The organism is Winogradskyella sp. PE311, assembly GCF_046545555.1.
GTDB lineage: Bacteria > Bacteroidota > Bacteroidia > Flavobacteriales > Flavobacteriaceae > Winogradskyella.
Window position 1 is genome coordinate 230,686 of record NZ_JBHZTH010000002.1, and the last position, 57,671, is coordinate 288,356.

Here is a 57,671-nt window from a genome sequence, read left to right on the forward strand (position 1 = left end):
ATGTCTCTACTACACAGATTTACACTAAAGTTATGGACAAAAATAAAATAAAAGCTGCTAACAGAATAAATTTGAATTTAAATGGATTGTCTTAATATTTACGAACACTTTTACAAAAAAGCACAAGACGTATCAAAGCGCATGATAATCGCTGAAATGCAAAAAGCTAAATTTAAAAATCGACCTTTTTTAACTTTGCACAATAAAATCATTAAGAATTTACATAATTATATTAAGACCAATTTCACTAATAATCTTGAACTAAATTTTAAGGAGTCATATTCTATATTTCAAAAGAAATACACCTATTATGAAGGCACTGAAAGTGAAAAAGTAAAATGGATTTTAGAGGATGAAATTATCAAAGCATTTAAAAAAAATCAAACTAGTTCTTATAGTTCATTTATAGCAGATTTGGCTGTAGAAACTTCACTTAGAGTTGCTTTAAATCATTATAATAATTATAGAAATTATTACCAATTAATCTATCATTTAAATAAATATGAATATTTCGTTTTCCATGATTTTAAAGGTATTGCATTTGAAAGTTCTGAGTACTTCAAAATTATGATGGATGAGAAATATCCACATAAAGTAAAAGAACGAGAGCAAAAATTGAAAATGCTAGCTTTACAAAGTACAACTAAAAAAGAAACTAAAAATATTACCACTAAAAGTAAATCTGATAAAGAACAAGACATCATGGAATTACTTGATAGTTTTACTGACGAAGAGAAGTTCTTAATTATTCATGTAATTAATAATCTTATATCTAAATCCTTGTCAATACCAGTGACAGATTTAATGAAGCTCGCGAGGATAGCGGGAACTTATGAAGATTTATCTATTTTTTATATGAGTCCTAGAGAAGTAACTCCATATTCAAAAGTTTCTAAAGGGATAGATTATTACAAAGGAGATAAGCAACGAAAAATAATTGATAGTACTATCCTAAAACTATCAACTTTTAAGATTGATGTTGTAAACAATTATTTAGTTGGTATGAAGACAAAATATCTTCAAAACAAAGTAAATATTAGAAAAGCCTAAATAATTAAATCAAATATTAGTTGCTTTTTTGATATGTTTAGTCATGTTTGTAGATATTAAACTGCTGAAAATAAACACTTTAAAAATTCCGAACACTTTCTAACAGTATTCCGAAGCATCATTATTTTATTTCTTCGTGGTTATATCATTGTGTTAAATTTAAAACACATAGCCATGAATACACCATTTTTTATGTTTAGTGAGGATCAGATTCAAGACTTTGCTAACAAAATGTATGAGAGAGCAAAAGCATCTTTCGAATCTCAAGAAGGTGCGCAACAAGAAGTGCCAATTCTTATTGATGATGCAGCAAAAATCATCAACTTAACTAAACCTACAATTTACGGACTTGTCCATAAAAACAAAATACCTTATCGCAAGAAGGGTAAGAGGTTATACTTTCTAAAATCAGAGTTAATAGCTTGGATAAATTCAGGTAAGAGAACTAGTAAGGCAACTTTAAATGAAAAAGTAGACGATTTCTTATTTAAAAAAAGATTTCAATAATAATTCCAGGCAACAATCTTTATGAATAAATCAGGATTTATAATGCTTAATCGCAATATAGTTGATTGGGAGTGGTACACAGACGTCAATGCAAATGCAGTTTTTATTCACTGCTTACTAAAAGTAAACTATAGTTCGAAACGGTGGCAAGGTATACTCATTAAAAAGGGAGAATTTATAACGTCCTATGAGAAACTTGCCATTGAGACAGGACTAACAATTAGCAAAGTAAGAACGGCTTTATCTAAACTGCAATTGAGTAATGATATTCATGTTGAAACTACGTCCTCCTTCACCAAAATTAGCATTATTAATTTAAAAGAATACGTAGCCAAATCTAACCGTGAGCAAACTGACCCACTAAATGACACACCATTTAGCAAACACAGTGGCAAAACTTTAGCAAACGCTTCACAATCAAATGACAATCATTTAGCAACAACTAAGAGTAATAATATAATAAATAGAAAAAAAATATTTAGAGAAAAGGTTTTTGCACACACACAGTTTAGTAAAGAACTATTAAATGATTTTTTTAATTATTGGAGCGAGACAGATAGAGATAAAAAGTTGATGAAACATGAAAACCAAGACTTTTTTGAAATAGACAAGCGTTTGGTAAAATGGAAAAAGAATGAAAAACCGAAATTTGGTAAAACTATAACTTCAGGAACAGCTTCAAATAGATAATATGAGATTAATAAATACAGAAAATAATGACTGCGATGTAATTTGCAGAAAAATAATAGAAAATGTAAGGTCGCAAGAATTTTATAATAAAATTAGTCATCCTTTTGATAAAGAATGGTTATGGAAAGAATTTAAAATGGCGTTCAAATATGTAACAGGATTTCCATTCGAATACACTGAGAATTATATCAAAGAAAATCTTTCTGCGGTGTTTTTATACTTCATGAATGATATGTCTTTTCTCAGTTGTGAAAATTTATATAAGGAGGATGTTGCTCCCTCTTTTGATAAGGGACTGCTATTAGTAGGCAAAGTAGGATTCGGAAAAACTAAAATCATGACAAGCTTTGAATCTGTCTTTAAAGGATATAAGCCACATAATTTTAAGATAGTTTCCGTGGACGATGTTGTAGATGATTATGAGGCTACAAAATCTCCACAAGAAAAAATAGATTTCTATAATAACTATACACGTGGTACTCTGCTGTTCGATGATTTATATTCTGAAAAACTTGCCAATAATTACGGACAAACCAATACCATGAAAGAAATAATCATGCGACGTTCTAGAAAAAATCTAAAAACACATTTCACGATGAATCCTGTTGAAGGTTATGAAGATAACCCAAAAGGTAATCTTCTTGCTTTGGAAACCTTCTATGGCTCCAGAGTGGTCGACAGGTTATTCAATATGTGTAATTACATAAATTTAAACGGTAAGAGTAAACGAGTGTAAAAGGTTAAATAAAACGTTATTTAACGTATTAAGTATTAAAAACGCCCAAGAAACTATGAAAACGACTAAAAATTGCAAACATTGTTATCAATTGTTTGAACCAAGAAGAAGCAATCATGTGTATTGCACGAACAGTTGTAAAACAAAAGCTAGTTATGAGCGAAACAATTATCGATATATTTCTGGTCACTATGAAAAATCAGAATTAGAAGCCACGGACAAGTTGGCTTTACCTGCAAACCAAGACGTCCTATTAGCAGTACAAGCATTGGAAGATAAAATAGAGCGGTTTAGCCAAGATAAAAGCATTAGCACTAACTCTATTAAAGAAGCTGCACTAGGCAGCATGGCTGCCGATGCAGGTGCATATGCTGCCAAACGAATTTTTGCACCAAAAATGCTGCCAGCTACTAAAGGTGATATTGAGAGTTTGAGAGAAGAGTTGCAGCAATTAAAAAAAGCACTCAACATTTACAAGGTCAATAAATTTCCAAATAATTTTTAGAATAGGTTTGAAAGGCGAAATTCCTTTTTATTGCTATTTTTAGAAATTAATTGACTATTAATTTTTTTAATGGCATTATTTCAGAACTCAGTATTTAAAACTTACCTCGCACAGCAAGACAATATAATAGTAGAAAGTACTTATAAAAAAATCACAAAGTATTTTCGAAATGTTACTACAAGAAAAAATGATTATAACCTTAAATGTTTATACTTTTAAAAGAAATAGTGTTTTATGAAACAAGTCTTAATTATAGGTAATGGCTTTGACATTGCTCATGGTCTTCCAACTAGCTTTAAAGACTTTTCTAAATATCTTTTAGAAAATATTCTCATTCCTGATTTAAGACAATTTGTGTTAGAAACAGGGAAAAGCGAATATTATACTGACGGTATTAGAGATATACATAATCAGCATTTATTTCCTGTTGGTTACAATACTAATTATTCATTAGACGGCATACTTCTTAACTTGTCAAAAGAAGGCTTTATTGAATCTTTGTTAGATAATAAAATGATTTTTTTGGAGTATCTTAAAAATAACTTTTTATCTAAATTATATAGAGAGGAAGATGAGTTTTGGTTTGATGTGGAGTCAACATACTTTGATTTGTTAAAAATTATTCCGAATACATACGATAGGAGTTCTCATAAAATGCAAATTCTAAGACTTAATGAAGAATTGAAACAGATAAAAACCTTATTGCAAGAATATTTGGTAACATTGAATGTTAATTATCAAAGTCCAGTTTCAAATTTTATTGAAGAGTTATTTCAGAATTTTAAGAATGAAGAAAAAGTAAACGATATAGTGGTCATTGATTTTAATTATACGAAGACAATTAGAAGTTTTAATATCACGGGATATGAGCATTATCCTATACATGGTACGTTAGAATCTGATATTATTTTTGGTTGGGGTAATGATAAAGATGAGGATTACATTGAAATTAAAGATTTAAAGAATGACAATTTTCTAACAAACTTCAAGACACACCATTATTTAAAAAATAATTATTATCAATTAATACACCATAGTTTAATTAGAATTAAGGAAAAATTCAATATTCATATTTTGGGACATTCATTAGGACTAACTGACAAGTCATTATTAAAAGAAATATTTGAATCAGATAATTGTGAAAGAATTTATTTATATCTAAGATCAGATCAATATAATTCAGAACCGTTAGTTAGTAAACAAATTGGTGTTGAAAACGAGTATACAAAATTAACTATGGCAATTTCAAGAATTATCGATGACCAGATGGCCCGTATAAAGGTTGTAAATATGCAATACTCTAATTATTTTCCTAAGAATCCCAATTAGAATTACTTTAAAAAATTATTTGCCAATAAGTTGTAAAGTACCTATACGGAAACTGACATAATAGTAAATATTCGCTTATTGAATAGGAGGAGATTGCTATAGTAGAAAGCATATATTTTCAAATTTGACAGGTGGTAAGGCAAGCTACTTACTTTTGTACAACCATTGCATTATTAAAGTTTTAAGGCTTATTAATTGCGCAGGTTTTAATGCCAAATGGCGCATATAAAGGGCAAAAACTTATAAGGCTTGTCAATACAAATATTCCTGCGAGTACTAATAATATAATCCCTAATGTTCCGGTAATTATCCCTTTAAAATAAAGTACACCAACTATTGCAGCGATTACTATCCTAATAACTCTATCTGCAGTTCCCATATTTTTTTTCATCTTTTAATATTTATGATTAATAATACAAAGTTCACAAAAGTTAATGAGCTGTGCAGTGACCTTAGTCACAACTATCCAATAATTTTTATTTCACCAGATTGTTGTATTATTTTACCTTCATTCTCAAGTTTTTTTAGCACTCTTGTTATTACTTCGCGTGCCGTGCCTAGGTCATTTGCGATTTGGTTATGACTCATTCTTATTGAAGCCGTTTTTATTATTTCCGATTTGTTTTTTAAATGCTCATAGAGTCTTTTATCCATGCGGTCTATTAATAAATGACCAATGGTCTCTAGTAATTCTGAATATCGCAAACTAAATTGGTCGTAAAACAGCTGATTAAAGTCTGGGAAATCTTTTAACCATTTAGGAAGTAGTGCAACTGGAATTAATAAAATTTTTGAATCCTCTTCAACTGAGGCATAAACTTTACTCGGTGTATTTTTTAAAGATGCATAAAATGTCATTATACAGCTTTGAGATGGCTGAATGTAATAAAGCAAAAGTTCTTTATCATTAAACCTAGAATAAACTTTCACAAGTCCTTCAAGAACAATAGGCAAAACTTTAACATATTGCTCTTCTCTTAAAATCTCTGTTCCCTTAGGAAATTCTTTTATCGAAGATTCTTCTATGAGTTTCTCAAATAGTGCAGGTTTTAAAAAAGATATTACGCTTCTATCAAAATTCATTTTATTAAGTAATAAATAATATCTAAAGTACTAACTTTAGGCATAAGTAAGAAACTAAAGAAGTAATGTGTTACAATAAATTGTCTAAAAATATAGCCTAATAACAGCATTAGTAGTCAAACCTAATGAAAACCTAGAAAACCTATTTACTACATCATTTTCATTGATTCTATAATAGTCGTTGATAGCATTTTGCCTGTTCGAAATGTTCCACACAGACGCACCAATTTCTGACCTAAAGGTGTTGCTAATTTTGATCTTATAAATAGCAGAAGCATCAACTCTCAAATAATCCATTAACCTTTGACCATTACCTTCATCAAAATTAATATTATCATCAAATATCTCATTGCCATCTAACGGTATAGTTGTTGGGTTTCCTGTTCTGTAATTTAATCCTGCCGAAACATTCCAAGATTTATTACTAAAAGTTGTTCCAAGAGTAACTGAATGTGTAATATCAAAATTACTCGGAAACTCAATATCTTCGAGGGCTTCAAAGTTGTAAGTGTTGTTTATGTATGAATAGCTTAACCAACTATTGAAATTGCCATTTTTTTTTCTGCATAAAAACTCAAAGCCATAAGCGTTATAACGTCCTTTCTCTTTAGCAAATTCGTATTTGGTTGTAAAGCTTTGACTTTGGGTTGTTATACCCTCAACAGTTTTGTAATAACCTTTAGCATCCAACAACCATCCATTATTTTTATAGGTTACACCAAGTGAAGCTTGTTTGCTTTGTATAATTGGAATACTATCATTATCCGTTAACTGCCAACGTCTTTTTTCAATACCTAAAAAGTCATTTTGGAAATTAACAATTTGTGATGTGCTTTGGTGTTTAAATTCGCCTTGTGCCTCTATTTCAATATGCTCACCAATAGATTTTCTAATACTTAATCTTGGTTCGATAATTAATTTTTTAAAACGGGTTAAATAATTTGCTCTTATTCCACCTCTTATGGAAAAATCATTGCTAGGATTCTTAAACCAAGCTTGCCCAAAAGCATCATGTTCTCTTAATATTTCCTCATCACGTCTCACAAATCGAGGTAAATCAATATCGTTTAAGTTGATAACTTCAGTTTCTGTAAATTGATACCCAAGATTAAAGCGCCATAGCTTTTGTTCATATAAATTATTCAGTTGAACGCTTGTTTCCGAAACAATATTCTCTTGTAGTTGCAACTGATTACTCAATACATCTGCATTAAGAGCTTCAAGTTTATATTCATTGTCGTAAACATTGATAGTTGTGGATAGTTTTTGGTTCCATTGTCTTTTATAATTAAGTCCAACAGCAAGAGTATTTTGAGATATGTTGCTACGTCTGGTTCTTAACTCATCATTAATATCAGCAGTTTCATTAAATCCTAAATCGTTATTAATTAGAATAAAATTTAATCGGATAAAGTCTTTATCAGTAGGTTGATATAACCATCGCAAAGAAGCATCATAAAAATCAAATTCTTGATTAGAATTAGTAACATTAGAAGCATTAGTTTCAGCTTCTGTGTCTTGAGTTACCCTATCGAAATACACATCATAAGTTGGTGTTCTTAAAAAATCGTCTAAAGACTTTCTTGATGCAATTTGAAGTGATGAGTTATTACCGATAGGGATATTAGAAAACAATTCAGCATTTAAAAAATTAAGTCCAAAAACCCCATTGAATTTTGAATCGATTTGTTTCTCAGTCTGCATGTGGATTGTGCCAGAAATACCATCTGTTAATGATACATCTGAACCATTATTAATAACACTTGCAGTTTGTGTCATAAGTGGATTAAAGCTAGATATAAGACCAAAGAAGTGTCCAGTCTGATACATTTTTATATCATCCCAAAGCATTAAATTCTGGTCGTGAGAACCACCTCTTATGTTAATATTTGAAACCGTTTCATCAACACTTAAAATACTTGGTAAAGCTTGAACGGTTTGCAATACATCAGATTCAATAAGACCAGGTAAAAGACTAAATCGCTTATAGTCGATTGAGGTTGACCAATCCTGTCTTTTATCTATACCTCTAACAAGATAAGTTTCAATAAGTATTGGTGATATAACCTCTTGATGAACAAGCATTGTTATCGTTCCGCAATCTTCTAAAGTGAAATATTTTACTTGACGTTCAATCGTCTTAAACCCAATATGTCTTATGGTCAATAGTTCGTTTAAAGATTTCAGTTCAATTTCAAAATAACCACTTTCATTAGTTACTGCATAAGCAAATTTACTTGTGATAGTAGCACCTATGAGAGGTTCTGGTAACTCTGAACTATTAATATAGCCACACAACTTAATAGTTTTGGAAATAGTGTAAACTAAATCGCTAACTTTTTCAAAAACTAGGTTGGTTTGCCTTTCAAGATTATTGATTTTTGCTGACAAGCTTAAATCTTGCGATATAGGAATTACGGTAATATCTTTTAAAAGGCTACTCTCATAGTTGAAAGTAATAGAGTGTACTTTTGTGATATCTTCCAGTACTTCAGAGATTGGAACTTTCTGTTCTGAACTTTGTCCCATCAATTTGAATGTTAGAGAGAAACACAGGAATAGAAGTATATAAAGTTTAGTTCTGCCCATTCTTAATAATGACCTCGTTAGTGTTCTGGATTGTATAGGTCAAATTAAAGGGTTTTGAGATAGATTTCAGGGCATTCTCAAGATTATTATGTTCAAATGCACCAGTGAATTTTATATTCAAATCAGATGGATATTGAACTTTTACTTTATATCGTTTTTCTAGTTCTTCAACAACCGCTTTAAAAGAAGCATCTTCAAATACACTCATGTTTTTAAGCCAATATGGTTCAGTAATTTCAATATTTGACTTTAAGGCTTTTTCTGAAGATAAAATGAACTCCGTTCCAGCGGGTAGTTTAACTTTATCATTATTATATGTTACTTGCACCAAACCTTCGTAACAGGATACTTTAAAAATACTGTCTCTGGTTAGCACATTAAATTCTGTTCCTAGAACACTTACTTTGCCAAACTCTGTATTAACATCGAAACGTTTTCCTTTTTCTACATCAAAAAATGCTTCTCCATTTAGGTTTAACGACCTGTTGTCATCCCAATTAGAACTATCGTATTCTAGCTGTGATAACTCATTTAGGTTAACTATTGAGTTATCTGGTAGTGTGATAATTTCATTTTGAGCTAAATCAGTCTTAAACGAGCTTATGTGGTCTTTATTAATTACCTTAAATAATGCAAACCCAACAACAAGAATAGCTGCTAAACTTGAAATAACCTTCATCCAATTTACTGATGTGCTTTTCTTGGAAACTAATTTCTCATCTAATATATTAAAGGATTCAATTTTTGAGTTTGTAATACCATTGAACCTTTGAGCTTCCTCAATAATTTCTATATATAAGTCAGCATCTTCCAACGCATTGAAAGCCTTTGACTCTATTTCAGACAGGTCATTCCTTAACCACTTTTTTACTAATTGCTCTTTGTCCATAACTTGCTGTTATATATTTAAAACAACTTAAATTATAATTGTCCCAGAATTATTTTCGATTTAGTTCTTCAAGTTCATTTTTAAGTTTATTCAATGCACCATAAATTCTATGTTCAGCGACCTTTTTTGTAATACCTAAAATTTCTGCAACCTCTTTATGAGTTTTACCATCTACTTTATTTAGTAGGAATGCAACACGTTCCTCTTCTTTTAATTGAGATAGAACTCGTTCAAACCGTTTTAGAAACTCTTTCTTTCGTAAAATAAATTCAGGGGACTCATTGGTATATTCCTTTGGCTTCACCTGTTGATATTTTAAAACCACTTTTTGATGTTTTACCTCATTAAGCATCATATTATTTGCTGTGGTGTACAAATACGATTTTGCAGTTTCTGGTTTTATTTTAGCACAGTTTTCCCAAAGTTTAATAAAAGCTTCTTGAACCTTATCAGAGGGATTTAAAAGCTCACCATATTTGTAGAACAAAATATTGCTCAATGATTGTGCATACTTCTCATAAATCTTTGAGAAGCGAATTTTATCACATATATCTTGGTGCAATGATTTTGGCAAGGATTGAGTTTTTTGATTTCAGAAAAGAAAGATAAATAAAAAAAAATCTATTTTTTCTTGGGACAATTATTTAATGAGTTGTTTTAAGAATAAAGAGGCTATTTAGAAGCCAACAAACAAACTTAAATATTAAAATAAAATCCATGCCATTATGAAAACATTGAAACCAATTTTTCTACTAGTTCTAGGTGTTGTATTCACTATGACATCTTGTAGAACCGAAGACGATTTAGTAATCGACCCACCAGTTGAAGAAACCATAGAAGCTAATTCAACAGTAGCAAATTTAATGAGTAGAACTGCATCTAATGATGGTTCTAGCGACAACATCATAGATAATGCTAGTTGTTTAAGTGTTCAACTTCCAGTTACAGTTACAGTAAATGGTATTGAAATAACGATTAATGATGAAGATGGTTATGAGGACATTGAAGACATTATCGATTTGTTTGATGACGATGTCGATTCAGTTGTTATTTCATATCCAATAACTGTAATTCTTGTAGATTTTTCAACTGTTGTAGTTAATTCTGATTCAGAATTAGCAGCACTTACAGCGAATTGTGTAGGCGAAAACGAAGATGATGATGATATTGAATGTATTGATTTTCAATATCCAATTACTGCATCTGTTTTTGATGAAAACAATGATTTAATCAATTCAATCACTATCAATAATGATAATGATATGTATGATTTTATTGATGATTTAGATGAATTTGCAGCAGTAACGATTAACTTTCCAATTACTGTAATATTTGCAGATGGTACAACACAAACTATAAATTCTATTCAGGAGCTAGAAAACGCTATTGAAATAGCAGACGATAGTTGTGATGAAGATGATGATAATGATTTTGATGATGATGATTGCGATAACTGTTCAACTAACGACCTTGAAACCATTTTTGCAGATTGTTCGGAGTGGACAGTTGATAAACTAGAGCGAAACGACAATGATTTAGAAGACAATTATGTAGGTTACGTATTTGAGTTCAATAGTGATGGAACAATTTTAGTAACCCAAGGTTCAAACACTTTTAATGGTACATGGGAAGCATCTGGAACAGGCAATAATATATCAGTAATTATAAATGTAACAGGATTAACAGATTTCAATGATACATGGAATTTACATGAAATAGAACAAGAACCTGGAGAAGTAAAAGTTGATTTAAGGTTAGGAGATGATAGATTACGTTTTGAAAGTGATTGTCAATCTAATGGTAATATTGATGACACAGCTTTAGTAAATGCGCTTACTAATGGTGATTGGTATGTGACTTACTTCTTTGATGATACAGATGAAACCGCAGATTTCGCAGACTACACTTTCAATTTTGCATCGGACAATACAGCTACTGCTATGGATATGAGTGGTACTACTAATGGCTCATGGTCAACAACATCTGGAGATGATACCGAACTTGGTCTTAACCTAAACTTTGGGACAGGTATTCCATTAGATGAATTAGCTGATGACTGGGATGTTCTTGAAGTAACCAATGACATTATCAGACTAAAAGATGTTAGTGGTGGTGATGGTTCAGAAGATTTCTTAACTTTTGAAAGAAACCCATTTGATGGAGGAAATGGGAACGATGATTTAGAAACTATATTAACAGATGGTTTATGGATAGTAGCTTCTTATACAGAAGATGCAGATGACCAAACCTCTGACTATGCAGGTTATGAACTAGACTTTAACATGGATGGTTCAGTATCAGCTTCAAACGGTTCTAATACCAATAATGGTACTTGGTCAGTTTTTAGTAGTGGCAATCAAATGGCTATAGATTTTGGTACAGATATGCCTTTTGAAGAATTTAATGATGATGATTGGGATGTAATTTCTGTTTCAGCTACAGAAGTGGTTATACAAGATGTAAGCGGAGGCGGAGGTGGAACAGATACTTTGACACTTCAAAAAATATAATCTTAAACATATTTAAAACTAAAAATCATGAAAAAAGTATTTAATCTTGGATTGTTATTAATGTTAAGTTTTTCCCTAATGTCATCAATGTGCTCTAGTGATGATGACGATGGAAGTCCAAACAACAACAGCCAACAAATAGCTGAAATAGAAAATACAGTAGAGTCTGGAACATGGAGAATCACAAACTTTAATGATTCAGGACAAAATGAAACTTCAGATTTTAATGGTTATGACTTTAGCTTCAACTCTGATGGGTCACTTGTGGCAACAAATGGTTCTAACACTATGACAGGTACTTGGTCTGTTACAGATGATAGTAATAGTAGTGATGATAGCAGTAGTGATGATGATATTGATTTCAATATTTTCTTTCCAGTACCAGACAGCAATGATTTTGAAGACCTCAATGATGATTGGGATGTGGTAATGACATCATCTACCAGAATTGAATTAATTGATATTAGTGGAGGAAATGGAGGTACAGACATGCTGACTTTTGAAAAGAATTAGTGAAAAAGAAAAATTAATTTCCCACTTCATTTGCCCTAAATTGATTAATAGCACCCAATCGTTATAATTTAACGATTGGGTTTTTGTTTTAATATTATTTACAAATTTATTTGCATGGGAATAGCATTATTAGCAATATTGAATGCAGTTCGCTTACAGAAAATGAGTTGGGATTAAGCAGATTAGTCAATTAAACTTCTGTTAAACAAAATTAACATATATTAAATTTTTATACCTTTGCAAATAGATATGAAGCAATTTTTCCATAAAATAATGTCTTTAGTAATGGCTTTTGTAGTGTTATTCTCTACAATGTCATTTACTGTGAATATGCATTATTGCGGAGATACTTTAGTAGAAACTGCTATTTTTCATAAGGCCAAAGGGTGCGGAATGGAAATGGAAAAGCCTTCAACCGAAGGATGTTCTATTACCAAGAAAAATTGTTGTGATGATGAACAATTAGCAATTGAAGGTCAAGACGAATTGCAATTGCAAGTTGACAAAATCACGTTTGAGCAACACCTATTTATAGCTTCATTTGTTTACACTTATATTAACCTTTTTGAAGGTTTAGAAAATAACGTTTCTACTTACGAAGAATATAAACCGCCACTCGTCATAAGGCAACTCTACAAGATTGACGAAACATACTTAATTTGATTTTTAAACAATAGACTTTTTTATCCTATGACTGCAATGTCGTAAGGATAATTCGCTGTATTCGGTGTTTTCCTTACGCCAATGTCTAACTGTTTAATAATCAAAGCCAATGCTGAACAAAAGCATCAAATTTTTAATAGAAAACAAACTCGTAGCAGTTCTGCTACTCGTCCTTTTTGTAGGATGGGGAACGGTTAATGCACCTTTCAATTGGGATACTGGTTTCTTACCAAGTAATCCAGTTGCTGTAGATGCCATACCTGATATAGGTGAAAACCAACAAATAGTATTTACTAAATGGGATGGTCGCTCACCACAAGATATAGAAGACCAAATCACCTATCCACTCACAACATCTTTACTCGGTATTCCAGGTGTAAAAACCATTCGTAGTTCCTCTATGTTCGGTTTTTCAAGTATCTATATCATTTTTGAAGAAGACATAGAATTTTACTGGAGTAGAAGTCGTATTCTCGAAAAACTTAATTCCTTACCAAGTGGTTTATTGCCCGAAGGTGTTAATCCTGCTTTGGGTCCCGATGCCACAGGATTAGGACAAATATTTTGGTACACTTTAGAAGGTCGTGACGAAAACGGAAATGTAACTGGTGGTTGGGATTTGCAAGAGTTACGTAGTATTCAGGATTACTATGTAAAGTATGCGTTGTCCTCTGCAAGTGGTGTTTCCGAGGTTGCTTCTATTGGTGGCTATGTTCAGGAGTATCAAGTAGACATAAATCCAGAACTAATGCGTCAGTATAATATTGGATTGCATCACGTTGTAAAAGCGGTTAAGGAAAGTAATAAGGATATTGGTGCACAGACTTTGGAAATTAACCAAGCCGAATATTTAGTTCGTGGTTTGGGTTATGTGAAATCCATTTCAGACATCGAAAATGCAGTAGTCACTTCAGAAGATTATACTTCAATTAGGATAAAGGATATTGGTAAAGTTTCATTAGGTCCTGCAACAAGACGTGGATTATTAGATAAAGAAGGCGCAGAGGTTGTTGGTGCTGTTGTGGTAGCTCGTTATGGCGCAAATCCAATGGAAGTCATTAATAACGTAAAGGAAAAAATTAATGAATTAAGTGCAGGATTACCTTCGAAAGTATTAGCGGATGGTAGAACCTCACAAGTAACCATAGTGCCTTTTTACGATAGGACAGAATTGATACAAGAAACATTAGGCACACTTAACGAAGCCTTAACTCTTGAAATATTGATTACCATTTTAGTAATAATTATTATGGTGTTTAATCTTCGAGCTTCTGTCTTGATTTCAGGATTATTACCAGTTGCAGTCTTAATGGTATTTATTGCGATGAAACTCTTTGGCGTCGATGCTAATATTGTCGCATTATCTGGTATTGCAATTGCTATCGGAACAATGGTCGATGTTGGTGTTATACTATCAGAAAACATCATTCGGCATTTAGATGAAGATGATGGAACTCAATCCATTAATACGGTAGTTTATAAAGCAACAGCTGAAGTGTCTGGCGCAATCGTAACCGCAGTTATGACAACTATTATCAGTTTCATTCCTGTATTTACAATGATTGGAGCGGAAGGAAAACTATTCAGACCATTAGCCTTCACAAAAACTTTTGCACTAACAGCTTCTATAATCGTAGCGTTGTTTTTAATTCCACCGTTTGCTGCATTTTTATTCAGAAAGAAAAACATCAAAAACACTTTTAAATATGTTTTAAATGGTGTTTTAATAGCATTGGGAATCGTAGCCATAGTCTATGGATATTGGTTAGGATTAATTTTGATAGCGTTTGGGATTACAGCATTTCTCAATCTTCAAAGTAAGATAACAGACAAGCAAGCTAATATTATCAATATCATTATTTCGGTATCAGCTATTGTATTCTTGTTAGCCGAATATTGGAGACCATTAGGCGTTGATAAAAGCATTTTTTGGAATCTCATTTTTGTGAGTGTTATTTGCTTTGGTTTATTAGGTGTTTTCTCATCATTTATAAAATACTACACACGTATTTTAAGGTGGTGTTTAGATAATAAGTTATTGTTTTTATCTGTACCAACGGCTATTGTAATTGCAGGTTTTTTCATTATGAAAAATACAGGCAAAGAGTTTATGCCATCTTTAAATGAAGGCTCATTTCTACTAATGCCAACCTCGATGCCTCATTCTGGCGTAGAAGAAAACAAACGTGTTTTACAGCAATTAGATATGGCAGTAGCCAGTATTCCAGAGATTGAAACCGTAGTTGGTAAGGCAGGAAGAACAGAATCAGCTTTAGACCCAGCACCACTTTCAATGTATGAAAATATCATTCAGTACAAACCAGAATATATGCTGAATGAAAACGGACAACGCCAACGCTATAAAGTGAATGATGATGGCTTTTTTGAATTGAAGGATGGTCGTTTCATTGCAAATCCTAATAATTCCGAAAACGTCATTTTTAGCACTATAAAAAGGTCTCAATTAATTGAAGATGATGATGGCGAGTACTATCGTAATTGGCGACCAGAAATACAGTCACCAGACGATATTTGGAATGAAATCGTAAGAGTTACAAAGTTACCAGGTGTTACATCTGCACCAAAACTACAACCTATTGAAACCCGATTAGTAATGCTTCAAACAGGAATGCGAGCACCTATGGGAATTAAAGTAAAAGGTCAAGACTTAAAGCAGATTGAAGCGTTTGGTGTGCAATTAGAAAACATCATCAAGGAAGCTGAAGGTGTTAAAAAAGAAGCTGTTTTTGCAGACCGTATTGTTGGTAAACCCTATTTGTTAATTGATATTAATAGAGAGAAAATTGCACGTTATGGCATTTCTATACAAGATGTTCAAGATGTATTAAAAGTAGCAGTTGGTGGTATGGTATTAACTCAAACGGTTGAGGGTCGAGAGCGATATGGTGTTCGAGTGCGATACCCAAGAGAATTACGAGCAAACCCAACCGACTTAAAACAGATTTATGTGCCAGTAGAAAAAGGAAGTCCTGTGCCATTAAGCGAATTGGCAACTATAAGATACGAACAAGGTCCACAAGTCATTAAAAGTGAAGATACTTTTTTAGTAGGCTATGTCTTGTTTGATAAAATGGATGGTTTTGCAGAAGTCAATGTCGTAGAAAATGCACAAGCACTAATCCAAGAAAAGATTGATTCTGGTGAATTGATAGTTCCAAAAGGAATCAACTATGCATTTACAGGAACGTATGAAAATCAGTTACGAGCAGAAAAAACCTTGTCGGTTGTTGTACCGTTAGCATTGGCAATCATTTTCTTAATTCTGTATTTCCAGTTCCGTTCGGTTGGTACGTCCTTAATGGTATTCACAGGTATCGCAGTAGCGTTTGCAGGTGGTTTTATAATGATTTGGCTCTATGGCCAAGATTGGTTTTTAAACTTCAATTTCTTTGGCGAAAATATGCGAGACTTATTCCAGATGCACCCAATCAATTTAAGTGTAGCAGTTTGGGTTGGATTTATTGCACTCTTCGGTATAGCAACAGATGATGGTGTAGTAATGGCAACTTATTTAACCCAAACATTCGATAGAAACACACCAGATAATAAAAAGGAAATTAGAGCATCAGTTGTTGAAGCAGGTGAAAAACGAATCAGACCTTGTTTAATGACTACAGCTACAACCATTTTAGCATTATTACCAGTATTAACCTCTACAGGACGAGGAAGTGATATAATGATACCTATGGCAATACCAAGTTTTGGTGGAATGCTTATAGCCTTAATAACCTTATTTGTTGTTCCAGTATTATATAGCTGGAAAGCCGAATTTCAACTTAAAAGAACTGTAAAATGAAACAGATAAAATCACACATAAAATCAGTCTTTATTCTTTGTTCGTTATTCTTTGTTCTCATTGGAAATGCACAACAATTAGAAACACTTATAGATGAAGCCTTAACAAACAATCCAGAAATTCAAAAGTTTGAGTTACAATACAAAAGAGCTTCTGAAAAAGTAAACGAAGTCAATACTATTCCTAATACCGAATTTGGTGTCGGTTATTTTGTAAGTGAACCGGAAACCAGAACAGGTGCACAACGCTTTAAAGTATCTGTTAAACAAATGTTACCGTGGTTCGGAACCATTACATCGAGAGAAAACTATGTGAGTTCATTGGCAGATGCTAAATACGAGGACATTGTTATCGCAAAGCGAAAACTAATGGCTTCGGTATCACAATCCTATTATAATCTATACGCCAACAAAGCAAAGCAAGAGGTTTTAACTGAAAACATCAAACTATTAGAAACTTATGAGACGTTGGCATTAACTTCTGTTGAGGTTGGTAAAGCATCCGCAGTAGATGTGTTGCGATTGCAAATGCGTCAAAACGAAATGCAACAATTAAAAGATGTATTGCAAAAACAATTTTTAGCAGAACAAACTAACTTCAATAATCTATTGAATAGAGATAATGATGTTACCGTGAATGTGGTAGATAGTTTAATGATACCTTCAGAAGACTTTGATATTACTTCTGAAAATTTAGCATTACATCCTGAATTACTAAAATATGATAAACTCTATCAATCCATAGAGCAATCAGAATTATTAAATCAAAAAGAAAGCAGTCCAATGATTGGTTTTGGATTAGATTATATCAATGTTGCTGAAAGACCAAATATGGATTTCAGCGATAACGGAAAGGATATTATAATGCCAATGGTTTCGGTATCTATCCCAATTTTCAATAAAAAATATAAATCGCAAACCAAACAAAATGATTTGCAACAGCAGGAAATTACTGCTCAAAAACAGGAACGTTTAAATTCATTGGAAACGCTTTTAGACAAAGCGAATAACGAACGCATTTCTGCAAGAATAAGTTATGCTACCCAAACAAAAAACCTACAGCAAGCCAAAGATGCAGAAGACATTTTAATCAAAAGCTATGAAACAGGAACGATTGATTTTAATGATGTTTTGGATATTCAAGAGTTGCAGCTAAAGTTTCAAATGAACCAAATAGAATCAATTAGAACTTATTATGTTCAATCAACGATTATTAATTATTTAACACAGTAATAATGAAACATACATATAAAATATCAGGAATGACCTGTAACAACTGTAAGGCTTCCGTCGAGAAATACTTAAGTGAAATAGACCACGTATCAGAGGTGTCTGTTAATATTGAAAAAGGTGAGGCAGAAGTGAAAATGAATAAACATATTTCAACTGATATACTACAAAAAGCATTACCAGAAAAGTATACTTTATCTGAAAAGAATGAGAAGAATGTGTTTGCATCTTCAAGTATGTCGGCAATGCCAATGGAAGAAGAAAAAAGCAAGTTACAACAATTAAAACCACTCTTGCTTATCATCTTTTATATCGCAACAGCAAGTATATTATTACATTATAAAGATTGGAGATGGAACGCGTTTATGCTTGACTTTATGGGGTTGTTTTACATCGTATTTAGCTTCTTTAAAATGTTAGACCTAAAAGGATTTCCAGACTCATTCAGGATGTACGACCCGTTAGCAAAAAGAGTTCCTGCTTATGGTTGGGTTTATCCATTTATTGAAACAGGTTTAGGTTTAATGTTCTTAATGCGATTTGAAGTTGAGATTTCTTTAATAATAACACTTGTTGTTTTGGGGATTACAACTATTGGAGTAACAAAAACACTCTTGGATAAAAAGTCAATACGATGCGCCTGTTTGGGAACTGCTCTAAAGTTGCCTATGACAGAAGCTACTTTTATCGAGAATGCCATAATGATAGTTATGGCAAGTTTAATGTTAATTTTTTAAAATCAATTAATTATGAAAAATCCAAAAGAACACTCAAACAAAGGAAATTACAAAACCTTCTTTATAATGTTGGCTTGCTCATTTGTAGCAATGTACATAACGATGTATTTAAACACCTATTCCATAGACCACGTATGGTTTAGTTTAACACGATTCTATATGACGTGTTTAGGAATTTCAACAATGGCAGTAATAATGTGGTTTTTTATGCGAAAAATGTATAATGATAAAAAGAAGAATATCGCAATACTTGCAGGTAGTTTTATACTGTTTGTAGGTGCATTAGGGTTGGTAAGAACACAAGCACCAATTATTGGTGATGTCCTTTGGATGAAAGCAATGATACCACATCATTCTATCGCTATTTTAACAAGTGAAAGAGCAGATATTCAAGACCCAGAAGTTAAGAAATTAGCAGAAGACATTATAAAAGCACAACGTAAAGAAATAGAAGAAATGAAAGCAATGATAAAACGATTAGAGAATGAAAAATAATAAAATAGTCATATATATTGGCATACTCGTAGTAGGTGTGTTATTGGGTTGGTTGCTTTTTGGTGGTTCATCAAAAAAAGATACAGAACATAATCACGATGCGGTTGCAGAAACTAATCAACTATGGACGTGTTCTATGCATCCACAAATTATGCAACCAGAATCAGGCGATTGTCCTATTTGTGGTATGGATTTAATTCCTGCTGATGGTGGAAGTGATGGTTTATTAGCAGACCAATTCAAATTGACTGAAAACGCAATGGCTTTAGCTAATATTCAAACATCTATTGTTGGTAAAGGCAATGTTGAAGGCAATACTATCAAATTATCTGGTAAAATTGCTGAAAACGAAGAAGCAAATGCAGTACAGGTAAGTTATTTCGCTGGAAGAATTGAACGTTTGAATGTGAGTTTTACAGGCGAAGAAGTTCGTAAAGGTCAGTTATTGGCAACCATTTATTCACCAGAACTCTATGCAGCACAACAAGAATTAATTACAGCAGCATCTTTAAAAGAATCACAACCTGCTTTATACAAAGCAGTCCGTAATAAACTGAAATTATGGAAGCTCTCTGAAAATCAAATCAATCAGATTGAAGAAACAGGAAAAGTGAAAGAAAATTTTCCTGTTTATGCAACCTTTTCGGGTACTGTTACAGAAAAATTGGTAGAGCAAGGCGATTACATTAAACAAGGACAACCCTTACTTAAAATTGCTAATCTAAACACGGTTTGGTGTAACTTTGATGTGTATGAAAATCAGATTGACCGCTTTAAAAAAGGACAGGAAGTGATGATAACAACCAATGCTTATCCTAATAAAGAGTTTAAAGGTAAAGTAGATTTCATTGACCCAGTTTTAAACACGAAAACAAGAACTGTAACCTTACGTGTTGTTTTAAGCAATAAGGACGATGTATTTAAACCAGGAATGTTTGTAACCGCAAATATTGAAGGCAGTACAGCTAATAATGATGACCTATTAACAATTCCTTCATCTTCTGTGTTATGGACAGGTGAACGTTCTGTGGTGTACCTTAAAACAAATCCAGACCAACCTATTTTTGAAATGCGTGAAATTAAATTAGGCAATCAAATTGGTAATGAATATGAAGTTGTAGAAGGATTATTTGTTGGAAATGAAATAGTGACTAACGGTACATTTACGGTTGATGCAGCTGCACAATTACAAGGCAAAAAGTCGATGATGAATAAAGATGGTGGTAAAGTAATGACTGGACACGAAGGTCATTTAGGTATGGATAACAATGCATCTAACAAAGAAAGTGACCACACTAATATGAATGAGCGTTTGGAAGTATCAGCGAAATTTCAAGAGCAGTTAAAAGCTGTTTTCAATGCGTATATCAATTTAAAAGATGCTTTAGTAAAAGAAGATTCAAAAAGTACTTCAACAAGCACAAAAACTTTGTTAAATAAATTGAACAAAGTAGATATGAAATTGTTGTCAGATAATAAGGCGCATAACCATTGGATGTCATTAGAAAAGGAAATAAAATCTTCTGCAACTTCAATTTCTGAAACATCCGATATAGAATCACAAAGAGACCATTTTAAACATTTATCATCACATCTAATCAATGCTGTACAACTATTTGGTGTCAATGAAAAAATCTATGTGGAATTTTGTCCAATGGCAGATAACAACAATGGTGCATATTGGTTGAGTAAAGAAGAACAAGTAATCAATCCATACTTTGGCGAAGCAATGCTAACCTGTGGTGAAGTAAAACAAGTAATAGAATAATAAATCAAGTAATAACAATTAAATTTTAAACAATGAATTTTTCAAAGAAAAATCACGAACACAAAAACAAAAATGTAATCGACGTGAGTAAAAAAGTAATTTTAAGTGTAGCTGTAATAGCAGCATTAGGTTTGACAAGTTGTAAAAACGAAACCAAAAAAGAAACAGAAACCACAACTACTGAAATGTCAAAAGATATGGCAATGACAGACCTGTCTTTTGGTGTAAGAGGAAATTGCGGAATGTGTAAAAGCACTATCGAAAAAGCAGCTAACGGTGTTGAAGGTGTAGCAAGTGCTAATTGGGATGTCGATAAAAAGAAGATTGATGTGTCTTTTGATGATACAAAAACCGAAGCAATGGCAATCCATAAAGCAATCGCAGCTTCAGGTTATGATACCGAAAAAGTTGCTGGTGATGAAGAAGCATATAATGGTTTACCAGATTGTTGTAAATACGACCACGAAATGATGATGAACCAATCAGGTGAAATGAAAAGTGATGACCATTCAAATCACGACCATTAAGCAATTAACTAAAGAGTCTTTTTCGGAAGGCTCTTTTTTATTTATTTAGAAATGCATAAATTATTTGCACTACCATTGCATTTGATAATTTGTATATTTGTCTAAATTATATGAAAATACTCGTTTCCATATCAATGTCTATTTTATTCTTTTTTCAAGGGATAAGCATAGATTTGGACTTTTGTGGTCCAATTAAAGAAATTTCAAACATTATTACCCATTATCAAGACCATAAAGTTTATGGAGACTCTTTCCTTGATTATGTAGTTGAAGATTATATTGGCAGCGATGCTAAAAATGAAGAGCATCATCATAACCCAGATAAGGAGAATACACCAGTCCATTCTCATAATCAGTGTTGTCACCCTTTGGTATTAATTATTGCGAACAATAATCTGGCATTAACCAATCAACTAAAATTTGAAGAGAAAAAACAGTATAATTTACATAAAGTAAACTTCACTTCCAGATATTTGGAATCACTTTTCCAACCACCTAAAGTATAATTCAGTTTTTAATGGATAGCTATATCCAATTTTGAGCCTAAAGGGTTCTTTTCATTTCGTGTAATTCTATTTCTTATATCAGAATTGTATCGAATAATTTAACTGAATTAATACATTTTCTATGATTAATAAAATCATTGATTTTTCAATCAATAACAAATTCATTATTGGTTTGCTTACGCTTACCATAATTGGTGCAGGTATTTGGAGTATGACAAAAGTACCAATCGATGCTGTTCCAGACATTACTAACAACCAAGTACAAGTCATTACGCAAGCACCCAATTTAGGTACAGAAGATATTGAACAAATTGTTACCTATCCTATTGAGGTGGCAATGAGCAACCTTCCTGATGTACAGGAAATTAGGTCAATCTCTCGTTTTGGTTTATCGGTGGTTACCATTGTATTCGATGATGATATGGGAACCTATCTGCCTCGACAATTAGTAGCTGAAAAACTAAACGAAGTCAAAGAGCAAATTCCTGCTGGTTTTGGCGAACCTACTATGGGACCAATTTCAACAGGATTGGGAGAGATTTACCAATACACTTTAAAAGTAGCACCAGAGTACAAAGACAAATATACCGTCACAGATTTACGCTCAATGCAAGATTGGATTGTACAGCGTCAAATGGCTATGGTTGAAGGTGTAGTTGAAGTAAACGCCATAGGTGGTAAGATTAAACAATACGAAGTAGCGGTTGCCCCAAACGATTTAAACGCTATTGGTTTAACCATTACAGATGTATTTAATGCGCTTGAAGCCAATAATCAAAACACAGGTGGTGCGTATATCGAAAAAAACCATCAGGCTAATTTTATTCGCGGTGAAGGCTTGGTGCGAAGTTTTGAGGACATTAAAAAAATCACAGTCAAGAATATTAATAATATTCCCGTAACTATAGGAGATATTGCTACAGTACAATTTGGTTCTGCAATACGTTATGGTGCATTAACTCAAGATGGCGAAGGAGAAGTTGTTGGTGGTTTGGTAATGATGTTAAAAGGTGCTAATTCTAATGATGTTATCGCCAATGTAAAAGAGCGAATGGCTCAAATAGAAAAGTCATTACCAGAAGGTGTCATTATAGAATCCTTGTTAGACAGAAGTAAATTAATTGGAGAAACAACTTCTACAGTTACCACCAATCTTATTGAAGGTGCATTGATAGTTATTTTTGTCCTTATCTTCTTATTAGGAAATTGGCGAGGTGGTTTAATCGTAGCTTCAACCATACCATTATCCTTATTATTCGCCTTTATTTTAATGAACGTGTTCGATGTTTGGGTAAACTTAATGAGTTTGGGAGCAATAGATTTCGGAATTATAGTTGATGGAGCGGTAATAATAGTTGAAAGTACAGTATTTCTAATTGCATCACAAGTCCTGAAAAAGAAACAGCTTACATCCAAAGAACGAGATAAAGTGGCATCAAATGCTTCAAAAAAGATGATGAATGCTGCGTTCTTCGGTCAGTTGATTATCCTTATTGTTTTTCTACCCATTTTAGCTTTACAAGGTATAGAAGGAAAGATGTTTAAGCCAATGGCGTTGACATTTATTTTTGCTATGATTGGTGCAATGGTACTTTGTTTAACGTATGTACCAATGATGTCTGCTTTGGTGTTAAGAGCACCAAAAACCGATAAAAAATCCTATGGAGATAGATTTGTGCATTGGGTTGAAGATAAATACCAACCTTTATTGGTTAGAGCATTGCGAAAAGGTAAATGGGTAATCGGGATTGCAGTTGTCTTGTTCGGGATAACCGTTTTTATGTTTTCAAGAATGGGTGGCGAGTTTATCCCGCAACTCGATGAAGGTGATATTGCATTTCACGCTATTTTAAAACCAGGTAGTTCACTTACCGAAACTATTGAAACTACTACCAAAATAGAACAAATAGTAAAATCCAAATTTCCAGAAGTCGAAAAAATTGTTAGTCGTATTGGTGTTGCCGAAATACCAACCGACCCAATGCCAATGGATTTAGCTGATGTTTTTGTTATTCTGAAACCTAAAAGCGAATGGACAACAGCAGAGACAAAAGATGAATTGATTGAGAAAATGAAAGAAGCGGTTGAAATCGTTCCTGGTGTTAATTATGAATTTACCCAACCCATCGAAATGCGTTTTAATGAGTTGCTTGAAGGTGTGCGTGAAGATATTGCCATAAAACTCTATGGTGAAGACATTGACATACTATCCCAAAAAGCTGAAGAAATATCTAAAATTATTGCAGGTACTGAAGGTATTGGAGATATGAAAGCCGAAGCCACAACAGGTTTGCCACAAATGACCATTAATTACAACAGAAACAAATTAGCACAATACGGACTTCAAATAAATACCCTAAATCAAACCGTACAATCTGCATTTGCAGGTGGTACAGCAGGTGTGATTTTTGAAGGTGAAAAACGCTTCGATTTAGTGGTACGTTTAAGTTCTCAAAACCGAAAGGATATTACAGATGTTCAAAATCTATATATCAATTTACCTTCGGGTGCTCAAATTCCTTTGCGTGAAATTGCAGATGTAAGTTACAAAGCAGGACCAATGCAAATCAGTAGAGACAATACCAATAGAAGAACATATGTAGGTATCAATGTAAGAGGTCGTGATGTCAAATCTTTGGTAACTGAAATAAAATCAAAATTAGATGCAAAATTGGAATTACCATCAGGTTATTTTATTCGCTATGGTGGTGCATTTGAAAATCTGGAACGTGCCAGCAACCGATTACAAACCGTTGTTCCTATTGCATTGTTGCTCATATTTATATTGATATACTTTGCATTAAAATCTTTACCACAAACCTTAATGATTTACATAGCCATTCCAATGGCAACCATTGGTGGCATTGTAGCCTTATGGTTGCGTGATATGCCATTTAGTATTTCAGCAGGTGTTGGTTTCATTGTATTGTTTGGCGTTGCGGTTTTAAATGGATTGGTAATGATAAGTGGACTTAACGAATTAAAAGACGAAGGAGTAACCAACCTAAAGGATAGAATAGTTGAAGGCACTAAACGAAGAATCAGACCTATTATGTTAACTGCTTTTACAGATGTGTTAGGCTTTCTGCCAATGGCGATTTCGTCATCAGCAGGTGCAGAAGTACAACGTCCATTGGCTACTGTGGTAATTGGTGGTTTGTTAACTTCTACTTTGCTAACGCTATTCGTATTGCCCATTTTATACCATTGGGTAGAAAACAAATCATTTACGTTTAAACCGAATAAAAAGTTGGTTACAGCAACAGCAGTATTTCTTTTACTGTTTGGTTTTTCAGCACAAAGTAATGCACAAGAGAAAAACGATACAATTCCCGAAATTTCATTACAGGAAGCGATAAAACTTTCCAAAAGTAATTATCCATTATTAAAACAAAAGCAGTTGGAAATTACAAAGCAAGAGCAATTAAAAGCGACTGCTTATGATTTTGGAACAACACAAATTTTTACAGGAGGAGAAGAAATTAATAGCGGTAATGGCATTTATACAACCATTGGCATTGGTCAATCTAATATTGATGTATTTGGTATAGCTTCTAAAAAGAAGTTACAAGAACAACGCATTCAATTGGCACAAAAAGCCTTTCAACTTTCCGAATTGGAATTAGAATTGGAAGTCAAAAAAGCGTGGTCAAAATGTTATCAAATGAAACGAAACTATGATTTGTATAAAGAACTGGATTCCATTTATTCAAAATTTGAACAAGCAGTAGCTTTAAATTATGAAGTAGAAGCTATTTCTAAATTAGAATATTCAGCAGCAAAAAATCAAGCGTTTCAAATTCAGAATAAAAAAGCGCAAGCCTATAGTGATTATCTTATTGCTTTACAGCAATTCAATTTGTGGTTGGTTTCAGAAGAAATTTTTACGGTTTCAGATGAATTTGATGTAGCTATGGATAATGATATGGAAATGTCCAATATTGAAAGCCATCCATTGTACAGTATTTCGCAGAACATTGTAGATGAAGCAGAAGCCAAATATAAAGCTGCAAAGGCGGATAATTTACCGAAGTTCAATCTACAAGGTGGTTTACAAAAAGTAAATGGCAATTCAGGGTTTTACACCTATCAAGCAGGTATTTCCATTCCGTTTTTATCAGGTTCTAACAAAGCACAAGTTAGAAGTGCCAGAATTGATAAAGACATAGCGGAAACTAATGTAGCGTTCAAAAAACAGGAAGTACAATCAAGGTTTGTTCAGGCTAAAGAAAATTATATGAAATGGAAAACATCTTGGGAGTTTTACAAAGACCAAGTTTTACCATTAACAAAAGAGCAAAAAACAGGTGCATTACTGGCATACAGAGAAGGCGAAATAGATTATACTGCATTTACGCAGTTGATAAAAGAGGCCATTCAATCGGAACTTGAAGCACAGACTGCATTAGTAAACTATTTAGAAAGCACATTTCAATTACAATATTTTAATCAATAAGACAATGAAAAATAAAATATATAAAATCCTTACCGTAATGGTGTTAACCATTTTTGTTTCAGCTTGCGGAAATAAAGAAAATGATTATCATTCTCAAAGTGAAGAACAAAAAACAGAAGTTAACAAAGAAAATAATGAAAGCGAAGAAGTAATGCTTTCACAACAGCAATTCGATGCTTTAAAAATGAAAATAGATACGTTGGCATTACGTAATATGAGCGGTTATGTAGAAGCTAACGGAACGTTAGAAGTGCCACCACAAAATGAAGCAGCTATTACCACAGTTATCGGTGCAAATGTTGTTTCAATTGAAGTGATTGAAGGTGACAAGGTTAATAAAGGTCAAGTTGTGGCTTATCTCTCGCATCCCAATATTATACAAGCTCAAACTGATTACTTAAACGCATATAGCAATAGTAATTTTCTGAAAAAGAATTTCGAACGTCAACAAAAATTATATGAAGCAGGTGTTGGCTCTGGTGCTAATTTTCAAAAGGCAGAAGCAGAATATGATGCATCAAAAGCAATGGTAAATGGTATGCAAGCCCAATTAAAAATATTAAATGTCAATACCTCTTCTGTTCGTAATGGCACAATTTCGCAACGCATTGCTTTAAGAAGTCCAATAGAGGGTTTTGTACAAAAAGTTGAAGTAAAAACAGGTCAATATGTAGAACCACAAACCGAATTATTTGAAATTGTAAATACGCATCACGTTCACGCAGATTTAATGGTCTTTGAAAAAGATGTTTATAAGGTACAGAAAGGTCAAAAAGTAAACTTTACAGTACAATCCATTCCAGATACAGAACTTACCGCAGAAATCTATTCAGTAAGTAAAACATTTGAGGACAATCCAAAAGCAGTTCACGTTCACGCAGAAATAGAAAACAAAAAAGGCAACTTAATTCCTGGTATGTATATTCAAGGGAAAATACAAGTAGATAATACCCAAACAAAAGCCTTACCAGAAAGTGCAGTTATAAAAGAAGGCGATAGATATTATGTGTTTTCAGTTGAAAAAGAAAATAATGATTGGAGTTTTAAACCTATAGAAGTTGTGTTAGGTAATAAAGATGGTGATTGGGTGTCAATTCAATTTATTCAGGACATAGAAAGTAACACGCAATTCGCATACAATAATGCTTACTACCTTAACGCAGAAATGAAAAAAGGGGAAGCAGAACACGCACATTAATTATGGAAACAATAGAACAAGTATTAGAGTCAAGAAATATTCGGGTTACGGCAATGCGTCTATTAATTTATAAGTTTCTTGCTGAAAAAGAGGTCGCTGTTACTTTAAGTGACATAGAAAATGCGTTTGCAAAAGCAGACAGAACTACTTTATACAGAACAGTAAAAACTTTTGAAGATAAAGAAATAGTTCATCAAATAGACGATGGTACGGGAATTACAAAATATGCGCTCTGTGAAAAAGGATGTAATTGTGAAATTGAAACCGATTTACACCTGCATTTCCATTGTAATAATTGCAATGAAACTGTTTGTTTAACAGAGCATAAAATACCTCAAATAAAAGTGCCAGATGGTTTTGTGTCTGAAAACGTCAACTTGGTGGTTAAAGGTATATGCGATAAATGTAGTACCTAAAAATGCACTTCCATTGCACTTAATTTATCAGTATTTTAGATTCAATAATTTAAACTACATAAACAATGATACAATTAATCAATACAGAAAAAAACAATTTAATATCGGCAACAATTAGCGGTAAAATATCAAAAAGTGATGTAGAAAAGATTCATCCACTTATACATAATATTATTGAAAAAGGTAAAAAGGTTGATTTTTATTTTGAAATGGAAGATTTTACAGGTTATACCTTAAAAGGTTTTTGGGAGGATATAAAGGTAGATAGCGCACACACTTCCGATTATGGGAAGATGGCTTTTGTAGGTGAAAAAAAATGGCAGAAATTTGCAACCAAAGTTACTGACTTTTTTACAAGTTCAGAGGTAAAGTATTTTGATTTAAAAGATAAAGAACAGGCTAAAAACTGGATTATGTCTTAATGTCAAGTCTTAATATTTGCATTCAATAAGCAAATGAAATTCAACACAGTAATACCAAAATACTTAAAGCCATTCTATAATAAAGAGTTGCTGTGCTATAAAAAAGCATTAAAAGGACAAGATTTTAGTACAGCTTGGTATCATTTAGAGCGTAGTCATATCATTGGTCAATCCTATCCGATTGAGCATACCTATTCGCATTGGTTAATGTTACAGTTCGGATTAATGCAAAAAAACAATAAAGAAGTATTTGGACAATTAATGCGATTAGCTGTTGGTGGATGGAAATCATTTATAAATCACGTTCCTGTTGGTAATACTGGAGGAGCAAATGTACCACCTTTAAAACGTATGGCTATTCCAAATGACATTAAAGAAATATTTAAAGTAAATGACATTAAAGAAATATTTAAAGTAAATGAAAAAAAAGAAAATTAATTTAAGAGATTTAAAACCAGGTTCAGAGACCCAACATAGTCACGATGATGGTCACGACCATGGAGATGGTAGTGCATTCAAAACATACATTCCTGCAATCATAAGTTTTACAATGCTTATTATGGGTATAGCGGTAGACTATTTTGATGCGATACCTCAATTTGAAGGATGGGTTCGAGTAGTTTGGTACACTTTAGCATATATTCCAGTTGGATTTCCAGTAATTAAAGAAGGATGGAAAAGTCTTATAAAAGGCGATGTTTTTACCGAGTTCTTTTTAATGTCTATTGCTACAATTGGTGCATTTATAATTGGTGAATATCCAGAAGGTGTTGCAGTAATGCTATTTTATGCAGTAGGTGAATTATTTCAAAACGCAGCAGTAAATAGAGCAAAAGGAAATATTAAAGCATTATTGGATGTTAGGCCAAAAGAAGCCAATGTATTTCGTGATGGTGATTATGTTAGTGTGTCGCCAGAAGCTGTAAATATTGGAGAGAAAATTCAAATTCGTGTAGGCGAAAAAATTCCATTGGATGGTATTTTATTATCCGAAAAAGCATCTTTAAATACAGCAGCTTTGACAGGCGAGAGCAAACCAGATTCCATTCAGAAGGAAGCCAAGGTTTATGCAGGTAGTATTAATTTAGAAAGCGTTATTGAAGTTGAGGTAACCAATAAGTTTGAAGACAGTTCTATTGCAAGAATATTAGACTTGGTTCAAAATGCTACAGCTCGTAAATCGAAGACAGAATTATTTATCAGGCAGTTTGCTCGTATCTACACACCAATTGTAGTGTTTTTAGCTATTGGTGTTACTTTTATACCTTACTTTTTTGTAGATGATTATGTGTTTAGAGATTGGTTATACAGAGCATTAATTTTCTTGGTAATATCTTGTCCTTGTGCGTTAGTGATTTCAATTCCATTAGGATATTTCGGTGGATTGGGAGCAGCTTCAAAAAATGGAATCTTATTTAAAGGTGCTTCATTTTTAGATGCAATGACCAAGATAAATACTTTGGTAATGGACAAAACAGGAACCGTTACCAAAGGTGTTTTTAAAATCAAAGAAGTAAAAGCAATTGGTTGGAATGAAACCGAATTTATGCAATACCTAATGGCGATGGAAGAGCAATCCACGCATCCAATTGCTAAAGCCATTTTAGAGTACAAAGCTGAAGGAGAAGATTTTGAAGCACAAGACGTTTCTGAAATTGCTGGTAAAGGTTTAAAAGGTATTGTAAATGGTAAAACTATTTTAGTAGGTAACAAAGCTCTAATGATTGCCAATAGTATTGATGTTCCAACTGAAACGGAATCTATTGTAGAATCTATCGTTTTAGTAGCAATCGATAATCAATTTGCAGGTTATGTAGTAATAGCAGACGAATTAAAGGAAGATGCAAAAGAAACTATTTCAGCATTACACAAAGTAGGAATCAAAAATATTATGATGCTTTCCGGTGACAAAGATTCCATTACGCAACAAGTCGCAAAAGAATTGAATATTAAAAATGCTAAAGGTGGATTATTACCAGAAGATAAATTAAACGAAGTTGAAATTTTAAAGAAAAATCCTGAAAACAAAGTGGCTTTTATTGGTGATGGCATTAATGACGCACCTGTTTTAGCAGCAAGTAACGTTGGTATTGCAATGGGTGGTTTAGGGAGTGATGTCGCAATAGAAACAGCAGATGTCATTATTCAAACAGACCAACCTTCAAAAGTGGTAAAAGCCATTAAAATTAGTCGTTCAACCCGAAAGATTGTGTGGCAAAATATCATACTCGCATTCGGTGTTAAAGTGATTGTTCTAATTTTAGGCGCAGGTGGTTTAGCAACAATGTGGGAAGCAGTTTTTGCAGATGTTGGAGTTGCACTTTTAGCAATATTGAATGCTGTAAGATTACAAAGAATGAGTTGGAAATAGCCAACCTATTAACGAATATTAATTCTAGTTTTAGTTAAATTATAAATATTTGATCTCAAATTGCAAATTTCCTCGGAACTTCTTACACTTTTTGTACCTCAAATTGTTTAAAGTACTATAAATAATCGAAAACTTAATTCTGCATCGGAAAGTAAGCAAACTCTAGAATTATAGATTAAGCACTTTAATTAAATAGACTTATTTTCTAATTTTAAAAGTAGGTACAGCTAAGCCTATATTTTTACATTTCATAGAATAAAAATCAGTACATCTTATTTTTTTAATAGACTTGTAACAAATTACCTGATTTTTATAGAAGTGATTGATTTATATTAAGTTATACTTCATTTAAAAGGGTCTTCTTAATTTTCAAAAGACTAAACATTAGTTACTAATTAGATTGATAATAGCCTATAAATGTTTAATAAAAAATAATTAGAAGTATTAAAATTAAAGTTATGGGAGAATTTATTAAAAAATACGAGATTTGGGTTTATTTAGTCCTTGCACCGTTAACTAGTGTTCTTTTTGTAAGAGCTAGAACAAATGGATTAATTTCTAGTTCTATTTATAACAATGGTCGTTTTGTAATGCTATTGTTTCTTTTAATCTGCATATTAAAATACACGAGAGGTAATAAGGGCATTTTAAATTTATTTAAGCCAATGCTTAATTGGAAGGTTCATCCTAAATGGTTTCTTTTAAGTCTAATATTCCCATCTACAATAGCCATTATCGCACTACTAATTAAATCTTTTTATCATGAAGTTGGCTATGATACATTTTTAAGTTTTCAGCCCGATTCTTTTAAATCATATTTACGGCTGTTAGTATGGGCTTTTCTTGGTGAGGTTGTCTGGGTAAGTTATAGCATTAATGAATTATCAAAAAAAACAAATCCCTTTTATGCTGGTCAAATTGTAGCTGTGTTTTGGGGTTTATGGTTTGTTCCTGTAATTCTTCTAGGAGAAGGTATATTTCCTAAAATCCCGTTAATCCCAGCTTTTATATTTAGATTTGGATCTGCAGGTATGTGTGCATATATTTACAGTAATACTAAAAGTGGTATATGTGTATTATTATTGCAATTTGCAGTGAATTTCACTTTAGTTTCGTTTGCTGTAACACCAACCAATGGCGGTCCAAGAACGTACACACTTTTTGGTATTATTTACTTCTTAACAATGTTGACAGTTTGGGGAGTAGATTATCTTATAAAAAATAGGAAAAACAAGGAGTCTTTGCGGAGTAGTATTAGTTCTTAGAATTAAATAAACCATATTAAGAATATCTACTACAATTAAGGTTTGTATGAGTATTTCTCTAACTTACAAGTTCAATTTTAATTGTAAACACTTATAATTAAGTCAATATTATGATGAGAAAAGTTAAGAATAACATAATAGCTATAACGAAAGATGTTTTAGGTAATATCCTTGTCACTTTACGCCCTCAGAAAGTAAAGGAATTATCAAAGAAAGGTTTAACGTTAGAGCTTGGTGATAATTTAAGCTTATCAGAAAGGCTAATGAGAAGGGCATTTCTTAAAAAAGTAGGTAAGGCAGAAGACTACGATAAGCTCTCTCAATTACATAAAACATACTGGACAAAGCAAGGAGATGATTTTGTTAATCACACGCAAAATAAATTAGCTAATACTAATTTACCAGCATATAAAAGTATACTTGAGGTTCTTAATAAACAAGTGACTGATGGATCAATTAAATTTAATAAGTTAGTCGAAATAGGAACAGGTAACGGAAGTGTTTTAAACTATTTATCTTCAGAATTTTTAAGTATTGATCACTTCGTCGGAATAGATTTAAGTTCAGAACAAACTATTATAAATAAAGAAACTTACAATAACAATTCTAAGTTGGATTTTGTTGCTGGAGATGTCTTAGAATGGATAGAACATCAGGAAAAAGGTGATATGGTATTTTTAACATTCAGAGGAGTTTTAGAATATTTTACACAGCGACAATTGGCTGATTTCTTTAAAAAATTAAATGATTTAGGTAATATTATATTTTTTGCCATTGAGCCCACAGATTCCAATCATAACTACGAGGAACATCCAGGTTCTAAGGTATATGGGTTTGAGGCATCATTCTCTCATAATCATAAAAAGCTTTTTGAAGAAGCAGGTTTTAATATTTGGCATACAGGGCAAAAAGAAGAGCCTTGGCATCCTCATATAATGAGGATTATAGGTGCTAAAAACTTCTAGTTTTTTTAAATTAAAACTCACATAACAGTTAACTCTATTATCGTTGTAATTGCCTTTAAATCAATCATATGTTTTACTTTTTTAAAGACCTTAAATAATTTATCTTATTTATATAATAATTTCATTAAACAATATTTTTTGTAATACTTTAATTATCAATACATTTATCTCATTTATTGTCAAAATTCACATAATCAACAGACCTTTTTTAGGACGGATTGTTTTTTTTGTTCTTAAACCGAAAAAAGGGTTATATAACTAAAATGTTTTATCAATATCAAAATTAATAATAGCTTTAATTTCCCTTAAGAATGTCCCCTTATTTAAATATGAATTTATAATTAAGAAGTAGTTTAATTACTATCTTTTCTATAGGTCAAAATATTAATTTATGAATTTAACCGAACAAGAAATACTCGAGTCAATTAGGGAATTTAATGCGACTGATTTTGAGTTTCCAAGAGATCTAACGATTATAGATGTTTTTGCCCTTCAAGTTAAAAGCACACCAGATCTTACAGCTGTTGCCTGTAATGGAACTAAACTCACATTCAAAGAATTAGATATTATTTCTAATCAATTTGCAAATTACTTAGTCACCAATCATACTATTAACAGAGCAGATCTTGTAGGTTTAATGATAGATCGAAGCGAATGGGTTGTAATTAGTATTATAAGTATACTCAAAGCTAGTGCAACATATGTGCCTATCGATATAGAAGCACCTCAAGCACGTATAGACTATGTTAAAAATGATAGTAATTGCAAGTTTATTTTAGATAACACAACAGTAAAGAATTTCAAAGCTTCAATAGAGTCATATAATAAAAATCTTGATTTTAGTATAAATTCTGAACCTGAAGATTTAGCCTATATCATTTATACCTCAGGTACTACGGGTAACCCAAAGGGTGTAATGATAGAGAATAAAGGTGTTGTAAATTTAATAACATGGTTAAAATCATATTATAATATAAAAGCGGGTGAGCGTATATCCCAAATTGCTAATTATTATTTCGATGCCTCTGTAGAACAAATGTTTTTGGGACTTTTAAGTGGTGCTGCCCTAGTTATGATTGATAGTGAAGTGCTCAAAAATCATAAGCTAACGGAGTTTGTAATTGAAGAAAAAATTACACATTTACATGCAACGGCGAGTTATTTAGAAACCATTACCGATTTATCTAAGGCTACGTCCATTAATCGTATAGTTTCAGCAGCAGAGGTTTGTACTACAAAACTGGCTGAAAAATTATCTGTTTTTGGAGATTTTTATAATAAGTATGGACCTACAGAGACAACAGTTGCTTCATCTATTTATAGATATTCGCCAGAGGATGCTAATGAAAATTCATTATCGATTGGTAAACCTTTAGGAAACACTAAAATCTATATACTTTCTGACGATTTAGAACTATGTCCAATTGGCGAGACAGGTGAATTATGTATATCTGGTGTAGGATTGGCAAAAGGCTATCTAAACTTAGAGAAACTAACTTCAGAACGATTTATCGATAATCCGTTTGAAGAAGGACAAAAGTTATATAGAACAGGAGATTTTGCAAAATGGCTACCTTCTGGTAATTTGGAAGTTATAGGCCGTAAAGACGATCAAGTAAAGATTAGAGGCTATCGCATTGAGTTAGGTGATGTTGAAAATGTTATTAATTCGATCCCAAATATTAAAAGAGCTGTTGTTATAGTAAATGATGCTATTGCTGGTGAAAAACGATTAGTGGCCTACATGCAATCCGAAGATGGATCTAAGGATACATCAACTTTGCAAAAACAACTTAAAGAAAACCTTCCATCTTACATGATGCCATCTTTATTAATTTGGATGGACGATTTTCCAAGTACGGCAAACGGTAAGATTGATAAAAGAAGTTTACCAGACCCAAGAAATGTAAGACCAGAATCTGCACCAATACTAAAAAAACCGAGAAATAAATTAGAAAAAGATATTGCTAAAATATGGAGTGATCTTTTATGCATTTCAGAAGTTGGTGTGGATGATAACTTTTTTGAAATGGGAGGTACATCGCTTTTAACGCAAAAGGTAGTGGTGTTAATTGCTGAAAAGCTAAAAATAAAAGTACCAATAACAAAACTATACCAGCATCCAACAATTGCTCAATTGGTTAAATTTTTAGAACCTTCCAAGAATAAGAAAGCAATATCTCAGCAAAAAAGAAAAACTAAAAGAGAGGCTAATAGTGATATCGCCATTATTGCTATGGCAGGACGTTTTCCTGGTGCTAATTCTATACAAGAATTATGGGAGGTATTAAAAGAGGGTAGAGAAACCATTTCGTTTTTTACACCAGAAGAATTAGATAAAAGTATACCAGATGAGCTTCGTAACGATCCCTTATACGTTGCTGCACGAGGTATTGTTCCCTCAGCTAAAACATTCGATGCTAAATTTTTTGGACTTAATCCAAAACTTGCATCTGCAATGGATCCCCAACAGCGCTTGTTTTTAGAGGTAAGTTGGGAAGCTTTAGAACAATCAGGCTATTTGCCAAATCTTTATGATGGTACAATAGGTGTTTATGCAGGCGTTAAATCAAACACATATTTTCTAAATAATGTATTTCCCAATAAAAAGCTGATGAGTCAAATTGGGAGTATGCAAGCAATGACTATTAACGATATTGGTTATGTGGCAACACGAGCAGCCTATCATTTAAACTTAAAAGGTCCTGCGGTAAGTGTGCACTCAGCGTGTTCTACATCATCGTTAGCTATAGCACAGGCTGTAGAAGCCATACGTAACGGACAGTGCGATGTGGCATTAGCAGGTGGCTCTAGTGTTACTTCGCCTATGCATAGTGGTCATTTGTATGAGGAAGGTTCAATGAAAAGTGCCGACGGAAGATGCCGACCTTTTGACGCCAATGGCTCAGGTACAATGTTTTCTGATGGTGCAGGTGTTGTACTTTTAAAAAGTTTAGAAGAAGCAAAGCGAGATGGTGATATTATCCATGGTGTTATAAAAGGAGTCGGTGTTAATAATGACGGAGGAGCAAAAGGTAGTTTTACGGCTCCAAGTACAGAAGGTGAAGCTGGTGCAATAAGCAGTGCATTATTAGATGCCAATGTTAAGCCTTCTCAGATAAGCTATATAGAAGCTCACGGAACAGCAACTCCGATAGGCGATCCTATTGAAATAGAAGGTCTACATTTAGCTTTTGGTGAACAAGAATCTAAAGGCTATTGTGCAATAGGTTCTATAAAAAGTAATTTGGGACATCTTACAGCAGCAGCTGGTGTAGCAGGAGTTATTAAAACAACTTTAGCAATGAAGCATCGTCAAATTCCTGCTTCGTTAGGATATGAAAATCCTAACCCATCTATAGATTTTGAAAATAGTCCGTTTTTTGTAAATGATAAACTAAGAACTTGGGAATCCAAAACGCCAAGATTAGCTGGTGTCAGCTCGTTTGGAGTAGGAGGTACCAATGTCCATATTGTTTTAGAAGAGTATAAAACTGATGAACAAAAATCCGATTTAGGTAGACCCTTGCAACTATTAACCTGGTCTGCTAAATCTCAAAACAGTCAAGACGGTTATAGAAATGCTTTAAATGATTATACAAAAAAATGTTATGAGGAATCACTTGGAGATATAGCTTATTCTCTTAGTGCCACAAGAGATGCTTTTCAACATCGTAGCTTCACTATTGCTGGTAACACAATAGAGGCAAATAGTATACTCAATGATGATAATTCTAAAGCTATTTCTAGTAAGGAATTAAAATTGGTTCCGAATGAGGTCGCATTTTTATTTCCAGGACAAGGTTCTCAATATTTACAAATGGGCAAAGCACTTTATGATGGCGAAACTGTTTTTAGAGATGCTATAGATCATTGTGCAGACTTACTAAAAGCTGAATTAAAATTAGATATAAGAGACATAATATATCCAAATGTAAATAGCAGTGAAGCCGAATTAAAGTTAAAGGATACAAAGTTTACACAACCTGCTTTATTTGTAGTAGAATATGCACTTTCACAGCTTTGGATAAGTTGGGGAATAAAGCCGACCTTAATGTGTGGTCATAGTATAGGTGAATTCGTTGCGGCACATCTTGCGGGAATTTTATCTCTAGAAGATGCTTTACATTTAATAACTGTTCGCGGAAAATTGGTAAGTGAACTTCCTGGAGGAAGTATGTTATCAGTTAGAGCTAATTTAGATAATATTAAGGATTTACTTCCAGATACACTTTCCATAGCAGCTATAAATTCAGATCGCTTATGCGTGGTGTCTGGTCCAGATAATGCCATTGAAGATTTTGCTAAAGTTTTAACAGCAGATGGTATTGCTAATATGCAATTATTAACTAGCCATGCCTTCCATTCAACAATGATGGACCCTGTATTAAAAGCTTTTGAAGAAGAAGTACAAAAAATAACCTTAAATGTACCTCGCATACCATTAGTATCAACGGTTACTGGCGATTGGCTTACAGACGCAGAAGCTACAAGTTCCAAATATTGGACAAATCACTTGAGAGAAGCAGTGAACTTCTCTGGTGCAATGGAAACGGTTTTAAACTTAGAAGATCCAGTTTTATTAGAAATTGGTCCTGGTAGAGCTTTAACAACGTTGTCACAACAAAAGAAAGGATTAAAATCAGTAGCTTCAATAGCAAGTATGCCAATACCTAAAGAAGGTGAAAATGCTTACCATACCGTATTTACTGCTTTAGGTAATCTTTGGATAAATGGTATTGAGCCTAGTTGGAGCACTTTTTATGGTGATCAAAAAAGGAAAAAAGTTTGGTTACCAGCTTACGTATTTGATCGCAAGCCATGTTGGTTAGATCCACAGGTTTTACAAGAAACAGTTTCAACGATTGAGCAACCTTTAGATGTTCTCAATGTTAATAACAATAGTATAGAAAATAGTACTACAGTTCCCAAACCTGAAATAAAACATAAGATGAAGAGAAAGCCACTATTGGTTCAAAAAATTGCAGATATTATTGAAGATAATTCTGGAATAGAAATCGAAGCGAGCGAGTCTGATCAAAGCTTTTTAGAGCTCGGTCTAGATTCACTAGTATTAACGCAAATGGCTATTACTTGTAAAAATGAATTTAATGTACCAATAACTTTTAGGCAATTAAACGATGAGTTTAGTACGCCTAGTTTATTAGCTGAGCATTTAGATTCAATCTTACCAGCAGAGGTTTTTGCACCGGTTACAACTACTGATAATCAGGTTGAAAATAGCCAGTCAACTCAGCAAACGCAAGTTGTAGCTAATGTTATTCAAAGTATGCCTGCCTTGCCACAAAATGGACAGAACCCTGCTTTAAATCTTATAGCACAACAGTTGCAACTTTTAGGGCAACAATTACAGTTACTTCAAGGAAATGACAGTTCTGGTGTCTCAAATACACCTATTACGACAAATACATCGATAAACTCTAGTTCTAAAACTTCAACTCACACAAAATCTGTTTCGCCATTACTTAATAATGATGATAGTAGAACAGATGAAGAAAAGAAAGAGCACGATAAACCATTTGGAGCATCACCAAGAATAGATAAAAAAGCGATCGATATTAGTAGTGATCATAGTTTGTTTTTAGAAGACTTAACGAAAGCCTACAATACAAAAACAGCCAAAAGTAAAGCTTATGCTCAAAATTATCGGTCTAAGATGGCAGATCCAAGAGTTGTTACAGGTTTTAAACCATTAACGAAAGAGCTCGTTTATCCTATAGTAATAGAAAAATCGTCGGGTAATAAACTTTGGGATATAGATGGTAATAAATACATTGATATATTAAATGGTTTTGGTGCATGTTTGCTTGGTCACCAACCAGATTTTATAAAAGAGGTTTTACATAATCAAATAGATCAAGGTTTTGAGGTTGGTCCTCAGCACCCATTAGCAGGTGAAGTCTGCGAATTACTTTGCGAGAGTACAAGTATGGATCGCGCAGCATTATGTAACACAGGATCAGAAGCGGTTCTTGGTGCCATGCGAATTGCACGAACGGTTACTGGTCGATCATTGATAGTAGCCTTCTCTAGATCATATCACGGTATTAACGATGAGGTCATTGTAAGAGGTTCAAAGAAATTAAGAACGTTTCCAGCTGCAGCAGGAATTCTTCCTGAAGCGGTAAAGAATATGTTAATACTAGACTATGGTACGGAAGAAAGTCTTGCCATAATTAAAGAACGTGCTCATGAAATTGCAGCTGTATTGGTAGAACCAGTACAAAGTCGTAGACCAGAATTTCAGCCTATAGAATTTTTGAAAGAGGTTAGAGCGATTACCACAGCATCAGATTCAGTTCTTATTTTTGATGAGATTATTACTGGGTTTAGAATGCATCCAGGTGGAGCACAGGCCTTATTTGGTATTAAAGCAGATGTCGCTACATATGGAAAAGTTATAGGAGGTGGAGTTTCTATCGGCGCTATAGCAGGAAAACGAAAATTTATGGATGCGCTAGATGGAGGTTTTTGGCAATTTGGTGACGATTCTTACCCAGAAGTAGGAGTTACCTATTTTGCAGGTACATTTGTACGTCACCCTCTTGCACTAGCGTCCGCCAAGGCATCATTGTTGCACTTTAAGGAAAAAGGACCAAAACTACAAGAGGATTTAGCAAATAAGACAGACCGTCTTGCAACGGAATTAAACACCTATTTTAAAATACACGGGTTACCACTTAAGATTAATTATTATAAATCCCTTTGGAGACTTAATTATTTAGAAGAAATACCTTATGCAGAGTTACTTTTTATACTTTTAAGGTTAGACGGTTTACATATTTTAGAAGGTTTTCCATGTTATATGACAACAGCTTATACCGAAGATGATGTAACACTTGTTATCAATTCTTTTAAAGAGAATATTGAAAAACTTATAGATGTTGGTATTTTCAAATCGGAGGCTAATGGAGACTCAAAGGCTCATAAAGCGTCAATGCTAAATATGCCACCTAAACCAGGTGCTAAATTGGGTATGGATGAATTTGGGAATCCTGCTTGGTTTGTTGTTGATGAAAAAAATGAAAGTAATTATAGTAGAATAGAAATCAATTAGTTGTTTTACCTAACTTGTAGTCTTAATTAAATTATCCTGACCATAATTTAAAAAAATGAAAGAACAATTCGCTAAATCTAAAACAGCCTCTAATTTTAGTCCTTTTTCAGGACCTGAAATTGATCGTGTAATGTATACGACGCAGTCACAGGCTGAGATTTGGGTGGCTTGTAAGCTTGGCAGTAAGGATGCAAATAGGGCATATAATGAGTCTATTTCCTTAATTTTAGAGGGTGATTTAGATAGAGATGCAATATCTAAATCTGTTCAAAATTTAGTAAATAGGCATGAGGCTTTAAGAAGCGTATATAGCACTGATGGTCGTATTATGACGATCTTCAAAGCATTACCAATTTCAATTGAAGTACTAGATGTTTCCGATTTTAATAATTCAGAAAAGGATAGAGCTGTTGAGGATTACTTAGCATCAGAAGCACATTTTATTTTTGACTTATTGAAAGGCCCACTTTTTAAAGTGGGTTTAATTAAGTTATCTGAAACAGAACATCACCTAATACTTACGGCACATCATATTGTTTGCGATGGTTGGTCCATGGGAGTTATGTTAGAAGAGTTGGGCAAGTTATATTCTTCTTATGTCGATAAAGATCACCATAATTTACCAGATGCTGATAGTTTTTATGAGTATGCTAAAGAGCAACAGGCATTTCTAGATAGTGAAGCTCATAAAGCAATAGAAAGTTATTGGCTAAATCTTTATAAAGATGAAGTGCCTCAATTGACGTTACCAACGGATTTTCCGAGACCAGTACTAAGAACTTTTAAAAGTGGACGTCTATATTTCCCAATTCAAAATGTATTAATTGATAGACTTAAGAAAACTGGAATAAAAGGCGGAAGTAGCCTTGTGTCTACCTTATTATCTGTTTTCGAGGTTTTTATTAGTGACCAATCTGGCCAAGATGATATTGTGGTAGGGCTACCTTCTGCAGATCAGGCAGCTAATGGTAAAAGACAAATGATTGGGCATTGTGTAAATCTATTGCCATTAAGGACTAAAGTTGATACTTCACATAGTTTTATAGATTATTTAAAACAACGTAAATCAAAACTTTTTGATGCCTATGATCATCAAAAACTAAGTTTTGGAGAACTACTTCAAAAATTACCAATTGCTAGAGATCCGTCTAGAGTACCTTTGGTACCAGTAGTTTTTAATATAGATACAGGTAAGACACTAGGTGTATCATTTTCTGGTCTCAACTATAAAGTAAAAAGTAATCCAAGAGCCTTTGAAGCTTTTGAAATTTTTTTAAATGCAACGGGATCTGATGATAACCTAACCTTAGAATGGTCTTATAATTCAAGTCTGTTTAAACCAGAAACTATTGAGAAGATGTCAGTAGCTTTTCACAATTTGATTGAGAAGTTAGTTGAATCTCCAGATACTAAATTGCAGGAGCTTCTAAAAGTAGATTGTGAGGCATACGATAAGCTTAATGAGACAGCTTCAAGTTACCCAAAAACACCATTGCATCAGTTAATTGCGGAACAAGCAAAACGTTCGCCTAATAAACAAGCCTTAAAATTTAGAACTTCAGAAATAACATATAAAGAATTAGAAAACAAGATTAATACATTGGCTCATTGTTTACAAGAGCAAAGAGTTAAGTCTGGCGATATTGTAGCAGTAGCACTCCCGAGATCTATAGAGCTAGTAGTAACATTATTAGCAATTATGCAATGTGGTGGTGCCTATTTGCCTTTAGATCCTAATTATCCTCAGCAACGCCTAGATTTTATGCTCAATGATTCTGGTGCAGAAGTGTTAATTTCAACTAAAAATTCTGCACTTTCTTTAACAGCAACTCCTACTGTTTTAATGTTGGAAGATTTATTTTCAGGATTAGAAAAGTATCCAAATGATCCCGTAGATGTTTCAGTAAATGCAGAAAATATGCTTTATCTGCTTTATACTTCTGGGTCAACTGGCAATCCTAAAGGCGTTAAAGTAACACATCAAAACCTTGTTAATCTTTTATACGCCATGTTTACTGAACCTGGCATCAATGAGAACGATAGACTTTTGTCTGTTACAACTATTTCATTCGATATTGCTGGACTAGAGCTTTTTTTACCTCTTGTAAGAGGTGCTTCTTTAATTATTGCAGACGAAGAAACAGCAAAAGACACTAGGCTTATGCTAGAAGTTTTAGAAGAGGAAGATATAAGTATTTTACAAGCGACACCCTCTACATACCAGATGTTACTAGATACGGGCTGGGAAAAGCGTTTGCCTCTTAAAATATTATGTTGTGGTGAAGCGTTACCTATGAGTTTAGCAACAAAATTAATGGCAAGAGTAGATGAACTATGGAATATGTATGGTCCAACAGAAACCACAATCTATTCAGCAGGAAAACAAATAAAACTAGATGACAAAATTATTACTATTGGCCGCCCAATAGCTAATACACAAGCATATGTACTTAACGATCGTAATCAATTAGTAGCGCCAGGTAAAATAGGTGAATTGTGTATTGCTGGCGACGGTGTTGCACAAGGCTATTGGAAGCGAGATGATTTAACGTCAGAAAAATTCATCAATAACCCTTTTAACAAACTGAATAGCCCTGTGCTCTATAAAACAGGTGACTTGGTTAAGTTATTACCATCTGGTGAAATTCAATGTTTAGGACGCAAAGATAATCAGGTTAAAATACGAGGACATCGAATAGAGCTTGGTGAGATAGAAGACGCGATAAATAGTTTAGATGAAGTTGAAACTTCTGTTGTAGTTGTAATTGATGATAAACTTATAAGTTATATTGTGAGTAACAAGAATGTCTCCGTAAACGAAGATATTTTAGTTAAATGGAAAATCCACTTAAAGGAGTCACTTCCGTCATATATGGTGCCTCACGCTTTTCATATTTTAAAAGAATTTCCAACGACACTTAATGGCAAAATAGATCGAAAAGCTTTAAATACAACTTCTTCTCAAAATAGTATTTCAGAAAAATATACAGCACCAAGAACAGAAGCAGAGAAACTTATAACAACTATATGGAGTGATGCATTAAATATTAAAAAAATTAATATTTACAGTGATTTCTTTGAGCTTGGAGGGCACTCTTTATTAGCAGTTCGTGTAATGTCGCGTTTAGAGAAAGAAACAGGTCAAAGATTACCACTTTCTGCTTTGATGACGCATTCTACGATTGAAAAGTTAGCACAACTTATAGAACAAGATAGTCAACCTACAGCATGGAGTTCCTTAGTACCTATAAAGACTGAAGGAGATAAAACACCAGTATATGTTATTCATGGTGCAGAGCATAATGTTGTTTTTGTGAGTTCAATAGCTAAATATGTAGATAAAAACCAACCTATATATGGTATACAAGCGAAAGGATTAAATGGTATTGATAAACCGTTTGACAGAATTGAAGATATGGCAGCTCACTATATATCAGAAATTTTAAAGACAAATCCAAATGGACCAATAGCGCTTGCAGGTTATTCTTTTGGAGGTATTGTAGCTTTTGAAATGGTTAGACAATTAAAAGCCATGGGCAAAGATGTTGAATCCATAATTTTAATCGACTGCTATGTCTTCCCTAGCTATATGAAAGATAATGCGGCAGAAAAGAAAGCTGCTAGTAGAAAATACACAGTACAGCGCATATTTTTTCTAGCCAAAAAAATGTTTAGAAATCTCGATAATTTTAAGGATAGAATAGATCTTATAGGAAAGAGGTTTTATTACAAATATCTAAAACTAAGATATGGAAAAGAAGGACAGCATAAAATTCTACATAGTTGGCCTTTAGAATTAGATAAAATGCTTAGCGTTGCTGTTAATAATTATCATATTAAACCAATGGATGTAGAGGTTAACTTACTCAAGGTCTCAGAAGATGATCTCTTTTTTGCACATGATAAAGATTTATTCGGTTGGGGAGAGTTGGCATTAGGTGGAGTAAAGAAGTTTACCACACCAGGTAATCATAACACGTTACTTTCACCACCAAATGATAAGTCGTTAGCGAAAATTCTTCAAGTTATTTTAGATACCAATAGTAATGCAATCTAATTTTAATGTGTCTTGCTTTAGAGTGAAGCCAAAATTTAATTCTATAGCAGAAATACTTAAAGATGATTCTGATTTAAAATTATTTAAGGTAAATATCCCTACCTATTTCGACTTAGTTACTGATTTTTTACAATTTCTATCTTCCGAAGAAATTGAACGATCAAAACGTTATTATTCGCCAAGAGATAAAAACAGATTTATTATTTGTAGAACGCTTTTAAAGTTTATCATAGCAAACCAAACAGGTTTAGAGGTTAAGGCAATTAAAATAAAAAAAGGCGCAAATAAAAAACCTTATTTAGTATCACTTGATTCTCTAAATTTTAATGTTTCACATTCTGAGAATTTTGCAATTATAGCTATAAGTGACAGAGCAATTGGAGTAGACGTTGAATACATAAATCGAAATTTTGACTTTTCGGACATCCTAGCTCATACTTTTAGTGATGATGAACGACAAAAAATTAGAAACTCTGAGAATTCTAAAGAAGCTTTTTATTCATTATGGACTCGCAAAGAAGCCTTTGTTAAGGCTACAGGTAAAGGCATAAGTGACAATTTTTCACAAATTCCATCAATTGAGGGGGCGCATTTAACACCTTCAGATATATTAGGTAATCTCAAAAATTTAAATGTTTTTAGTTTTGATTTAGATAAAGATTACAAATCTTCAATAGCCTATGACGGCATGCTTATAAATAGTAATGAACTTAATATTTATAATCTACCTAATTCTTTTAATGAACTTTTGGCATTTAGTAAGTTAAAGCTAAAATAAGTATAAACACATTAATCGGAAATACATAAACTTTTATAATTGATTTTGTAACATTTCTAAATGATTTGCGTCATATAAACGTAAATCAATTAATAATGGAATCTAATTATCACACTCTCAAACGTACTGACAATCAACTATTAGTAATATCACATTTAACGCAATTACTTACGTATGTTACTGGTTTTGGTGGTTTAATTGTACCATTAGTCATTTGGGCGACGCAAAAAGATCGTGTTGAAGATATGGATGCTCATGGTAAAGCTATATTAAACTTTCAGTTAAGTATAATCATATATTCAATACTGAGTATTCCTTTGGTATTTGTATTTGGATTGGGTGTTTTGACCTTAATTCTAGTAGGAATTTTAGCATTTCTAATGCCAATAATAAACGCAATAAAAGCTAGTAATGGTGAATTACCTAGCTATCCATTATCTCTTAATTTTGTTAGTTAGTATTAAAGAAATGGAAATGAAAGACTCATCTTTTGATGGGTCTTTTTTTTATAAAAAAAGGCTCACCATTACAGTGAACCTTTTCAATTGTTGAGTTAGCAAATTTTTCACTTAATTATTAAGCATAACTGGCATTACAAGCATAGTTACATGCTCACCTTCATCTAAACCATCAATTGGTGTTAGAATACCCGCTCTATTAGGTAAACTCATTTCTAATTGTACATTATCGGAATTTAAATTATTGATCATTTCAGTTAAAAAACGAGAGTTAAAACCTATTTGCATATCATCTCCTTGATAGTCGCAAGTAAGACGTTCTTCGGCTTTATTACTGTAATCAATATCTTCTGCAGATATATTTAATTCTGCACCAGCAATTTTTAAACGTATTTGGTGTGTAGTTTTATTTGAGAAAATGCTAACACGTCTTACAGAATTTAAAAATTGAGTTCTGTCTATAACTAGCTTGTTTGGATTTTCTTTTGGAATTACCGCTTCGTAGTTAGGATACTTTCCATCAATTAAACGACAAATTAAAACCGAATTCTCAAAAGTAAACTTGGCGTTAGATTCATTGTACTCTACTAAAACATCATCATCACTACCTGCTAAAATTCCTTTCAAAAGATTTAAAGGCTTCTTAGGCATAATAAATTCTGCTGTTTCAGTAGCACTTACATCATTTCTTGTATACTTTACCAATTTGTGTGCGTCAGTTGCAACAAAAGTTAAATTGTCTTGTGAAAACTGAAAAAATACACCACTCATTACTGGTCTTAAATCATCATTACCTGCGGCAAAAATAGTTTTACTAATAGCATTTGCCAAAATATCACCCATTATTGTAGTGGTACTTGCATCTTCTATTGATACAGCGTTAGGGAATTCTGCACCATCTGCGTATGCCAAAGCATATTTACCATGATTAGAACTGATTTCGACCGTATTATTATCTTCTACAACAAATGTCAAGGGTTGCTCCGGAAAAGTCTTTAGTGTATCTAATAATAAACGTGCTGGAAGAGCTATACTTCCTTCAGAATCACTTTCTACGTCGATAGTAGAGGACATCGTCGTTTCTAAGTCACTGGCTGAAACTGTTAATTTAGATGTACTTAGTTCAAACAAAAAGTTATCTAGTATTGGAAGCGTATTGCTATTATTAATAACACCACCTAAAACTTGGAGTTGCTTTAATAAGTACGTACTTGAAACAATAAATTTCATATGCTATATGTAAAGTTTTATTCTTAAAATTTGTCCTACAAAAATAGCTTAATAGAAGGGTTTTGTAAAACAAACTTATTAACAAGATATCCTCAAAAAAAGAAATTTTGAAATTGATAAAACATATAAAACTAGGTGTATTTTCTCTTTCTAATATAATTGAAAGAAAAACCAAAAAGTCCAAGCAAGAGCAGAGGAAGGACAAGGTTAATTAATTGCCATTTAACTTTAGTTCCTTTTATTTTTTCAGAATCGAGATAGGCAATATTAATTTCTTTTGCTCTAATGTTTATAAGTCCGGTATCATCTAAAAGATAATTAACGGTATTAAGTAAGAACTCTTTATTTCCAAATACTTTTCCTGTTAACTGATCAAAACCTAATTCTTGAGGACGATTTCTTACAACTTCATTTTTTATAATATCACCATCAGATACAATAACCATTTGAGTTTTCTTACTTTTAGATTTAAAGTTGTCAGTTTTAAATGGTAGTATACGTTTATCATAAACAGACGTAAATTCACCTTCAAGGAGTACAGCTAAGTTTTGTGGGCCAGAATTAAATAGTGTTTCATCAACTTGTGTAGTTACATCCTCTAATGAAATTGCTTTTGGTGTGCCTTCTAGCTTTGACTTCGGTGAACTCTGCAATAAAATTGTTTTAGTCACTTGGTTTTTTAAAGTATCAATAGGACTTGTGAAATCAAATTTTGTTAAGTTTAAGTTCTTTGTAATAGGGTGTTTTGGGTTAGAAGCTGCCAATGGTGAATATTGCCATTGTATAGGCTGAAGTTGTGCATTACTGCCCTCACCAATTGCCAACATAATTGGAGCAGAATATAAATCCTTTACTAAACTAGGGTTTATTCTTACACCATATTTAAAGAAGAAATCATTAAGGTTTAGATCGCGCATTACAGAAACACCAGAACCAGAATCATTATATAAGCTATCCTTATCCATAATAACTGATTCGGTTAACCATAGGCTTTTACCACCATTCATAGTATATTGATCCAAAACAAGTTTTTCATTTTCAGAAAATGCTAAACTTGGCTTTGCAACAACTACTAAATCGTATTTATTTAACTTTTGTAGTGTTCTTTCAGGATTTGATGCAACGCTATCTAATGTAAAAGGTGCAATGCTATAATAAGGCTTTATGGTTTTTAAGAAGTCAGCAATATTTAAATCATCTAGTTCACCATTTCCTTTTAGAATGGCTATAGTCTTTGATTTTGTTTTAACGATTTTATTAAAGCCATCTGCGAAAGCATATTCTAAAGACTGTACTGAGTTATTTATTTGTTCTAATAAACCTTGGGTAATACTTCGTTTTAAAAGAGGAATCTTCACTCTTTTATCTTTGAAACTAGCATATGCCCACGGAAAAATAATGTCTTGTGTTACTTTACCAGTGCTATTATCAGTGTTAATATATGGTTCTAATCCTTGTTTCGTTAATTCTTCAATATACTGCTGTCGTGTGTTTTCATCTTTAATGGGATTAATATAGTTTACCACTATTTGATTAGTCTCTAGCTGAAATTCTTCAATAATCTGTCTTACTTCAGTTTGAAGCAACCTAAACTCCGAGGGAAACTCTCCTTCTAAAAACACATCAATAATTAATGGTGAATCTAAATCTTTTACTAACGATTTTGAAGCTTCAGAAAGTGTATAACGTCCATCTTCTGTTAAATCAATGCGCCTATATATTTTACTCGAAATTAAGTTTACGACAATTAAGGCTATAAGAACAGCGAGTATGTAAATTAAAGTTTTATTCTTTTTCATCCTCGAATGTAATTTCTTCTTGATAATGTTTAAGCTCAGTAACTTTATTAGCTTTAAAAGTAACTTCAACGCATTCTTTTTGGTTATTAAATGCTCCAGGTTCAATACCTAAACCGTAATTCCATTTATTATTATCATGAGCCTTTTTTGTATTGTCCCAAGTAAGCCATTCTTGTTGGCCTAATAGTTTTGTTATACTCTCTTTTGAAGCACCTATTAATGTGTCACTTTCTTTGGTGTAATCTATCATTTCGTAACGCAATGCTGGTTGTTCTACCCAAGCTTCGCTATTAAAATATTTTTGATGGTGATAGCTACTGATAATATTTATAAATGGATAAAACATATAGAAATATGCGAAGGGTGTTAAAACCAAACTTATGAGTGCAGTTAGCCATTTTCGCTTATCAACAGTATTCAAAAACAGAAATAGTAGTAAAAACACTACGATCATAAAAATGACTAAAATTGGTGTAATGATCATTGTTTTTGAATTCTAAGTTTAGTAAATAATAAAAAAGTTATAGTGATACTTAGAAAGTAGATTAAATCTCTAGTGTCAATAACACCACGACTCATACTATTATAATGTGCAGACATGCCCAAATTTTCTAGATGAACTAAATCACCTAAAAGCGCGTAATTAGAAAGTCCTTCGAAACCAAAGAAAAGAAAGAAGCAGATAAATACGGCAATAATAAATGCGACAATTTGATTATCTGAAAGGGTTGATGCAAAAATACCTATTGCTGTATAAGCTGAAACCAAAAAAAGTAACCCAAAATAAGATCCGACGGTACTTCCTAAATCGAGGTTTCCTTCAGAATTACCTAATTGAGAAACAGTATACACATATAGCAAGGTTGGTACAAGAGTTAGTATAATTAATAGAAATGCGCCAAAAAATTTACCTAATACAATTTGAAAATGTGATATAGGCTTAGTTACTAAAAGTTCTAATGTTCCTTGTTTTTTTTCATCACTAAAACTGCGCATCGTTACTGCTGGTACAAGGAAAATAAGAATCCATGGTGACAAAAGAAAAAAACCAGATAGACTAGCTATTCCGCTATCTAATAAATTAAACTCACCTTTGAAAACCCATAGAAATAATCCATTTAATACTAAAAACACACCAATAACTAAATAGCCAATTGGTGAGGCGAAGAATGTGTTTATCTCTTTTTTGAGTATTGCTAGCATTAAATTATAATTAATTTAGGCTATGAAGTTTATCAACGCTCCAAGCCTCAGGTTTATCATTAAACATAGGTTTAGTCTTTGCCCAAACGCTTTTAAATAATTCTGATTGTCTATAGTTGTTTAGGTCAGATTCTGAATCCCAATAACTATACGTAAAAAAGATATTACTATTGTTTTGATCGCGATATAATTCTAAAAAATTACATCCTTCAAAGCTTCTAATCTTTTTTTTAACTGTTTCAAAATTAGCTAAGAATTCTTCAATCTTAGAGGTTTCGAAACTCATTTTTACAATTCTTACTAACAAAAATTAAGGTTTTATAAAATTTACGGTTACGGTATCCATTGTTTTTAGTCCCATAAGAGTAGAGGCGCTTCCAACTGTTGTGCAGTTGCTTTTATATACTGCAATTTCTAAATAACCAGAGGAATTAAAAACAACTAAACCTTTCCCATCAACATTGCGTTTAGATTCTTCAATATTAAAATTTACAATATCACTATATCTGGTATGGATTTTTTTGAATTTATGATTCCTAGCTGATATTTCATACGCTCTTGTTTTTTGAACGTCTTCAAAAAACTTTTGTTTAATATTGGTTACAACATTACCATAATTATCTACGTAAATTACATTTCCAATAATTTGATTTTTTTCGTCATTTACAAATGGAATTAAATTTTTAATTGGTTTAATGGTGTTAATAACTTTTCCTATTATTTCCAAAGTTCCACCCCTTGCAATATGGCATGCAACTTTTACAAAAACATCTAATACAGGAAAACTCGTTTCAATCTTATCATGGATATTAATTTCTACTATTTTTTCTGGAGCAATTTCTGCACATATCATACTCATAATACCATTATTAGCACATATAAAGTAATGCTCGTCTAACTTTATGGCAATATGCTTGTTTTCAGGACTTAACTCGGAGTCAATTCCGATAATATGAATCGTGCCCTTAGGGAAACTACTGTAAGCATTTAGTATTATATATGCAGCCTCAGAAATATTAAAGGGTGACACAGAGTGTGATACATCAACAATTTTAACATCAGATAATTCACTATAAACGGCTCCTTTTATAGCACCAGCAAAGTGATCTTTTTCTCCAAAATCAGTCGTTAAAGTGATTATAGCCATGGATTGATTGTTGATATTTTTTTAAGAATTATGGTTGTAAAATTGCTAGCTTTGTGTGTATACAAAACTAATAAAAGAAAACAGATTAACACATTAAATAAAGCACGCTTTTGAACGAACTTATCCTAGAACTCGAAGAAATAACACCAAAAGAATTCTTCGGTGCACAAAATGCGAATATTGAACTTTTAAAAAAATACTTTCCTAAGCTCAAAATTGTGGCTAGAGGCAATAAAATTAAAGCTTATGGCGACGAGGATTTGCTAGAGGAGTTTGATACTAGAATGACTATGCTCATGAAGCATTTTGGTAAATATAACAAGTTAGATGAAAATGTAATTGAGCGTGTATTAACTAGTAATAGCAGCGAAGATTATAAAACCTCTGCTAAGAGCGGTGAAGTTTTGGTACATGGTGTTGGTGGTAAACTCATTAAGGCGCAAACAGCGAATCAACGTAAGTTGGTAGAAAGTATGAGAAAAAACGATATGGTTTTTGCCATAGGGCCAGCCGGTACAGGTAAGACTTATACTGGTGTTGCGTTAGCTGTAAAAGCATTAAAAAGTAAAGAGGTTAAACGAATTATATTAACGAGACCAGCTGTTGAGGCAGGAGAGAATCTTGGTTTTTTGCCTGGTGATTTAAAGGAAAAGTTGGATCCATATATGCAACCATTGTATGATGCTTTGCGAGATATGATTCCTCACGAGAAGTTAGAAAGTTATATTGAAAAAGGCGTAATACAAATAGCTCCATTAGCCTTTATGCGTGGTCGAACATTAGATAACGCCTTTGTTATATTAGATGAAGGTCAGAATACAACCCATGCCCAAATGAAAATGTTTTTAACACGTATGGGTAAGAGTGCTAAATTTTTACTAACAGGAGATCCTGGTCAGGTTGATTTGCCAAGAAGAACAACATCTGGATTAAAGGAGGCACTTTTAGTACTTAAAAATATAGAGGGCATAGGTATGATTTATTTAGATGATAAAGATGTGATTCGTCATAAGTTAGTGAAAAAAGTAATTTCGGCTTATAAAAGCATTGAAAATAGAGATTAAAAATGAGCAATACAATAATAGATACTAATTTCAATTTCCCAAATCAGAAGAGTGTTTACAAAGGGAAAGTAAGAGAAGTGTATAGTATTAGTGATGAGCAATTAGTTATGGTTGCAACAGATCGTTTAAGTGCTTTTGATGTGGTAATGCCAAAAGGAATTCCTTACAAAGGGCAAATCTTAAATCAGATTGCGACTAAAATGATGAAGGAAACTGAAGATCTCGTACCTAATTGGTTAATAGCAACACCAGACCCTAATGTTGCTGTTGGTCATTTGTGCGAGCCTTTTAAAGTTGAAATGGTGATTAGAGGATACATGTCTGGGCATGCTGCTCGCGAGTATAAAGCCGGAAGACGAATCTTATGTGGTGTACTGATGCCAGAAGGTTTAAAAGATAACGATAAATTTCCTGAACCAATCATTACGCCTGCGACAAAAGCAGAAATGGGAGATCATGACGAAGATATTTCTCGAGAGGACATTATAGCTAAAGGTATCGTTTCTGAAGATGATTATTTAATACTTGAAGATTATACTAGAAAATTGTTTGCTCGTGGTACGGAAATCGCTGCTAAACGTGGTTTAATTTTAGTAGATACTAAGTACGAATTTGGTAAAACTAAAGACGGTAAAATCGTATTGATTGATGAAATACATACGCCAGATTCGTCACGTTATTTTTATGCAGATGGCTACCAAGAGCGACAAGACAATGATGAAGCCCAGAAGCAACTCTCTAAAGAGTTTGTAAGACAGTGGTTAATCAGTAATGGATTTCAGGGTTTAGAAGGACAAACTGTTCCTTTTATGAGTGATGATTACATAGAAACAGTAAGCGAGCGTTATATAGAACTCTATGAAAATATTACTGGAGAAGCTTTTGTTAAAGCTGATGTTAGTGATATTCAGAGTAGAATTAGCGGTAACGTTATAGCATATTTAAAGCGCTAGTATTTATTGATTAAAGTCTCAGTATGATGCTCTACATGATGGGCAGTCCACATTATAATCTCTCGTATTGGCATTTTTCCCATAAGAGGATGTGGTAAAATTAATGTATCTAAATTTTTGTCGCTAATCTTTTTGGTTTTAAATTGAAGCTTTTTGGACTCTGTTTGTAGTCTATTTAGAATGTATTCTTTTTCCTTTAGAGTTGGTACTTTCATGTTTTGAGAGCCTTTAAAGGTTTTTCCTTTTACATCTTTTAAACGTTCTTGGTAACGTTCTATTATAGCATTATAAGATCGAACAGGTCTATTTGCTTTGCCAAATTTATAACGTAATATAAATTTTGGAAGACTTAGCGCATTGTTAAGCGGTTTTATGCTTTGAAGTAAATGCAAGGCTTGTTGTCCTGTAGTCCATTTGTTTTCAGGACCTAATTCCCAACTTTCAGCAGGTTGTTCAACTAACCATGTGATTAGGTTAGTATGTTTTTCATCGATTAAATTTGCTATTACCTTCTTATCCATTGAAATGATTTTGATAAAAAAAAGATAGTCGAAAAATATTGAACATTCGTTGACCAGAAGTATTATTTAATAACGTCTATTCTTCAGCCTCTTTCTCTTGCACAACAATCTTATCCTTTTTAAAGATGGGTATTAAGTAAGAAATATTAAACCCAAAGCCACCTCCTATGCGACCACTATCATATGTTCGGTTAAAACCCGGGATATACAAATTTTCATATACGCTAGGTGCGGTTTCACTAATAAGCCCTTTTAGTTGAACATTAATACCTGCATAAAAATTGTTAAACAACTCGGCCTTTATGCCTATAAGTATCTCTAACCAAATTGCAGTTAAGCCGCTAAATTCTGTTCCATCTTCTACTGAGAATTGTTGATTCCAATATTGATTGTTTACATTATAAATACCGTAATTATTTAAGGTTTGACTAAATGTGCTAGCTCCTCCTCTAAAGCCAACGTACAACATGTTTTCCATATCTAGCCAATTCTTGTAGAAATTGAGATCTATACCAGCTTTAAAGTAGCTCCCTTTTGTTGTATTGCTTAAGACTTCATTTTCTATTGTACGTTCTTCATTTCCAATTTCTCCAGCTAAATAGATTTTTTTAGTAAGACGATAATCTCCCATAATCTCAAAACCAGTATAATTATCATCTAAAAAAGTACGTGCTATTTTACTCAAATCGGCACCTAAACGGAGACCGTATTTTTGTTTATAGACAAGTGTATCGTTTACGGTTTCTTTTTCTTCTTGTGCATAAGCTATTGTAGAAAATAATAGCAGTAGTACACAAATTCTAATGTAGGATACGAACATGTACTGTGTTTTCATTTTCTATAGTTGTTTCTGTAATTTCTATATTGTTTATCCAAAATGTGCCATCGATAGCTTCAATATCTAAGTCTAAATTATTAAATATACTTTTATAACCACACGCTCTAGAAACGTAAATAAACTCTGAAGTATATGATATGTCTATAATATCTATGTTAGAGACGGTAGTATCATCCTCGTCTAGCCTGAGATTAGTGTCTTGTTCTAAGATAAATCTACTTGTTGTAGTTTCTCCTTCATTACCAATAAGTAAAGGTAGTGATATGGCATTTGTATTTGTGTTAAAGATAATAGTTTCATCTACGGCTGTTTCTGGAGGATTCGGGTTTGGAAGTCCTTCTCCATAAACAGTTAATCTCGGTACACTTTTTAGGTCATCTGGATTTGATGCATCATAAAATTCAATAATAAGTTGTGGAGTAGTTGCGGTGCTTTCGGCACAAATATCATCGCGTTCGCAACTGATAAATCCAAGTGCAAAAACGAGTAGTAAAATTTTGATTTTTTTCATTTATTATTTTTCAAACAAAACAACAGTTTCTATATGAGCTGTATGTGGAAATTGATCTACTAAACTAATTTTTTTAATGTCATACCCAGCTTCCATTAGTTGCTCTGTATCTCTTGCTTGAGTTGCCGGATTACAAGATACATAAACCAAACGTTCTGCATTTAGGTTTATTATTTTTTTAAGAGTTTTTGGGGCTATTCCAGCTCTTGCAGGATCTAAAATAATAGTCCTAATTTTATCTGTATATTCTGGGTGTTCGAACAAAAATTTACCAACATCGGCCGCATAAAATTGTAGTCCCTCAATTTTATTTCTTTTTGCATTTTCTTTCGCATCTTCTATGGCAGAAGCAACAATATCTACTCCAACAATTTTAGCATTTTCGGATCGACTTGCTATGATTTGGCCAATGGTACCAGTACCACAAAATAAGTCTAAGACTATACTATTATCAATAGCTTCTTTCTTTTCTAGGGCATAATCAACTACTTTAGAATATAGTTTTTCTGCACATTTTGGATTTGTTTGAAAAAAGCTTTTCATGCTAATTTCAAAATTTAAATCTAATAGCTCTTCTATTATTTTGTCCTTACCATATATAAGATTAATACTGCCAGTTGTGGCAATAGTTCTATCGCCAATTTCGTCATTAATAGTATGCAATAACCCAGCTACTCTATCTCCAAATAAGTCTAGGAGATAATTTGCAAATTTATCTAAATCAAATTGTGATAAATCGTAAGATGTTGTTACTAGATTGAATAACAACTTATTTGTTTTATAAGATTTTCTAACCACAAAATATCTAAAGAACCCTTCTCTTTTTGGTGCATGCCATGGAGATAACCCTGTAGCTTCACAATAGGTTTTTATATCTTTTAATTGATTTTCAAATTCAGCATCAAATAAACCAGAATCTCGGTTTAGATTATCGCCACACCACCAAGTGCCTCGTCTTTTAAAACCTAATGTAAACTCATCTACATCAGTCTTTAATGCTCTGTTATATCCAATAGCAGAAAATCCATATTCCATTTTATTGCGATAATGAAATGTATTTGGTGAAGTAACAAATTCATCGAATTTTGTTTCAATATCAGATACTTTACCAATACGCTTAAAAAGTTCTAAGGTACTTTGTTTTTTGTAGTCGTGCTGCTTTTCAATAGGTAGCTGAATGTATGGTGCACCAGGAATATCTTGAAATGGCATTTCTATTTCATCTTCAGATGGTTTTAGAACATCGTATAGTTTAGCTTCTGCATACTTTTTACTCGATTTTTTTACTTGTGCCTTTACAAGTTGACCAGGTAAAGTATTAGGTACAAAAACTACAAATTCTCCATGTTCGTTTCTAATGCGTCCAATTCCTTTACCACCATAGGCATAATCTTCGATTAGCAGTTCTATGACCTCTCCTCGTTTTACAAATTTGTTACGTTCTCTTCTTGGCATTTATGCAAAATTTGAGTGCAAATATATCCTTATTTATCGACATATATGTGCCATCACAATTTAGTGTTTTGTACTATAACTGTATATAAAAAAACCGCTTAAATGACTAAGCGGTTTTTGATTAGGAACAAAAAAGGGGTTAGTTTTTGTTAAACTTTTCTAATATTTTACCCATTTGCTTTCCAGCGGCTTCTCTACCACCTAAGCCAAATGAAAGTACAATTGTTAATGCAACAGTGCCTAAAGTAATACCAAAAGCCAGGTTTACAATTTCATCTGCGATTCCCATTGAGCGTAACCCAATTGCTAAGAATATGGCAATGATACTTATCTTTACTATTGATACTACGAAAGGATTATTTTTACTATTTAAAGCTTTTGTAAATAGGTTCGAAATTATTAATCCAATTCCTATAATTACGATACCAAATAAGATCTTACCAGCATATCCTAAGACAGTATCTGTTATTTCTGTCAATTGTGTGAATTCTAACTTTTCGAAAGCTGTAAGCATCCCGAAAACAACAATTAATGCATAAGTAACTTTAGAAATTAAGTTTGCAATACTTTTAGTACCCACGTACTCTGACATATTCATTTTTGCTACTAAACCATCCACATTTAAGCTTTTTAATAAATCCTTAAGTAGTTGAGATACAAATCTACCAACAAACACAAAAATTAGAATTATAACAACTGCCACTAAAATTCTTGGTATAGCTTCAAAGAAAGAACTTAACATTGATGTTGCTGGTTCTGATATCGCTTTCATATCTAAAATATGAAATGCAGAAATTAGTAAAGGAATAAAGATGAAAATAAACACGACTTTTTTAAGAATTTTTACAAGATTTATATTATCTGGTAATCTTAATTTTGGTGTCAATTTTTGAATTGTATCTCCAGAAAGTTCTACTAATTCCGATACTATAGTTGCTAACATATAGCCAATATATGCTACTAAACCTGCACCAATTATATTAGGGATATAGTTGGTAAATCCATTTAATAAGTTCTTAATAGGGTCTAATACATCTGTTAGTCCAAGTTTTCCTAAGGCTAGCATAAAGACAAAAATCATTACCAAAAAATAAAGAAGCTTACCAATAAAAGAAGAAATTTTTAATGATCCATTTTTTAGTTTGTCATCTACACCAGTTCGCTTTATGAGTTTTGTAATTAAACGTTTTATGACGCCAGCAATAAACCAGCCAATTATTAAAATTAATACTGCGGCAATGACGCCAGAGAGGCTTTCTCCGAATGATGCCGTAAGTTTGTCAAATAATGTAGTTAAATAGTCCATGGTTAATTTGTTAAATAGTTAATGTTATATATTATTC

The 57,671-nt window shown here is 32.7% G+C and carries 47 protein-coding genes (1 of these 47 running past the window's edge); 31 read left to right on the forward strand and 16 right to left on the reverse strand.

What is annotated here, in order from left to right; all coding sequences use genetic code 11:
- From ACFWU4_RS10630 to ACFWU4_RS10660, 7 genes are all read left to right on the forward strand, one after another.
- Positions 1 to 95, forward strand: partial view of a tyrosine-type recombinase/integrase gene (locus ACFWU4_RS10630; protein ID WP_411127648.1) — the 3' portion only. Its footprint begins 1,045 nt before the window's first position; only the last 95 of its 1,140 coding nucleotides appear in the window; the start codon falls outside the window, past its left edge; the stop codon is at positions 93 to 95.
- A complete protein-coding gene (locus ACFWU4_RS10635) occupies positions 82 to 1,050 on the forward strand; it encodes a hypothetical protein (protein WP_411127650.1) in 969 nt (322 codons plus the stop codon). The genes ACFWU4_RS10630 and ACFWU4_RS10635 overlap by 14 nt, the downstream gene beginning before the upstream one ends.
- A gap of 174 nt (positions 1,051 to 1,224) precedes the next feature.
- A complete protein-coding gene (locus ACFWU4_RS10640) occupies positions 1,225 to 1,557 on the forward strand; it encodes a helix-turn-helix domain-containing protein (RefSeq protein ID WP_411127652.1) in 333 nt (110 codons plus the stop codon).
- A 21-nt stretch (positions 1,558 to 1,578) separates the two neighbouring features.
- Positions 1,579 to 2,247 (forward strand): hypothetical protein, encoded by a 669-nt coding sequence (locus ACFWU4_RS10645; RefSeq protein ID WP_411127654.1) that lies wholly within the window; start codon positions 1,579 to 1,581, stop codon positions 2,245 to 2,247.
- A gap of 1 nt (position 2,248) precedes the next feature.
- Positions 2,249 to 2,983 (forward strand): hypothetical protein, encoded by a 735-nt coding sequence (locus ACFWU4_RS10650; protein ID WP_411127656.1) that lies wholly within the window; start codon positions 2,249 to 2,251, stop codon positions 2,981 to 2,983.
- Positions 2,984 to 3,038: 55 nt separating this feature from the next.
- Positions 3,039 to 3,488 carry a hypothetical protein gene (locus ACFWU4_RS10655; RefSeq protein ID WP_411127658.1) on the forward strand — a complete coding sequence of 150 codons (450 nt, stop codon included), beginning with the start codon at positions 3,039 to 3,041 and terminating at the stop codon, positions 3,486 to 3,488.
- A gap of 234 nt (positions 3,489 to 3,722) precedes the next feature.
- On the forward strand, positions 3,723 to 4,817 hold the full coding sequence (locus tag ACFWU4_RS10660; RefSeq protein WP_411127660.1) for an AbiH family protein: 1,095 nt from the start codon (positions 3,723 to 3,725) through the stop codon (positions 4,815 to 4,817).
- 181 nt (positions 4,818 to 4,998) lie between these two features.
- On the opposite strand, the gene ACFWU4_RS10665 is transcribed toward ACFWU4_RS10660, so the two are convergent.
- The 5 genes from ACFWU4_RS10665 to ACFWU4_RS10685 form a co-directional block, all read right to left on the reverse strand.
- The gene (locus ACFWU4_RS10665) at positions 4,999 to 5,208 is read right to left on the reverse strand and encodes a DUF2892 domain-containing protein (RefSeq protein ID WP_411127662.1); all 210 of its coding nucleotides are present in this window, start codon (positions 5,206 to 5,208) and stop codon (positions 4,999 to 5,001) included.
- A 71-nt stretch (positions 5,209 to 5,279) separates the two neighbouring features.
- Positions 5,280 to 5,900, reverse strand: coding sequence for a Crp/Fnr family transcriptional regulator (locus ACFWU4_RS10670; protein ID WP_411127664.1), 621 nt, complete (start codon positions 5,898 to 5,900; stop codon positions 5,280 to 5,282).
- A gap of 84 nt (positions 5,901 to 5,984) precedes the next feature.
- On the reverse strand, positions 5,985 to 8,429 hold the full coding sequence (locus ACFWU4_RS10675) for a TonB-dependent receptor (RefSeq protein ID WP_411127666.1): 2,445 nt from the start codon (positions 8,427 to 8,429) through the stop codon (positions 5,985 to 5,987).
- Between the two features lie 46 nt (positions 8,430 to 8,475).
- Positions 8,476 to 9,378 carry a FecR family protein gene (locus ACFWU4_RS10680; RefSeq protein ID WP_411127668.1) on the reverse strand — a complete coding sequence of 301 codons (903 nt, stop codon included), beginning with the start codon at positions 9,376 to 9,378 and terminating at the stop codon, positions 8,476 to 8,478.
- Positions 9,379 to 9,427: 49 nt separating this feature from the next.
- Positions 9,428 to 9,952, reverse strand: a complete 525-nt coding sequence (locus ACFWU4_RS10685) for an RNA polymerase sigma factor (RefSeq protein ID WP_411127670.1) — start codon at positions 9,950 to 9,952, stop codon at positions 9,428 to 9,430.
- 151 nt (positions 9,953 to 10,103) lie between these two features.
- Between ACFWU4_RS10685 and ACFWU4_RS10690 the strand changes: the two genes are divergently transcribed.
- From ACFWU4_RS10690 to ACFWU4_RS10795, 22 genes are all read left to right on the forward strand, one after another.
- Positions 10,104 to 11,888 carry a hypothetical protein gene (locus tag ACFWU4_RS10690; protein WP_411127672.1) on the forward strand — a complete coding sequence of 595 codons (1,785 nt, stop codon included), beginning with the start codon at positions 10,104 to 10,106 and terminating at the stop codon, positions 11,886 to 11,888.
- A 27-nt stretch (positions 11,889 to 11,915) separates the two neighbouring features.
- Positions 11,916 to 12,401, forward strand: coding sequence for a hypothetical protein (locus ACFWU4_RS10695; RefSeq protein ID WP_411127674.1), 486 nt, complete (start codon positions 11,916 to 11,918; stop codon positions 12,399 to 12,401).
- 249 nt (positions 12,402 to 12,650) lie between these two features.
- Positions 12,651 to 13,064: an HYC_CC_PP family protein gene (locus ACFWU4_RS10700; RefSeq protein ID WP_411127675.1), complete on the forward strand. Its 414-nt coding sequence runs from the start codon at positions 12,651 to 12,653 to the stop codon at positions 13,062 to 13,064.
- Positions 13,065 to 13,173: 109 nt separating this feature from the next.
- Positions 13,174 to 16,881: an efflux RND transporter permease subunit gene (locus tag ACFWU4_RS10705; RefSeq protein WP_411127676.1), complete on the forward strand. Its 3,708-nt coding sequence runs from the start codon at positions 13,174 to 13,176 to the stop codon at positions 16,879 to 16,881.
- Positions 16,878 to 18,113 (forward strand): TolC family protein, encoded by a 1,236-nt coding sequence (locus ACFWU4_RS10710; protein WP_411127678.1) that lies wholly within the window; start codon positions 16,878 to 16,880, stop codon positions 18,111 to 18,113. Before ACFWU4_RS10705 ends, ACFWU4_RS10710 begins: the two co-directional genes overlap by 4 nt.
- A gap of 2 nt (positions 18,114 to 18,115) precedes the next feature.
- Positions 18,116 to 18,847: a heavy-metal-associated domain-containing protein gene (locus tag ACFWU4_RS10715; protein WP_411127680.1), complete on the forward strand. Its 732-nt coding sequence runs from the start codon at positions 18,116 to 18,118 to the stop codon at positions 18,845 to 18,847.
- Between the two features lie 12 nt (positions 18,848 to 18,859).
- Positions 18,860 to 19,342 carry a DUF305 domain-containing protein gene (locus ACFWU4_RS10720; RefSeq protein ID WP_411127682.1) on the forward strand — a complete coding sequence of 161 codons (483 nt, stop codon included), beginning with the start codon at positions 18,860 to 18,862 and terminating at the stop codon, positions 19,340 to 19,342.
- Complete coding sequence (locus ACFWU4_RS10725; RefSeq protein WP_411127684.1) at positions 19,332 to 21,110, forward strand: efflux RND transporter periplasmic adaptor subunit; 1,779 nt, start codon at positions 19,332 to 19,334, stop codon at positions 21,108 to 21,110. The genes ACFWU4_RS10720 and ACFWU4_RS10725 overlap by 11 nt, the downstream gene beginning before the upstream one ends.
- A 32-nt stretch (positions 21,111 to 21,142) precedes the next feature.
- The gene (locus ACFWU4_RS10730; protein ID WP_411127686.1) at positions 21,143 to 21,637 is read left to right on the forward strand and encodes a heavy-metal-associated domain-containing protein; all 495 of its coding nucleotides are present in this window, start codon (positions 21,143 to 21,145) and stop codon (positions 21,635 to 21,637) included.
- Positions 21,638 to 21,747: 110 nt separating this feature from the next.
- On the forward strand, positions 21,748 to 22,143 hold the full coding sequence (locus tag ACFWU4_RS10735) for a hypothetical protein (RefSeq protein ID WP_411127687.1): 396 nt from the start codon (positions 21,748 to 21,750) through the stop codon (positions 22,141 to 22,143).
- A 121-nt stretch (positions 22,144 to 22,264) separates the two neighbouring features.
- Entirely contained in the window at positions 22,265 to 26,599 is a 4,335-nt protein-coding gene (locus ACFWU4_RS10740; protein WP_411127689.1) for a CusA/CzcA family heavy metal efflux RND transporter, read from the forward strand.
- Between the two features lie 4 nt (positions 26,600 to 26,603).
- Positions 26,604 to 27,797 (forward strand): efflux RND transporter periplasmic adaptor subunit, encoded by a 1,194-nt coding sequence (locus tag ACFWU4_RS10745; RefSeq protein ID WP_411127691.1) that lies wholly within the window; start codon positions 26,604 to 26,606, stop codon positions 27,795 to 27,797.
- A gap of 2 nt (positions 27,798 to 27,799) precedes the next feature.
- Positions 27,800 to 28,213, forward strand: a complete 414-nt coding sequence (locus ACFWU4_RS10750; protein ID WP_411127693.1) for a Fur family transcriptional regulator — start codon at positions 27,800 to 27,802, stop codon at positions 28,211 to 28,213.
- Positions 28,214 to 28,278: 65 nt separating this feature from the next.
- Positions 28,279 to 28,635, forward strand: coding sequence for an STAS/SEC14 domain-containing protein (locus ACFWU4_RS10755; protein WP_411127695.1), 357 nt, complete (start codon positions 28,279 to 28,281; stop codon positions 28,633 to 28,635).
- Between the two features lie 33 nt (positions 28,636 to 28,668).
- A complete protein-coding gene (locus ACFWU4_RS10760) occupies positions 28,669 to 29,073 on the forward strand; it encodes a DUF3703 domain-containing protein (protein ID WP_411127697.1) in 405 nt (134 codons plus the stop codon).
- A complete protein-coding gene (locus ACFWU4_RS10765; protein ID WP_411127699.1) occupies positions 29,054 to 31,006 on the forward strand; it encodes a heavy metal translocating P-type ATPase in 1,953 nt (650 codons plus the stop codon). The genes ACFWU4_RS10760 and ACFWU4_RS10765 overlap by 20 nt, the downstream gene beginning before the upstream one ends.
- Positions 31,007 to 31,464: 458 nt before the next feature.
- The gene (locus ACFWU4_RS10770; RefSeq protein ID WP_411127701.1) at positions 31,465 to 32,271 is read left to right on the forward strand and encodes a type II CAAX prenyl endopeptidase Rce1 family protein; all 807 of its coding nucleotides are present in this window, start codon (positions 31,465 to 31,467) and stop codon (positions 32,269 to 32,271) included.
- Between the two features lie 110 nt (positions 32,272 to 32,381).
- Positions 32,382 to 33,236 carry a class I SAM-dependent methyltransferase gene (locus ACFWU4_RS10775; RefSeq protein ID WP_411127703.1) on the forward strand — a complete coding sequence of 285 codons (855 nt, stop codon included), beginning with the start codon at positions 32,382 to 32,384 and terminating at the stop codon, positions 33,234 to 33,236.
- A gap of 391 nt (positions 33,237 to 33,627) precedes the next feature.
- Positions 33,628 to 40,314, forward strand: a complete 6,687-nt coding sequence (locus ACFWU4_RS10780) for an amino acid adenylation domain-containing protein (protein WP_411127705.1) — start codon at positions 33,628 to 33,630, stop codon at positions 40,312 to 40,314.
- A 55-nt stretch (positions 40,315 to 40,369) separates the two neighbouring features.
- A complete protein-coding gene (locus ACFWU4_RS10785; RefSeq protein ID WP_411127707.1) occupies positions 40,370 to 44,371 on the forward strand; it encodes a non-ribosomal peptide synthetase in 4,002 nt (1,333 codons plus the stop codon).
- Positions 44,361 to 45,149, forward strand: a complete 789-nt coding sequence (locus ACFWU4_RS10790) for a 4'-phosphopantetheinyl transferase family protein (protein ID WP_411127709.1) — start codon at positions 44,361 to 44,363, stop codon at positions 45,147 to 45,149. The genes ACFWU4_RS10785 and ACFWU4_RS10790 overlap by 11 nt, the downstream gene beginning before the upstream one ends.
- Before the next feature lie 95 nt (positions 45,150 to 45,244).
- Positions 45,245 to 45,607, forward strand: a complete 363-nt coding sequence (locus ACFWU4_RS10795; protein ID WP_411127711.1) for a DUF4870 domain-containing protein — start codon at positions 45,245 to 45,247, stop codon at positions 45,605 to 45,607.
- Positions 45,608 to 45,718: 111 nt separating this feature from the next.
- On the opposite strand, the gene dnaN is transcribed toward ACFWU4_RS10795, so the two are convergent.
- The 6 genes from dnaN to ACFWU4_RS10825 form a co-directional block, all read right to left on the reverse strand.
- Positions 45,719 to 46,837: a DNA polymerase III subunit beta gene (dnaN, locus tag ACFWU4_RS10800; protein ID WP_411127713.1), complete on the reverse strand. Its 1,119-nt coding sequence runs from the start codon at positions 46,835 to 46,837 to the stop codon at positions 45,719 to 45,721.
- A gap of 131 nt (positions 46,838 to 46,968) precedes the next feature.
- A complete protein-coding gene (gene gldG / locus ACFWU4_RS10805) occupies positions 46,969 to 48,636 on the reverse strand; it encodes a gliding motility-associated ABC transporter substrate-binding protein GldG (protein WP_411127715.1) in 1,668 nt (555 codons plus the stop codon).
- Positions 48,623 to 49,120: a hypothetical protein gene (locus tag ACFWU4_RS10810; RefSeq protein ID WP_411127717.1), complete on the reverse strand. Its 498-nt coding sequence runs from the start codon at positions 49,118 to 49,120 to the stop codon at positions 48,623 to 48,625. The genes gldG and ACFWU4_RS10810 overlap by 14 nt, the downstream gene beginning before the upstream one ends.
- A complete protein-coding gene (gldF, locus tag ACFWU4_RS10815; protein ID WP_411127719.1) occupies positions 49,117 to 49,839 on the reverse strand; it encodes a gliding motility-associated ABC transporter permease subunit GldF in 723 nt (240 codons plus the stop codon). The genes ACFWU4_RS10810 and gldF overlap by 4 nt, the downstream gene beginning before the upstream one ends.
- A gap of 10 nt (positions 49,840 to 49,849) precedes the next feature.
- Positions 49,850 to 50,146: a putative quinol monooxygenase gene (locus ACFWU4_RS10820; RefSeq protein ID WP_411127721.1), complete on the reverse strand. Its 297-nt coding sequence runs from the start codon at positions 50,144 to 50,146 to the stop codon at positions 49,850 to 49,852.
- 3 nt (positions 50,147 to 50,149) lie between these two features.
- Positions 50,150 to 50,986 carry an S-adenosyl-l-methionine hydroxide adenosyltransferase family protein gene (locus tag ACFWU4_RS10825; protein ID WP_411127723.1) on the reverse strand — a complete coding sequence of 279 codons (837 nt, stop codon included), beginning with the start codon at positions 50,984 to 50,986 and terminating at the stop codon, positions 50,150 to 50,152.
- 110 nt (positions 50,987 to 51,096) lie between these two features.
- Here ACFWU4_RS10825 and ACFWU4_RS10830 point away from each other — a divergent pair, with 110 nt between their 5' ends.
- Together ACFWU4_RS10830 and ACFWU4_RS10835 are read left to right on the forward strand one after the other, a co-directional pair.
- The gene (locus ACFWU4_RS10830; RefSeq protein WP_411127725.1) at positions 51,097 to 52,050 is read left to right on the forward strand and encodes a PhoH family protein; all 954 of its coding nucleotides are present in this window, start codon (positions 51,097 to 51,099) and stop codon (positions 52,048 to 52,050) included.
- Between the two features lie 2 nt (positions 52,051 to 52,052).
- Positions 52,053 to 53,003: a phosphoribosylaminoimidazolesuccinocarboxamide synthase gene (locus tag ACFWU4_RS10835; RefSeq protein ID WP_411127727.1), complete on the forward strand. Its 951-nt coding sequence runs from the start codon at positions 52,053 to 52,055 to the stop codon at positions 53,001 to 53,003.
- Here ACFWU4_RS10835 and ACFWU4_RS10840 read toward each other — a convergent pair.
- From ACFWU4_RS10840 to ACFWU4_RS10860, 5 genes are all read right to left on the reverse strand, one after another.
- Positions 53,000 to 53,524, reverse strand: coding sequence for a DinB family protein (locus ACFWU4_RS10840; protein ID WP_411127729.1), 525 nt, complete (start codon positions 53,522 to 53,524; stop codon positions 53,000 to 53,002). The genes ACFWU4_RS10835 and ACFWU4_RS10840 overlap by 4 nt on opposite strands.
- Positions 53,525 to 53,600: 76 nt before the next feature.
- Entirely contained in the window at positions 53,601 to 54,359 is a 759-nt protein-coding gene (locus tag ACFWU4_RS10845) for a DUF6048 family protein (RefSeq protein WP_411127731.1), read from the reverse strand.
- Positions 54,325 to 54,873: a DUF6452 family protein gene (locus ACFWU4_RS10850; protein ID WP_411127733.1), complete on the reverse strand. Its 549-nt coding sequence runs from the start codon at positions 54,871 to 54,873 to the stop codon at positions 54,325 to 54,327. The genes ACFWU4_RS10845 and ACFWU4_RS10850 overlap by 35 nt, the downstream gene beginning before the upstream one ends.
- Positions 54,874 to 54,876: 3 nt before the next feature.
- On the reverse strand, positions 54,877 to 56,328 hold the full coding sequence (rlmD, locus tag ACFWU4_RS10855) for a 23S rRNA (uracil(1939)-C(5))-methyltransferase RlmD (RefSeq protein ID WP_411127734.1): 1,452 nt from the start codon (positions 56,326 to 56,328) through the stop codon (positions 54,877 to 54,879).
- A 139-nt stretch (positions 56,329 to 56,467) separates the two neighbouring features.
- Positions 56,468 to 57,634 (reverse strand): mechanosensitive ion channel, encoded by a 1,167-nt coding sequence (locus ACFWU4_RS10860; RefSeq protein WP_411127736.1) that lies wholly within the window; start codon positions 57,632 to 57,634, stop codon positions 56,468 to 56,470.
- Between the last annotated feature and the right edge of the window lie 37 nt (positions 57,635 to 57,671).

Coding starts and splice junctions, on each gene's coding strand:
- ACFWU4_RS10675 (WP_411127666.1), bottom strand. CDS start 8,429: ATGGGACAAAGTTCAGAACAGAAAGTTCCAATCTCTGAAGTACTGGAA.
- ACFWU4_RS10835 (WP_411127727.1), top strand. CDS start 52,053: ATGAGCAATACAATAATAGATACTAATTTCAATTTCCCAAATCAGAAG.
- ACFWU4_RS10845 (WP_411127731.1), bottom strand. CDS start 54,359: ATGAAAACACAGTACATGTTCGTATCCTACATTAGAATTTGTGTACTA.
- ACFWU4_RS10750 (WP_411127693.1), top strand. CDS start 27,800: ATGGAAACAATAGAACAAGTATTAGAGTCAAGAAATATTCGGGTTACG.
- ACFWU4_RS10770 (WP_411127701.1), top strand. CDS start 31,465: ATGGGAGAATTTATTAAAAAATACGAGATTTGGGTTTATTTAGTCCTT.
- ACFWU4_RS10635 (WP_411127650.1), top strand. CDS start 82: ATGGATTGTCTTAATATTTACGAACACTTTTACAAAAAAGCACAAGAC.
- ACFWU4_RS10825 (WP_411127723.1), bottom strand. CDS start 50,986: ATGGCTATAATCACTTTAACGACTGATTTTGGAGAAAAAGATCACTTT.
- ACFWU4_RS10780 (WP_411127705.1), top strand. CDS start 33,628: ATGAATTTAACCGAACAAGAAATACTCGAGTCAATTAGGGAATTTAAT.
- ACFWU4_RS10700 (WP_411127675.1), top strand. CDS start 12,651: ATGAAGCAATTTTTCCATAAAATAATGTCTTTAGTAATGGCTTTTGTA.
- ACFWU4_RS10705 (WP_411127676.1), top strand. CDS start 13,174: ATGCTGAACAAAAGCATCAAATTTTTAATAGAAAACAAACTCGTAGCA.
- ACFWU4_RS10725 (WP_411127684.1), top strand. CDS start 19,332: ATGAAAAATAATAAAATAGTCATATATATTGGCATACTCGTAGTAGGT.
- ACFWU4_RS10735 (WP_411127687.1), top strand. CDS start 21,748: ATGAAAATACTCGTTTCCATATCAATGTCTATTTTATTCTTTTTTCAA.
- ACFWU4_RS10665 (WP_411127662.1), bottom strand. CDS start 5,208: ATGAAAAAAAATATGGGAACTGCAGATAGAGTTATTAGGATAGTAATC.
- ACFWU4_RS10850 (WP_411127733.1), bottom strand. CDS start 54,873: ATGAAAAAAATCAAAATTTTACTACTCGTTTTTGCACTTGGATTTATC.
- ACFWU4_RS10790 (WP_411127709.1), top strand. CDS start 44,361: ATGCAATCTAATTTTAATGTGTCTTGCTTTAGAGTGAAGCCAAAATTT.
- ACFWU4_RS10690 (WP_411127672.1), top strand. CDS start 10,104: ATGAAAACATTGAAACCAATTTTTCTACTAGTTCTAGGTGTTGTATTC.
- ACFWU4_RS10680 (WP_411127668.1), bottom strand. CDS start 9,378: ATGGACAAAGAGCAATTAGTAAAAAAGTGGTTAAGGAATGACCTGTCT.
- ACFWU4_RS10760 (WP_411127697.1), top strand. CDS start 28,669: ATGAAATTCAACACAGTAATACCAAAATACTTAAAGCCATTCTATAAT.
- ACFWU4_RS10670 (WP_411127664.1), bottom strand. CDS start 5,900: ATGAATTTTGATAGAAGCGTAATATCTTTTTTAAAACCTGCACTATTT.
- ACFWU4_RS10775 (WP_411127703.1), top strand. CDS start 32,382: ATGATGAGAAAAGTTAAGAATAACATAATAGCTATAACGAAAGATGTT.
- ACFWU4_RS10720 (WP_411127682.1), top strand. CDS start 18,860: ATGAAAAATCCAAAAGAACACTCAAACAAAGGAAATTACAAAACCTTC.
- ACFWU4_RS10795 (WP_411127711.1), top strand. CDS start 45,245: ATGGAATCTAATTATCACACTCTCAAACGTACTGACAATCAACTATTA.
- ACFWU4_RS10655 (WP_411127658.1), top strand. CDS start 3,039: ATGAAAACGACTAAAAATTGCAAACATTGTTATCAATTGTTTGAACCA.
- gldF (WP_411127719.1), bottom strand. CDS start 49,839: ATGCTAGCAATACTCAAAAAAGAGATAAACACATTCTTCGCCTCACCA.
- ACFWU4_RS10650 (WP_411127656.1), top strand. CDS start 2,249: ATGAGATTAATAAATACAGAAAATAATGACTGCGATGTAATTTGCAGA.
- gldG (WP_411127715.1), bottom strand. CDS start 48,636: ATGAAAAAGAATAAAACTTTAATTTACATACTCGCTGTTCTTATAGCC.
- ACFWU4_RS10645 (WP_411127654.1), top strand. CDS start 1,579: ATGAATAAATCAGGATTTATAATGCTTAATCGCAATATAGTTGATTGG.
- ACFWU4_RS10755 (WP_411127695.1), top strand. CDS start 28,279: ATGATACAATTAATCAATACAGAAAAAAACAATTTAATATCGGCAACA.
- ACFWU4_RS10765 (WP_411127699.1), top strand. CDS start 29,054: ATGAAAAAAAAGAAAATTAATTTAAGAGATTTAAAACCAGGTTCAGAG.
- ACFWU4_RS10710 (WP_411127678.1), top strand. CDS start 16,878: ATGAAACAGATAAAATCACACATAAAATCAGTCTTTATTCTTTGTTCG.
- ACFWU4_RS10715 (WP_411127680.1), top strand. CDS start 18,116: ATGAAACATACATATAAAATATCAGGAATGACCTGTAACAACTGTAAG.
- ACFWU4_RS10810 (WP_411127717.1), bottom strand. CDS start 49,120: ATGATCATTACACCAATTTTAGTCATTTTTATGATCGTAGTGTTTTTA.
- ACFWU4_RS10640 (WP_411127652.1), top strand. CDS start 1,225: ATGAATACACCATTTTTTATGTTTAGTGAGGATCAGATTCAAGACTTT.
- ACFWU4_RS10740 (WP_411127689.1), top strand. CDS start 22,265: ATGATTAATAAAATCATTGATTTTTCAATCAATAACAAATTCATTATT.
- ACFWU4_RS10860 (WP_411127736.1), bottom strand. CDS start 57,634: ATGGACTATTTAACTACATTATTTGACAAACTTACGGCATCATTCGGA.
- ACFWU4_RS10695 (WP_411127674.1), top strand. CDS start 11,916: ATGAAAAAAGTATTTAATCTTGGATTGTTATTAATGTTAAGTTTTTCC.
- dnaN (WP_411127713.1), bottom strand. CDS start 46,837: ATGAAATTTATTGTTTCAAGTACGTACTTATTAAAGCAACTCCAAGTT.
- ACFWU4_RS10660 (WP_411127660.1), top strand. CDS start 3,723: ATGAAACAAGTCTTAATTATAGGTAATGGCTTTGACATTGCTCATGGT.
- ACFWU4_RS10785 (WP_411127707.1), top strand. CDS start 40,370: ATGAAAGAACAATTCGCTAAATCTAAAACAGCCTCTAATTTTAGTCCT.
- ACFWU4_RS10730 (WP_411127686.1), top strand. CDS start 21,143: ATGAATTTTTCAAAGAAAAATCACGAACACAAAAACAAAAATGTAATC.
- rlmD (WP_411127734.1), bottom strand. CDS start 56,328: ATGCCAAGAAGAGAACGTAACAAATTTGTAAAACGAGGAGAGGTCATA.
- ACFWU4_RS10840 (WP_411127729.1), bottom strand. CDS start 53,524: ATGGATAAGAAGGTAATAGCAAATTTAATCGATGAAAAACATACTAAC.
- ACFWU4_RS10745 (WP_411127691.1), top strand. CDS start 26,604: ATGAAAAATAAAATATATAAAATCCTTACCGTAATGGTGTTAACCATT.